This is a genomic window from Photobacterium sp. 1_MG-2023, from assembly GCF_030547945.1.
Taxonomy (GTDB): domain Bacteria; phylum Pseudomonadota; class Gammaproteobacteria; order Enterobacterales; family Vibrionaceae; genus Photobacterium.
The window spans coordinates 1-57,671 of record NZ_JAUORR010000025.1 but is presented as its reverse complement, the minus strand read 5'-3'; the positions used below and the strand labels follow the sequence as shown (position 1 = coordinate 57,671).

Annotated in this window: 50 protein-coding genes and 3 pseudogenes (1 of these 53 running past the window's edge); 33 read left to right on the top strand and 20 right to left on the bottom strand. The window is 49.8% G+C overall.

The window, feature by feature from the left end:
* Positions 1-970: the 3' portion of an MATE family efflux transporter gene (locus tag Q4579_RS18310; protein WP_303566140.1), read on the top strand. The gene continues 449 nt to the left of window position 1, outside the view; the window shows 970 of its 1,419 coding nt (coding positions 450-1,419); its start codon lies off the left edge, out of view; the stop codon is at positions 968-970.
* On the opposite strand, the gene Q4579_RS18305 is transcribed toward Q4579_RS18310, so the two are convergent.
* The gene (locus Q4579_RS18305; protein ID WP_303566139.1) at positions 964-1,788 is read right to left on the bottom strand and encodes a helix-turn-helix domain-containing protein; all 825 of its coding nucleotides are present in this window, start codon (positions 1,786-1,788) and stop codon (positions 964-966) included. The two genes, Q4579_RS18310 and Q4579_RS18305, sit on opposite strands and share 7 nt — an antisense overlap.
* Positions 1,789-1,868: 80 nt before the next feature.
* Between Q4579_RS18305 and Q4579_RS18300 the strand changes: the two genes are divergently transcribed.
* Positions 1,869-2,597, top strand: coding sequence for a gamma-glutamyl-gamma-aminobutyrate hydrolase family protein (locus tag Q4579_RS18300; protein ID WP_303566138.1), 729 nt, complete (start codon positions 1,869-1,871; stop codon positions 2,595-2,597).
* 48 nt (positions 2,598-2,645) lie between these two features.
* Here the strand turns inward: Q4579_RS18300 and Q4579_RS18295 are convergent, their stop codons facing one another.
* Entirely contained in the window at positions 2,646-3,563 is a 918-nt protein-coding gene (locus tag Q4579_RS18295) for an EamA family transporter (protein WP_303566136.1), read from the bottom strand.
* Between the two features lie 106 nt (positions 3,564-3,669).
* Between Q4579_RS18295 and Q4579_RS18290 the strand changes: the two genes are divergently transcribed.
* The 5 genes from Q4579_RS18290 (at position 3,670) to Q4579_RS18270 (ending at position 10,734) form a co-directional block, all read left to right on the top strand.
* Positions 3,670-5,160 (top strand): PLP-dependent aminotransferase family protein, encoded by a 1,491-nt coding sequence (locus tag Q4579_RS18290; RefSeq protein WP_303566135.1) that lies wholly within the window; start codon positions 3,670-3,672, stop codon positions 5,158-5,160.
* A 49-nt stretch (positions 5,161-5,209) separates the two neighbouring features.
* Positions 5,210-6,661, top strand: coding sequence for a DUF3404 domain-containing protein (locus Q4579_RS18285; RefSeq protein WP_303566134.1), 1,452 nt, complete (start codon positions 5,210-5,212; stop codon positions 6,659-6,661).
* Positions 6,658-7,308: a response regulator transcription factor gene (locus Q4579_RS18280; RefSeq protein ID WP_303566132.1), complete on the top strand. Its 651-nt coding sequence runs from the start codon at positions 6,658-6,660 to the stop codon at positions 7,306-7,308. The genes Q4579_RS18285 and Q4579_RS18280 overlap by 4 nt, the downstream gene beginning before the upstream one ends.
* Positions 7,305-8,204 (top strand): DUF2861 family protein, encoded by a 900-nt coding sequence (locus tag Q4579_RS18275; protein WP_303566130.1) that lies wholly within the window; start codon positions 7,305-7,307, stop codon positions 8,202-8,204. The genes Q4579_RS18280 and Q4579_RS18275 overlap by 4 nt, the downstream gene beginning before the upstream one ends.
* 82 nt (positions 8,205-8,286) lie before the next feature.
* Positions 8,287-10,734, top strand: a complete 2,448-nt coding sequence (locus tag Q4579_RS18270) for a glycoside hydrolase (protein WP_303566129.1) — start codon at positions 8,287-8,289, stop codon at positions 10,732-10,734.
* Positions 10,735-10,814: 80 nt separating this feature from the next.
* Here Q4579_RS18270 and Q4579_RS18265 read toward each other — a convergent pair whose 3' ends face one another.
* Positions 10,815-11,735 carry a M14 family metallocarboxypeptidase gene (locus Q4579_RS18265; RefSeq protein WP_303566128.1) on the bottom strand — a complete coding sequence of 307 codons (921 nt, stop codon included), beginning with the start codon at positions 11,733-11,735 and terminating at the stop codon, positions 10,815-10,817.
* A gap of 66 nt (positions 11,736-11,801) precedes the next feature.
* Positions 11,802-13,193, bottom strand: a pseudogene (locus Q4579_RS18260) (glycoside hydrolase family 1 protein).
* 388 nt (positions 13,194-13,581) lie between these two features.
* Between Q4579_RS18260 and Q4579_RS18255 the strand changes: the two are divergent.
* Positions 13,582-14,199, top strand: a complete 618-nt coding sequence (locus Q4579_RS18255; RefSeq protein ID WP_303566127.1) for a glutathione S-transferase family protein — start codon at positions 13,582-13,584, stop codon at positions 14,197-14,199.
* 49 nt (positions 14,200-14,248) lie between these two features.
* On the opposite strand, the gene Q4579_RS18250 is transcribed toward Q4579_RS18255, so the two are convergent.
* Both Q4579_RS18250 and Q4579_RS18245 read right to left on the bottom strand, forming a co-directional pair.
* Complete coding sequence (locus tag Q4579_RS18250; RefSeq protein ID WP_211651526.1) at positions 14,249-14,473, bottom strand: hypothetical protein; 225 nt, start codon at positions 14,471-14,473, stop codon at positions 14,249-14,251.
* A 92-nt stretch (positions 14,474-14,565) separates the two neighbouring features.
* Positions 14,566-15,999 carry a PLP-dependent aminotransferase family protein gene (locus tag Q4579_RS18245; RefSeq protein ID WP_303566125.1) on the bottom strand — a complete coding sequence of 478 codons (1,434 nt, stop codon included), beginning with the start codon at positions 15,997-15,999 and terminating at the stop codon, positions 14,566-14,568.
* 277 nt (positions 16,000-16,276) lie between these two features.
* On the opposite strand from Q4579_RS18245, the gene Q4579_RS18240 reads away from it, so the two are divergent.
* Positions 16,277-18,688 (top strand): metallophosphoesterase, encoded by a 2,412-nt coding sequence (locus Q4579_RS18240; protein ID WP_303566123.1) that lies wholly within the window; start codon positions 16,277-16,279, stop codon positions 18,686-18,688.
* Between the two features lie 68 nt (positions 18,689-18,756).
* On the opposite strand, the gene Q4579_RS18235 is transcribed toward Q4579_RS18240, so the two are convergent.
* Positions 18,757-19,383 (bottom strand): LysE family translocator, encoded by a 627-nt coding sequence (locus Q4579_RS18235; protein WP_303566121.1) that lies wholly within the window; start codon positions 19,381-19,383, stop codon positions 18,757-18,759.
* A gap of 301 nt (positions 19,384-19,684) precedes the next feature.
* Between Q4579_RS18235 and Q4579_RS18230 the strand changes: the two genes are divergently transcribed.
* Both Q4579_RS18230 and Q4579_RS18225 read left to right on the top strand, forming a co-directional pair.
* Entirely contained in the window at positions 19,685-20,479 is a 795-nt protein-coding gene (locus Q4579_RS18230) for a hypothetical protein (RefSeq protein WP_303566119.1), read from the top strand.
* Between the two features lie 57 nt (positions 20,480-20,536).
* Positions 20,537-22,582: an alkyl/aryl-sulfatase gene (locus Q4579_RS18225; protein ID WP_303566117.1), complete on the top strand. Its 2,046-nt coding sequence runs from the start codon at positions 20,537-20,539 to the stop codon at positions 22,580-22,582.
* 58 nt (positions 22,583-22,640) lie between these two features.
* On the opposite strand, the gene Q4579_RS18220 is transcribed toward Q4579_RS18225, so the two are convergent.
* On the bottom strand, positions 22,641-23,051 hold the full coding sequence (locus tag Q4579_RS18220; RefSeq protein WP_303566116.1) for a cupin domain-containing protein: 411 nt from the start codon (positions 23,049-23,051) through the stop codon (positions 22,641-22,643).
* Positions 23,052-23,706: 655 nt separating this feature from the next.
* Between Q4579_RS18220 and Q4579_RS18215 the strand changes: the two genes are divergently transcribed.
* Entirely contained in the window at positions 23,707-25,167 is a 1,461-nt protein-coding gene (locus Q4579_RS18215) for an aerolysin family beta-barrel pore-forming toxin (RefSeq protein ID WP_303566115.1), read from the top strand.
* A gap of 56 nt (positions 25,168-25,223) precedes the next feature.
* On the opposite strand, the gene Q4579_RS18210 is transcribed toward Q4579_RS18215, so the two are convergent.
* From Q4579_RS18210 to Q4579_RS18185, 6 genes are all read right to left on the bottom strand, one after another.
* On the bottom strand, positions 25,224-25,859 hold the full coding sequence (locus tag Q4579_RS18210) for a histidine phosphatase family protein (RefSeq protein WP_303566113.1): 636 nt from the start codon (positions 25,857-25,859) through the stop codon (positions 25,224-25,226).
* Positions 25,856-26,410: a bifunctional adenosylcobinamide kinase/adenosylcobinamide-phosphate guanylyltransferase gene (gene cobU / locus Q4579_RS18205; protein WP_303566111.1), complete on the bottom strand. Its 555-nt coding sequence runs from the start codon at positions 26,408-26,410 to the stop codon at positions 25,856-25,858. The genes Q4579_RS18210 and cobU overlap by 4 nt, the downstream gene beginning before the upstream one ends.
* Positions 26,403-27,191: an adenosylcobinamide-GDP ribazoletransferase gene (locus Q4579_RS18200; protein ID WP_303566109.1), complete on the bottom strand. Its 789-nt coding sequence runs from the start codon at positions 27,189-27,191 to the stop codon at positions 26,403-26,405. The genes cobU and Q4579_RS18200 overlap by 8 nt, the downstream gene beginning before the upstream one ends.
* Positions 27,192-28,232 (bottom strand): nicotinate-nucleotide--dimethylbenzimidazole phosphoribosyltransferase, encoded by a 1,041-nt coding sequence (gene cobT / locus Q4579_RS18195; protein WP_303566108.1) that lies wholly within the window; start codon positions 28,230-28,232, stop codon positions 27,192-27,194.
* A gap of 240 nt (positions 28,233-28,472) precedes the next feature.
* The gene (locus tag Q4579_RS18190) at positions 28,473-29,726 is read right to left on the bottom strand and encodes an MFS transporter (protein ID WP_303566106.1); all 1,254 of its coding nucleotides are present in this window, start codon (positions 29,724-29,726) and stop codon (positions 28,473-28,475) included.
* A 231-nt stretch (positions 29,727-29,957) separates the two neighbouring features.
* The gene (locus Q4579_RS18185) at positions 29,958-30,857 is read right to left on the bottom strand and encodes a LysR family transcriptional regulator (RefSeq protein WP_303566105.1); all 900 of its coding nucleotides are present in this window, start codon (positions 30,855-30,857) and stop codon (positions 29,958-29,960) included.
* A gap of 773 nt (positions 30,858-31,630) precedes the next feature.
* Between Q4579_RS18185 and Q4579_RS18180 the strand changes: the two genes are divergently transcribed.
* From Q4579_RS18180 to Q4579_RS18095, 18 genes are all read left to right on the top strand, one after another.
* On the top strand, positions 31,631-32,149 hold the full coding sequence (locus tag Q4579_RS18180; protein WP_303566104.1) for a flavodoxin: 519 nt from the start codon (positions 31,631-31,633) through the stop codon (positions 32,147-32,149).
* Positions 32,150-32,163: 14 nt separating this feature from the next.
* Entirely contained in the window at positions 32,164-33,693 is a 1,530-nt protein-coding gene (locus Q4579_RS18175) for an AMP-binding protein (protein WP_303566102.1), read from the top strand.
* Positions 33,684-34,532 carry a hypothetical protein gene (locus Q4579_RS18170; RefSeq protein WP_303566101.1) on the top strand — a complete coding sequence of 283 codons (849 nt, stop codon included), beginning with the start codon at positions 33,684-33,686 and terminating at the stop codon, positions 34,530-34,532. Before Q4579_RS18175 ends, Q4579_RS18170 begins: the two co-directional genes overlap by 10 nt.
* Positions 34,525-35,565: a 3-oxoacyl-ACP synthase III family protein gene (locus Q4579_RS18165; protein WP_303566100.1), complete on the top strand. Its 1,041-nt coding sequence runs from the start codon at positions 34,525-34,527 to the stop codon at positions 35,563-35,565. Before Q4579_RS18170 ends, Q4579_RS18165 begins: the two co-directional genes overlap by 8 nt.
* Before the next feature lie 18 nt (positions 35,566-35,583).
* Positions 35,584-35,841, top strand: coding sequence for an acyl carrier protein (locus Q4579_RS18160; RefSeq protein WP_211651541.1), 258 nt, complete (start codon positions 35,584-35,586; stop codon positions 35,839-35,841).
* Positions 35,842-35,859: 18 nt separating this feature from the next.
* Complete coding sequence (locus Q4579_RS18155) at positions 35,860-37,380, top strand: NAD(P)/FAD-dependent oxidoreductase (RefSeq protein ID WP_303566099.1); 1,521 nt, start codon at positions 35,860-35,862, stop codon at positions 37,378-37,380.
* A gap of 1 nt (position 37,381) precedes the next feature.
* A complete protein-coding gene (locus tag Q4579_RS18150) occupies positions 37,382-38,353 on the top strand; it encodes a diiron oxygenase (protein ID WP_303566098.1) in 972 nt (323 codons plus the stop codon).
* Positions 38,354-38,358: 5 nt separating this feature from the next.
* A complete protein-coding gene (locus Q4579_RS18145) occupies positions 38,359-38,685 on the top strand; it encodes an SCP2 sterol-binding domain-containing protein (RefSeq protein WP_303566097.1) in 327 nt (108 codons plus the stop codon).
* A gap of 5 nt (positions 38,686-38,690) precedes the next feature.
* Complete coding sequence (locus Q4579_RS18140) at positions 38,691-39,689, top strand: beta-ketoacyl-ACP synthase 3 (protein ID WP_303566096.1); 999 nt, start codon at positions 38,691-38,693, stop codon at positions 39,687-39,689.
* A 3-nt stretch (positions 39,690-39,692) separates the two neighbouring features.
* Entirely contained in the window at positions 39,693-40,586 is an 894-nt protein-coding gene (locus Q4579_RS18135; RefSeq protein ID WP_303566095.1) for an MBL fold metallo-hydrolase, read from the top strand.
* A complete protein-coding gene (locus Q4579_RS18130; protein ID WP_303566094.1) occupies positions 40,583-41,341 on the top strand; it encodes an SDR family NAD(P)-dependent oxidoreductase in 759 nt (252 codons plus the stop codon). The genes Q4579_RS18135 and Q4579_RS18130 overlap by 4 nt, the downstream gene beginning before the upstream one ends.
* 16 nt (positions 41,342-41,357) lie before the next feature.
* Positions 41,358-42,599: a beta-ketoacyl synthase gene (locus Q4579_RS18125; RefSeq protein ID WP_303566093.1), complete on the top strand. Its 1,242-nt coding sequence runs from the start codon at positions 41,358-41,360 to the stop codon at positions 42,597-42,599.
* Entirely contained in the window at positions 42,596-43,570 is a 975-nt protein-coding gene (locus tag Q4579_RS18120) for a beta-ketoacyl synthase N-terminal-like domain-containing protein (protein WP_303566092.1), read from the top strand. Before Q4579_RS18125 ends, Q4579_RS18120 begins: the two co-directional genes overlap by 4 nt.
* A 1-nt stretch (position 43,571) precedes the next feature.
* Positions 43,572-44,060, top strand: coding sequence for a 3-hydroxyacyl-ACP dehydratase FabZ family protein (locus Q4579_RS18115; RefSeq protein ID WP_303566091.1), 489 nt, complete (start codon positions 43,572-43,574; stop codon positions 44,058-44,060).
* Between the two features lie 331 nt (positions 44,061-44,391).
* Positions 44,392-44,817 carry a DUF3995 domain-containing protein gene (locus Q4579_RS18110; protein WP_303566090.1) on the top strand — a complete coding sequence of 142 codons (426 nt, stop codon included), beginning with the start codon at positions 44,392-44,394 and terminating at the stop codon, positions 44,815-44,817.
* Positions 44,818-44,826: 9 nt separating this feature from the next.
* Positions 44,827-46,002 carry an FAD-dependent monooxygenase gene (locus tag Q4579_RS18105; RefSeq protein ID WP_303566089.1) on the top strand — a complete coding sequence of 392 codons (1,176 nt, stop codon included), beginning with the start codon at positions 44,827-44,829 and terminating at the stop codon, positions 46,000-46,002.
* A gap of 99 nt (positions 46,003-46,101) precedes the next feature.
* Positions 46,102-47,151 carry an AraC family transcriptional regulator gene (locus Q4579_RS18100; RefSeq protein WP_303566087.1) on the top strand — a complete coding sequence of 350 codons (1,050 nt, stop codon included), beginning with the start codon at positions 46,102-46,104 and terminating at the stop codon, positions 47,149-47,151.
* 82 nt (positions 47,152-47,233) lie between these two features.
* Positions 47,234-48,376: a hypothetical protein gene (locus tag Q4579_RS18095; protein ID WP_303566085.1), complete on the top strand. Its 1,143-nt coding sequence runs from the start codon at positions 47,234-47,236 to the stop codon at positions 48,374-48,376.
* Positions 48,377-48,589: 213 nt separating this feature from the next.
* Here the strand turns inward: Q4579_RS18095 and Q4579_RS18090 are convergent, their stop codons facing one another.
* The 3 genes from Q4579_RS18090 to Q4579_RS18080 are packed head-to-tail and all read right to left on the bottom strand — an operon-like array spanning position 48,590 to position 52,543.
* A complete protein-coding gene (locus tag Q4579_RS18090) occupies positions 48,590-50,101 on the bottom strand; it encodes an FAD/NAD(P)-binding protein (RefSeq protein ID WP_303566084.1) in 1,512 nt (503 codons plus the stop codon).
* Positions 50,102-50,105: 4 nt separating this feature from the next.
* Complete coding sequence (locus Q4579_RS18085) at positions 50,106-51,317, bottom strand: MFS transporter (protein WP_303566083.1); 1,212 nt, start codon at positions 51,315-51,317, stop codon at positions 50,106-50,108.
* The gene (locus Q4579_RS18080; RefSeq protein ID WP_303566081.1) at positions 51,302-52,543 is read right to left on the bottom strand and encodes an acetyl-CoA carboxylase biotin carboxylase subunit family protein; all 1,242 of its coding nucleotides are present in this window, start codon (positions 52,541-52,543) and stop codon (positions 51,302-51,304) included. The genes Q4579_RS18085 and Q4579_RS18080 overlap by 16 nt, the downstream gene beginning before the upstream one ends.
* Positions 52,544-52,927: 384 nt before the next feature.
* Between Q4579_RS18080 and Q4579_RS18075 the strand changes: the two genes are divergently transcribed.
* Both Q4579_RS18075 and Q4579_RS18070 read left to right on the top strand, forming a co-directional pair.
* A complete protein-coding gene (locus tag Q4579_RS18075; RefSeq protein WP_303566080.1) occupies positions 52,928-54,439 on the top strand; it encodes a DUF1254 domain-containing protein in 1,512 nt (503 codons plus the stop codon).
* Between the two features lie 300 nt (positions 54,440-54,739).
* On the top strand, positions 54,740-55,345 hold the full coding sequence (locus Q4579_RS18070; protein WP_303566079.1) for a DNA-3-methyladenine glycosylase I: 606 nt from the start codon (positions 54,740-54,742) through the stop codon (positions 55,343-55,345).
* An 88-nt stretch (positions 55,346-55,433) separates the two neighbouring features.
* On the opposite strand, the gene Q4579_RS23100 is transcribed toward Q4579_RS18070, so the two are convergent.
* The gene (locus tag Q4579_RS23100; protein ID WP_368502003.1) at positions 55,434-55,625 is read right to left on the bottom strand and encodes an RbsD/FucU domain-containing protein; all 192 of its coding nucleotides are present in this window, start codon (positions 55,623-55,625) and stop codon (positions 55,434-55,436) included.
* Positions 55,626-55,898: 273 nt separating this feature from the next.
* Here Q4579_RS23100 and Q4579_RS18065 point away from each other — a divergent pair, with 273 nt between their 5' ends.
* A complete protein-coding gene (locus Q4579_RS18065) occupies positions 55,899-56,534 on the top strand; it encodes a LysE family translocator (protein ID WP_303566078.1) in 636 nt (211 codons plus the stop codon).
* 339 nt (positions 56,535-56,873) lie between these two features.
* On the opposite strand, the pseudogene Q4579_RS23095 reads toward Q4579_RS18065, so the two are convergent.
* Positions 56,874-57,062, bottom strand: a pseudogene (locus Q4579_RS23095) (ankyrin repeat domain-containing protein); the annotation flags it as partial.
* Positions 57,063-57,231: 169 nt separating this feature from the next.
* Positions 57,232-57,450: pseudogene (locus Q4579_RS18060) on the bottom strand (GH-E family nuclease); the annotation flags it as partial.
* Between the last annotated feature and the right edge of the window lie 221 nt (positions 57,451-57,671).

The window sequence follows — 57,671 nt, the reverse complement described above, 5'->3', positions numbered from 1 at the left end:
TGCCATGTTTCAGTCACTGATGCGGGGAATTGGACAAATTAAAATCCCATTGATGATCGTGTTCGGAACCGTCGTCCTGAACTTCTTTCTCGATCCCTTGTTCATTTTTGGATGGGGCATGTTCCCGGGTCTGGGTGTGATGGGCGCAGCGCTTGCGACGCTGGTCACTCAGTCGATCGCAGCTGTGCTCGGTTTGATTGTGTTTCTGCAGGGGAGGCATGGCATTCAGCTGGTGTGGCGGAATTTCATTCCGGATTTTGTTTATATCCGGAAGGCATTCTTTTTGGGAGTACCGGGCTCCGTTGAGTTGTCTGCCCGCGCGCTGGGAACCATCATTTTGTCATTTTTGGTTGCCAGTTTCGGCACCGTGACGATTGCCTCTTACGGGGTTGGTGCGAATATCCTTCAGTTTGTGATGATTCCCGCAATGGGCTTGTCGATGGCTGTTTCAACCCTGGTTGGTCAGAACATGGGTGCCGGCCAAATCGAACGGGCTGAAAAAGTCACCTTGCTCGGCACCCTGTGGGGATTCATGGGTCTGACGCTGATTGGTGTGCTGGTCTATGTGTTCGCGCCACAGGTGATTGCGATATTCATTCCGGATGACCCTGAGGTCATTCAGGCGGGGGCACGGTTTCTCAGAACCATGTGCCTGACCTGGGGCGGGATTGGGATTCAGTTATGTGTGGTTTCAGCCTTTCGTGCGTCCGGCAATATGCAGAATGCCATGATGGTGGCCCTGGTGTCGCAATGGATGGTTCAGTTTCCGATGGCTTATGTTCTGTCGAAGCACACCACGCTGCAGGATCTGGGTATTTGGTGGTCTTTCGCGGTGACAAATGTTGTGGTCGCTATTTTTGCTTTCTGCTGGTTCCGGCGCGGAACCTGGAAAAAAGGCCGGATGACGGACGAAGAACAGCAAATCGTTCATGTGTGTGATGAAGCCCTGATTGAGAAGGGGAATCAGTAGGCAGCCTGCTGACGGGATTCCGTTTTGAATTGTTGCGGGGTTTGCTTAAACGCCAGACGGAACGCTTCGATAAATGCGGACACAGACTGATAACCAATCTGATGCGCCACATTCTGAACGGAATCTCCTTTCTCCAGTAAACTGAGCGAACTCATCAGGCGGAGCCGCTGCCGCCATTGCGGAAAGGTCAGGTGGATTTCTTTCTTGAAGAGCCGGGACAGTGTCCGTTCGGTTGCGCCTGTTTCTTCAGCCCATGTCTGGAGTGTTTTCTGGCTGTCCGGCTGTTCAATCAGTGCGTTGACTATCGGTTGTAACCGGCGATCAGCGGGCATTGGCAGTTCCAGGGCGCTGTCTTTTTTTGCCCGGAGCTCGTCGGCAAACACCGCCAGTAAATTCAGGAGCGGTTGCGTGATCGGCTGATCAGGGTCAACGGCCTGAACCAGTTTCAGGATCAACGCCCGGAAAAAAGGGCTGACCTCAATGGGCTGGCTCACCTTGGGTAATGCGTTGATTTGTGACGGATTCAGGTACAGGCCAATGAAAGTCGCCTCCCGGATCACATCCGATGCATGGCTGACGCCCGCCGGAATAAACAGGGCTCTGTGATGCGGGATATAAAAATGGTGGGAGTCTGTTCGCGTTTTCAGGAGGCCACTGGATGGGTAAAGCACTTGATGCCAGTCATGGCTGTGACTGGCGTCATGGAAGCCTTTTGCCATTTCAATCCGATTGATCAGGACAGGATGGTCCGGGTATTGCGAGATCAAGGTGTTACTATCCACCGCTTGTTTTGTCTGATCACCGGTATTTTTTGTCATATTGTCGTTATCTGTTGTTACCAAAAGTGCATATTATGAATTGGAATCACGAATGACAAGTTTGAAAAGAAGGGACAGTCATGAAAGTACATTTTGTCATGCACGAATCATTTGAAGGGCCGGGCGCGCTGCTGCAGTGGGTCGATCAGCGCAATTATTCTACATCCTATTCGCGTGTTTATCTGGAAGAAGCCCTGCCGGAGCAGGTGGATGAGATTGATTTACTGATTGTTCTGGGCGGGCCGCAAAGCCCATCGACAACCCAGGCAAGCTGTGCTTATTTCGATGCGAAAGCAGAGATCCAGCTCATTCAGCGGGTTGTGGCTGCCGGGAAACCTGTGGTGGGTTTCTGCCTTGGGGCACAGTTGCTGGGAGAGGCTTTTGGTGCGCCCTACATGCAGAGCCCTGAGCCGGAAGTCGGATGTTTCCCGATCGTCATCAACAAACATGCGCGGCTGGACCGGAAATTCGAAGGCTTTCCGGCACAACTGATTGTTGGCCACTGGCACAATGATATGCCGGGTTTAACGCCAGAGTGTCAGGTGCTGGCAACCAGTCAGGGTTGTCCGCGCCAAATTGTCCGCTACTCGTCGCAGGCTTATGGCTTTCAGTGTCATCCTGAGTTTACCCGTGAATCCATTGCTGGTTTGATCGAACATTCAGGCGCCGATCTCGAAGGTGCTGGTAGTCGCTCTTTCATTCAGACTGCAGAAGCACTGCTCAGCAATGACTACAGCGAGATGAACCGCGCACTGTTTGGGTTTATGGATGCACTGGTGGCGGAATCACAGTTGAATGCCTGTAACTGAAACCTGAAAAAATAGCTAAGACACCCGCGACCGGGTGTCTTTTAAGTTTCAGAGAGAAGCATTTGAGGAAGCGTGACGACGCAGCCGCATCACCATGCGGACCAGCGATTGTCTGCCCGGATTCAGTAAAATCACCAGAACGCCAGACAGAATCAGGCTGGCAGCCAGAATCTGAAGCGCACCGACAGGCTCGCCATAGAAGAGGGCGCCACCCATTAACCCGAAAACAGACACGGTCAGATTCACGGGGGCCACGGTACTGAGCGGATACTTCAGCAGCAAGCGATTCCAGACCCAGTAGCCGAACACCGTGGTCGGATAGGCCTGAAAGAAAACGGAAAACGTGGTGTAACGGTTCCAGCCTTCGATGGCCTCCGTAATGATTCCCGTACCGTGCAAGGATAGTGCAAAAATCAGTAACGGCACGGGGGCAAACGCCATGCCCCAGATACTGAACGCAAACGCCTGCGTGGTGCCGGATTTTTTCACAATGGTGCTGACCAGACTCCACGACAACGCAGAGATCAGGATCAGTACAACGCCCTGAAGCGTGATTGTGCCGTCGGTTGCCATCAGAGAGAGTGTGAGCCCGCAACCTGCAAACAGTGCGCCGATGACTTTATTGGCAGTGATTTTGTCCTGAAACACCAGAAAGCCGATCAGCAGGCCAAAGATAACATTGGTTTGCAACAGCACTGACGCCATGCCAGCGGACAATCCCGCCGTAATAGACCAGGAAGCCACACCCCAGACACCGACACCAAAAATCACGCCATAACTGATGAGATATCGCCATGGCACATTGGGTTTTTTCACAAAAAAGATCAGCGGCACCGTGGCTAATGTAAAGCGGATGGCCGTCATCAACATGGGATCGGTCTGACTGACGCCTAACTTGATGACTGAAAAGTTAATTCCCCAGATCAGCATGACAAACAGACCCAGCAAAGCATCCTTGAAATTCATTTGTTGTCCTCCTGCGTGATTGATTTCAGTTGCATTGTGCATTGCCGAACAGGAGCGGTGCAGATACAATTTTTAAATTCAAAAAGAGTACAGTTGGTGGTGGGATATGAAATATAAGCAGCTTGCAGAGCAGTACATCTCAGCGATTCAGTCGGGCAAGCTGGCAGCACTGAGCCGGATGCCGTCGCTGCGTCAGTTTTCTCAGTTGCATCGGGTGAGCATGACGACCACGCTCAACTGCTACCAACATCTTGAATCACAGGGGTGGATCGTCGCCAAGCCTCAGTCGGGCTACTTTGTCGCAAAGCGGGGCACCCATCGCCAGCCTGCGCTTGTTCAGTTTGAAAGCCGGATGGCTTCGGTTGCGGAATATCAGGCTGCTGAAGAATGGGGTTCACATGGACAGGCGCCCGAAAGTCAGCATGCGGGCCCTTTGGGGTATTCCCGGTTTGAAGCGGATGCAGTGCTGGCCAAGCAGCTGGAACAAAGTTTTCGCCGCGCTCACCAGCGGTTGGGCGAGCGGATGAATTTCTATCCCGCGCCTCAGGGCGAGCAGATCACACGCACTATTCTGTCGCAGCACTTTGCACCTTATGGTTTCCATTTTCAGCCGGATCAACTGGTGATCACCCATGGCTGTATGGATGCAATCCGGGAGGCAATTGAGGTTTGTACCCAGCCCGGTGATGCCATTGCAATCAGCTCCCCTTGCTTTAATGGATTGCTGACGTTGCTGCGGGAGATGTCGCGCAATATCGTTGAAATTCCGTCGGTGGAAAGTGGTATCGATTTGGACCAACTGGAAAATCACATGCAGCAGGGGACGATTCAGGCTGGCTTGTTCTGCACCACGCACATGAATCCGCAGGGCATTACGATGACGCCAGAACAGAAACAACGTCTGGCCCGGATGGCCGCGCAATATCAGGTGCCAGTGATTGAAGATGATGTGTATATGGAGTTGCCGTACAGTAATACGGTGCCCTTACCGGCGAAATATTATGATCAGGCGGGTTACATCTTGTGGTGTGGTTCGGTGTCGAAAACACTGGCGGCCAGTTACCGTTTAGGCTGGTGTTTGCCGGGGCGCTATTTCGAATCTTATCTGCGTCGCTTCGCGGCCGGATGTTTCGGCGTATCGTTGCCAGTGCAACTGGCCATTGCCGACTTTATCGATAACGGCCAGTACAGTCGTTCTCTCAAACATCGCCGATTTGCGTTGCTGGCCAATAAACGTCGTTATATTGAATATCTGGAACAGGCGTTGCCAGGGGAAGTCAGAATCAGCGACCCGGCAGGCGGCATGGTGCTGTGGTTGCAAATCCCGGCATTGAACCTGGCACGATTCAAACATCTTTTGCAGGCAACCAAGCTGGATATCCGGCTCGGAGCACTGTTCACCAGTCGTGATCTGTACCGGGATTGTTTACGGGTCAACATCGGGTATGCATTACCGGAACCGGGTGAACCTGGAAACGCCACCCAGCAAGCGCTGGATGCACTCATTCAGCTGTTGAAACAGGCGATGCATACAGACGCTGCCTGCGCCATCACTGAAACCCGCAACGGTGACATTGCGGAGACAATTTCAAAATGACCCAGCTGTATCATGTCGCTTTCATGATTTTGATGTTGAGGGGGCGCGGGTGAAAGGCATCGGACGCTTGTGTTTTTTTTTGGCGATGCCTGTGTTTGCGCAGCCGGACAGTCCGGTGAATATGCCGGAGATTCAGGCGTTGTGGCAGCAATGGACCACACAATTATCTGCGGTGCGAAGCGACCGCTTGATTGCGCAGCAACAATTGAACCGCTATCCCCAGCATTTGTTATTGCCGGAGAGTCAGTATCCGGATTTGACGCGATACGACTGGTCTGAATTAAAGCTGCTTCATCAGATACAGCGGCATTGCGACGTTGAAACCGCCATACCGCAAGATCTGCACAGTGCGTCCTGGTTGCAAGCGGTGGCCTTTGAGCGTCGGCTGTGCCGGGGAGAAGACTTTGGCGATGATTGGGACGAACAGTGGTCTGCACTGCATCCGGCTGGTGGCAGTTATGCCGATCGATATCTGGCTTATCTTCAGCAGCAGCCCGATTTCAGCCAGTCCCATATTTTTTACCGTCAGCACGCTGGCAGTCTGACACTCGCAAATCCTGAACATCCGTTGCACCAGACGTTTTCAGGTTTATCAGCAGCAGGACAAACCGCCATCTTGGGCGGCTATCGGTATTATCTGGCGCAAGACGACCGCTTGTGGCGCAGTCATCCGCAGGGGATTGATGTACTCGAAGCTGAGCAGTGGCAACTCATTGCTGCGAGGGCCGGTCTTTCTGTCGCACCAATCCGTCAAACTGCGGGGCAATCCTGTGTCATGCAATACAGCAATTTGTGTCTGTCCCCTGTGACTCAGCAGCGCATCTGGTGGCAGGTTGTGTTGATGGGGTTACTCGTACTGGCATCTGGAATGGCGGTGCATTTGTTGCTCGAGCGACGCCGTGCGATGAAAGAACGGCAGTTTATTTTGCAGTTGCTGACACATGAACTGAGAACGCCAGTGGCCAGTCTGGGCTTTACCGTGGAGCAGTTTCGTGATCAGTTTGATGATTTGAGCACAGTCGCGCAGGATGCTTTTTACCGGCTGTCGGCTGATTTTCAGCGTCTGTCCCGATTAACTGAAACGAGTCAGGGGTTTCTGAGTGATCAGCGGCAAGCCATGAAAGAGACCGATGCGGTGCTGTTTTCAGACTGGCTGTCCGCGGTCACCGAATCTTATTCGCTCGATTATGAGCTGGAAGGGGACCGGGAACTCGCGTTGCCTTATTACTGGCTAGGGGTCTGTCTGGATAATCTGCTTCGCAATGCGTTCATTCATGGTCAGCCGCCCGTGACGTTGCGGGCAAGCATTGAATCAAATCGTGTGTGGATTGAAGTCTGTGATCAGGGACAGTCATCTTTCCGGTGGTCGTTCGCTCGCTCACCTTCTGTCGCGGGAATGGGCGTCGGACTGATGATTGTCCGGCGTTTGATGCGTCGGTTCGGTGGGCGACTGATCCATCGCCGCCATCCGACACGTTATCGTCTGGAGTTACCGTTATGAGCCACATTTTGCTGGTGGAAGATGATGCCCTGCTAGGCGAGGGTCTGTCGGATTTTTTGCGTGAGCAGGGATTTAGCTGTCGCTGGGTCCGGCGTCTGACTGAGGTTGAACCATGCTGGTATCAGGCTGATCTGGTCGTTCTTGACCGTCAGATGCCGGAAGGTGACAGTGTCAGCTGGTTGCCGGGGTGGCTGACGAAAAAAGCGTTACCGGTGATTCTGCTGACCGCAAAGACAGAGATTGAGCAACGCGTGGAAGGCTTGGGCGCAGGTGCGAAAGATTATGTCATCAAACCGTTTTCTCATCAGGAACTTCTGGCCCGGATACAGGCACAACTGCGGCCTTTGGGTGAAGTGGAAATCCGATATAAGGATTTATTTGTGAGCCTGTCTGGTCAGCGGGTCAAGTATGGGGAAGTCACCGTGCCGCTGAAACCCAAAGAGTTTCAGTTGCTGGCCTTGCTGATCCAAAATCAGAACCGGGTGTATCACCGGGACGAGCTGCTCAACCGAGTCTGGGGGTTTCAGGCTTTTCCGTCCACCCGGACCGTCGATAATCACATTCTGCATCTGCGCCAGAAACTACCTTCGCTGGACATTGAAACGGTCCGCAGTGTCGGCTACCGCCTGAAAGGAACGGACTCATGAGCGGCAGTATGGCTTGTTTCGGCGTCCGTTGTCTGGCGTTGCTCGCCGCGCTCTTCGCACCGGGTAGTCTTCAGGCAGGGTGGTTCAGAGCAACACCGTTGCAACCGGTGTATCAGGCGCTGATGAATGAAGAGACGACACTGGCCTGGCAGGAATTACAACTGGTTTTACGGCAGTCTGAATCTGACGCCGTGCCCGTCGAACGATGGCGGCCCCTGTTCCAGCAGATCCTGAACCAGAGTGAGTGCGGTCGCCGTTTGACCGGTACTCAGGAGATCCTCCCGGCATCCGGACAGCCGCAGGTCACACTGGTGATTCAGCACAAAATGAATCTGAATCAGGACGTTTATCAGCTCAAGATTGCGATGGAGGGGCTCAGCCAGCCCACTCAGGTGTCGTTGTCTGATCGTGACGGCATGCAGTGGTTAAATGGGCGCCTGTTCCCTGCTGACTCCGGGTACGCTGAACTCGAGAGTCAGGACGGGGTTCAGCCCATTCCTGAGGGGGAGTATCTGCTCAGCGTGGGCAGTCAACGTCATGTCTTGATTCTGGCAACCCAGTGGTCCGGGAAACCTGCGCCCCCGGTTATGATAGACCCGGATGATTCATCTGCGAGCCCGTTTCAATTTTCGGCGTCACCAGCAATGCAGGATGAGCGTTGTCAGCGTTCGCGCCGATTATGGCAATGGCTGGATGCAGAATATGGGTTGATTGCACCGATGGAAGCAGTGCGCATGGATCGTCAGAATCGCGCCATTCTGCCAGAAAGTTTTCCAGAGTCGGCAAACTGGTTGAGCGCGGTCGTTTCTGAACGTTATTTTCAGGGTGAGATCGAAGTTGAAACGATCAGTCGCGCGACTTTACCCGTCCGTTATCTGCCACATCGGGGTCATTGATGGTGGAATGAAGACAATGGGGTGACATTTCATGGGCGCAGACGCGGTTGAATACCCGTGTTGATTTCACACAGGTATGCTTATGAAAATGTTGACTGTATTCAAGATGCAATCCGCCAGACAAGCTGCGGGTTTCGGACTGTTCACGATGGGTTTGCTTTGTTTTTCATCCGTGATAAATGCGACCGTGCTCGAACTGAATCAGGGCGAGCATCGGGTTCAGTTGGATCCTGAAACTCTGGCGATGCACTGGACTGTGGATGGACAGACCTATGCGGTGAATCAGGCCAATGCCAGCGTCGACGGCAAACAGCAATCGGTGCTGCTACAGCCACAAGCTCAGCCCAATCAAGTGAGCTGGCAGTGGCAGCCCAGCGCGATTCAGGTGACAGCCCGTCTTGAAGGCCGGGATCTGTCTCTGGATTTTCAACGGCGCTCTCAGCACCCCGTTGAACGCAATCATCCTATTCGGCTGAACTGGTTTGATTTACCGCAGGACGCTGTTTCCGAGTTATTGTTGCCCTTCAATGAGGGGATGCGGGTGCCCTTGGATCATCCGCAATGGGCCGCTTATCTTGCGCAGGAATATTCAGGCAGTAACACCACCCAAGATCTGAAAATGCCGTTCTGGACGCAGGCGGTAAGACCTGAAGCGGTATCCGGAAACACGGGTGTGAACGCGAAGAAGACACGGTTTTTGTCTTTTTTACTGGTGAATCCTTATCAAAACCGTTTGGATTTTCAGGATTTGACGAACCGCACAGCAGGTTCACATCCAGCGACGATGAACATGTCGGCCAGCCATGACTTCACGCCGCTCAATCGGGAAAATCCGTTTCAGGTGCTGATTCATCTGGGAGAAGAGAATCTCTCTGGTGCGTTGCGATATCGTGCGTGGCGGGCATCGAATGGCGAGCGGGAAGGTCTGCACGATAAAGCAGCACGCAACCCGGATGTCCGAAAACTGATTGGCGCCAGCCATGTGTATCTCTTTGGTTCAGACGGGATTGCCGTAGCCGATGTCAAAGACTGGCCGGGACTGACGCACTGGTATTTCAGCGACACCCGGTTGAGTGAATCGGCTTCTGAGGACGTGATCCGTGAATTGAAACACCTCGGTCAGACGGGAAGCGCCATCCGCTTAAATGCTTATCAAAAGCAGATCCTTGTGGCAGCGATCAACCAGTCTTTGGCAACAATTTATCCTTTTGTGAAAGGGCAAACGGATGACGATGGGATTGCGGCCCAGTTTGATGCCATCCAATTTCGTAAAGCGTATTTAAAACAACACGCGTCGCGCTTTTTAATACCGCATTCACAGTGGGGGCAAAGTTTATCTGCGCCTGTTCTGGCAACCCTGAAAAGTGCCGGATTGTCCCGGCTCTGGATCGGACTGGACAACTGGCTGCCTGCGTTCTTCCAGCCGGACGTTGTGGCTGAAGCGAAACAGGCGGGTTATCTGGTCGCGACTTATGACTCGTATAACACCGCGATTGATGTGGCGGACAACCCAGGCTGGCTGACGGCACATCTGCCCAAAGCCATGCGCACCGCCTGTGCGATTGAAAATGCAGATGGTCGTCTGCAGCGCGGGTTTCGCGGGCAGGGGAACTATCTCAACCCGGGGTGCGGGCTGGATGCGGTGAAACGCCGGGCGAAACAGATTGTGGCACTGGGCGGGTTTAACAGTCTGTTTTTAGATGTTGATGCAACCGGGATGGTGCGGGAGGACTATTCCACTGGCAGTTATCGTGATGACACACATGGATCGTCTCGTCCGAAATCACAACAGGCAATGGCTGCGGCCTTTAATCAGCGGTTATCCTGGTTCAGCCAGCAAAATCTGGTGCTGGGCTCGGAAGACGGCAATGGGATCACAACCCGGGGTGTGGTTTTTGCGCATGGCATGGAAACCACAGGGTTTGGCTGGACCGACCCGGACATGAAAACCAACCGGCAATCACCGTATTATCTGGGGGCGTGGTATCCCGATCACAAACCGGCTTTCTTTTTCCGGCAAGCGCGCGTGAAAGAGCCGTACCGGACTTTATTTTTCTCGCCAGCGTTTAAAGTGCCTTTGTATCAGGCGGTCTTTCATGATGAGCTGATCAACAGTCATCACTGGCATACCGACAGCCTGAAGTTTTCAGATGTACAGGGGATTCGGGATCTGGCTGGTATGCTGTATAACACGCCGCCAATGGTGCATCTGAACCGGGATGAAGCGCAGTCGCCTGAACGGCCACGGATGAGAGCACTGCAACATTATCAGCAAGGGTTTGCGCCGATTCATCAGGCGCTGTGGGATAAAGCTTTAATCGGATTTGAGTGGCTGGATGCGTCGGGGAATGTGCAACAAACCCGTTTCAGCGATGGCAGTGTGCTGGTGGCGAACTTTACCCGGCAGGCGCAGCCCGTTGACATTGGGAAGACGCGCGTGACGATTCCAGCGATGAGTCTCCGGGCTGAACTGGCGGCAAATGCGGGTCACAAGGCTGAAGTCATCGTCTGGCAGGCGCAATCGCGTTGATCCAAACAATCGATCCTGAGATGAATCGGGATCGATACGACCCCGTGGCCCGGCAGGGACCACGGGGTTTCATGCATCCGTTATTGCTGGCGGATGATATATTCCAGTGCGCCGACAATGGCGGCCACCTGAGCATCATTACACTCTGATGGCGTTACCAGTGGGCTGTCCGGGTAGACTTCCGTTGTGGAGCTGTACTGGCAGTCTGATAAGCCAGCACACAGACCCAGCTTTTTCAGCGGATAATCAATGACACCTTCCTGCGACACCGGTGATCCAATGATGTTGCCTTCATCGTCCGGTGGCGCAATGTGGGTCACTTTGCGGACCTCATCAATGATGGCTTTCTGGAAAGCATCGTGTGGGTTGTCGGTATCGCCCACCACATAGAAACCGTCCGGAATTGTGCCCGGAATATATTCAACTCCGTCACGGGCAGCGAGCGCCGGGCGGAATTCGGTTTCATCGGTATCCGTGGTTTCATGCAGATCAATGTGCGCCAGAATCTCAACACCCTGATCTTTGACCAGCTTCATCAGCGCGGCTGATTCTTCAGCAGGGCTGTTGTCATAAAACGAGCGGTTCGGATCAACGGCATTCGGGTTCCAGCGGTTGATGGTTTCGTAACCCCAGGGACTCACGCAAGGGGCAACCAGAATGTTGAAGAACTGGCTGTAATGCTCGGCTTTCTGATCGACAAACTGAATGGCACCGTGAACGCCGCTGGTTTCGTAACCATGCACGCCACCTGTGACCAGAATCGTCGGTTTATGGTCCTGCCAGTGTTTGGATTTGATGGCCAACAGCGGGTACTTCTCGATGTCGTAAGACAGAGCACCATATTGAAGTACATCGAAGCGGTTTTTCAGGGCTTCGATCCGGGTCACCACTTCGTCCTGATAAGATCGCTGAATGGTGAGTTGCGCCAGCCATTCTGCTTTTTCTTTCATGGTCCATTTCTGGCCGGGCGTGCCGATAGGGTAGGTACGCTTACTGCTCATAGCTGTCCTTATTGATTGTGTTGAAGCACCGGAAGCATACGCTCACCAGCCTTATTGTTCAATTGTTCAGGGTTTTAATACGGCACCGTTTGTCCGGATAACCTCCTGATACCAGTAGAAACTTTTCTTTCGGTAACGTGCCAGCGTGCCGCTGCCATCATCGTGTCGATCGACATAAATATAGCCGTAACGCTTGCTCATTTCTGCCGTAGAGTTCGCGACCAGATCAATTGGCCCCCAACTGGTGAATCCCATCACCTCGACACCATCCGCAATGGCTTCCCGTACCTGGACCAGGTGATCATTGAGATAGGTGATGCGATAATCGTCGTTGATGTCGCCATTCTCTGCCACACTATCTTTCGCGCCCAGACCATTTTCAACAATGAACAACGGCTTCTGGTATCTGTCGTGGAGCAGGTTCAGTAAATAACGCAGCCTTTTTGGATCGATCAGCCAGCCCCATTCACTGTTTTTCAGATATGGGTTTGGCACACTGTCGACAATATTACCGACCTCTTTTTGTTTTGGGTCCGCGCTTGCACAGCCACTGGCGTAGTAACTGAACGAGATGAAATCAACACTGGCGCTGGCCAGCGTTTCCAGATCACCCGGCATGATTTTCAGTTCGATGCCCTGATCCCGGAAATAGCGGAGCATATAGCCGGGATATTTACCCCGGGTTTGCACATCACCAAAAAACAGCCACTTGTTGTTTTCATGCATCGCTGCCAGAACATCATCCGGGTTGCAGGTGTAAGGATAGTTCACCGCGCCCAGCAGCATATTGCCAATCTTGGCGTCGGGGATGATCTCGTGACATAAGTTGACGGCGATTGCGCTGGCTACGAGCTGGTGATGAATCGACTGATAGATGGATTGTTCATCGGCATATTCCGGTAAACCCACGCCTGTGAAAGGGGCATGGAGTGACATATTGATTTCGTTGAACGTCAGCCAGAGCTTCACCTTGTGCTGATAACGTTCGAATACGGTTCGTGCATAACGTTCAAAACAAGCGATGGTTTTACGGCTCGCCCAGCCGCCCTGAGCTTTGACCAGACCGAAAGGCATTTCGTAGTGTGACAACGTCACAAATGGTGTGATGTCATGCGTTGCGAGTTCATCAAAAATCTAGTCATAGAAAGCCAGTCCGGCTTCGTTGGGGGTTTCCTCATCACCGTTCGGAAAAATACGTGTCCAGGCAATCGACAAGCGCAGGCAGGTGAATCCCAATTCTTTGAACAGTGCGATGTCTTCCGGATAGCGGTGATAGAAATCAATTGCGACGTCTTTAATACCGGGCGTCCGTTCCGCTTCAGGCTGATGCGGGCTCAAAATACCCTTGGGCAACAGGTCGGCTGTCGACAATCCTTTACCGCCTTCATTGAAGGCCCCTTCGACCTGATTGGCTGCGATCGCACCGCCCCACAGAAAGTGAGCAGGAAAAGTCTGCATGATGTGTTCTTCCCTTGATATGAAGCCTGATTGGATCCTAGCAGACTGAGGTTCAGGAAAAACTGAATGGCAGTTGAATGCTTATTGTTTGATGGGTTGATAGTGAATCAGCATGAAAAAAAGCCCCTGCAAGTCAGGGGCAAACGTACACATGCATTTCCCAAAAAACATGGAGGTCTTCAATGTAACTTTCAGAGGAAAAGATGGCTTGATTCAGATCAATCGAATCACTTTCTCTGCTTTTTCCTGGCGGAAAAGGAGAATTTTATGCGATCGGCAGCGCGTAACGTTTCTTATCAGGAACGGGAAAACTAATTTTCATCGCTCTTAAAAATCAAATGCTTTAGGCTGGTGGGCTTGAAATATAAAAGATAAAGGCAGATTCAACATGATCAAGCTACACCACCTGAATCAATCTCGTTCGAAACGAATCATCTGGTTGCTGGAAGAATTGGGGCTGAGCTACGAGATGGTGCCGTATCAACGCGATGCCGTGACCTTCCTGGCCCCGCCTGAATTGAAATCAGTACATCCCTTAGGGAAATCGCCAGTGCTTGAAGATGGTGATCTGGTGCTGACGGAGTCCGGTGCGATCACAGAATATCTGATTGAAACTTACGGTGAAGGCCGGTTGGCGCCACAACGCGGCACACCTGAATATGCGGCTTATGTGCAGTGGATTCACTTTGCTGAGAGTTCAGCGATGCTGCCAATGCTGCTGAAGATGTTTCTTGAGAAGGACGGATGCGAGACCCATTTCCTGGCAGGGTATGCCGATAAAGAAATGATGAGCATTCTGACGTATCTGGATCAATCGCTGGCAGGGAAAAAATATCTGGTGGCAGAGCAATTGTCTGGTGCGGATATCATGATGTCATTCATGATTGAAATTCTGTATCAGAAGGGGGGATTACCGGCTTTTCCGAATCTTGCGCGTTATGCAAAGCAATTGCTGAGCCATGAAAGCTATGTCCGATCCAATGAAATAGAATCGGGCAAACGCTGAGGCTGATGGTGAAAATTGCCCCTTTGGCAAGCCAAAGGGGCAGAGCCAATTAATCTGACGTTTGATTTTTTTGATCAATGACTGCGGCGCGGCGAACGGAGAAGAACCCTAAGCCGACCAGCAGGAATGGAATGGCGGCGGCAGTCACTTCTGCCCAAGCGAAATAGGCCAAATCTTTCACAAGCACAAAGTGCCCAATCACCACCAGCAGCAGACACATGATGGCGGTTGGAATCATTCTGACTTCGTCAATTGGCTTGGTGGTTTTTTTCATGAGAAGACCCTTAGTACTGATGTGAGTCTGTATTTCATCACAGCACGTGCAAGACAGACCGATACAGTTCAGGGGTTAATTGACCAAACAGTTTAGCTTGAGGCCTCGCTCTCAGATCGCAGGCATCGTGCCGCGAGATCGCCCAAAGTATTGATGGCCGTCAATGTTTTCGGATTGAGCGGATAAGAGTAATTTAAACGGATGTGCTGCCGGGCATCTTGCTGGAGGCTGAAAATGGTTCCCGGTGCGATCGCAATGTTTGCCTGTGAGGCCAGTTCGTAGAATTTCTGGCAGTCAAACGGAGGCGGGAAACTCAGCCAGACCACATAACCACCATCCGGGTCGGACACTTGTGTCTGCTTTGGAAAGGCCTGTTTGATCGCTGTGATCATCGCTGTTTTTCGGTGTTGCAATGTGGTCCGCAGTTTTCTCAGGTGATTGTCGTAGCCGCCATGCAGTAAATAATGGCTGATCCCGAGCTGCGCGGGCACGCTGCTGGAAATGGTCGACAGAAATTGCTGACGCTGAATCTGATCACTCAGCTTGCCGGCCACAACCCAGCCAATCCGGAATCCCGGAGACAGGCATTTTGAAAAGGAGCTGCACAGCAGGACCCGATCCTGCGGGTCAAACGCTTTTGCCGGTAAAGGCTTTTGCTCACTGAAGTACAGCTCCGAATACACATCATCTTCAATCAGATACGCCTCGTGGCGATTCAGCAGTGATACCAGACGTTGTTTTTGTGCATTGCTGAGGCTGTAACCGAGTGGGTTCTGAAAATTGGTCATCAGCCAGCAGGCTTTGATCGGATAGGCCGCCAGCTTTTCTTCCAGCACATCCAAATCGAGCCCGGAGGTCACGGAAGCCGGGATTTCAACCGGGATCAGTTTCAACCGCTCGATGGCCTGCAACGCGCCGTAAAAAGTGGGCGATTCAATCGCGACGTAATCGCCGGGCTGGGTAACCGCCTGCAAACTCAGATTCAAGGCTTCCAGTCCACCGGTTGTAATCACAATGTCATCTGGTTTCACCGAGAGCCCTTGCTGGACATAACGCTGAGCGATCAGGCGGCGTAATTCGTAGCTGCCGGGGGGCAGATTGGTGAGCGCACTGTTCTCTTTCATCTTGCGGGAAGCGCTGGCCAGGCTGCGGACCAGTTCCTGCTGTGGAAACAGGTTGGCTTCCGGAAAGGCTGAACTGAAAGGCATGAAATCGCTGCTTTTGGTGCGTTGAAACACATCATAAAGCAGATCGTTAATTCGCATCGGGGGAGCATCCGGTGGGGGCGTTTCACCTTCTGCCTGGATCACTTGCCTGATATTTGTTGCGACCAGATACCCCGATTGAGGCTTCGCAACCAGCCAGCCTTCGGTTTCAAGTAACTGATATGCCTGAAGAACGGTCGCAGTGCTGACTTGCGCCTGACGACTACAGGCCCGGACCGATGGTATCTTCTCGCCGGATCGCCAGATCTGTTCACAGATTTGTTGTTTCAGTTGTAAAGCAAGTGACTGATATTTATTCATTTCTCTGAGGGTTCTTCAGTGTTTGAGTGAACATAGCATGTGGCTGCGCGAACACAAGCCTGAACAACGGAAACTGATGCGTGAATTGGGTTTGAGCTGATGAGAAGGCGATGCAATCCGGATTTGCCGGATCGCCCCCTGCTTTCTAGTGTCAATAAAATGATAAAGAACTGTCATCCCGTTTTAGACCGCGTGTCATATACGCGTTTTAGCATCACTGACGACTAACTGGACTAGTCCAAATTATCTGGGCACATATGACACAAAAGGAAAAAACATGTCGATAATCAAGCAGCAGATTGGCGTCAGAACCGCAGCGTTTCTGGCCGTAATGGCCATCTCAGGATGTAACACTCAGGATGATCCGGCTCCGGAAGATAAAAAAGGGCAGATTGGTGTAGGCCAACTTGTGCCAGCACCGACCTCTGAGCAGCCTGTTGTGTTTACGATTCATCCCTATTTGCAGCAGCCTACTGCACACAGTATGGCTGTTTTGTTTGAAACCGGGGATGCTTCGCCGGAAGTTTGGGTCAGAGCAACCGACAGTGAAGGTGAATTTCTGGTGGTAAAACCTGTGCAGGTTGACCAGACAAACCTCTACAGCGCAAGCATTCAAGGACTGAATGCCAGCACGGCTTATGAATACTTTATTGTCAGTGAAGCCAAAGGGAAAAAATTATCAGCTGTATCAAACCGATATGTCTTCAACACTTATCCTTCAGCGGGTGAAAGTCCTTCACCATTCAATGTCATTGCGATCAGTGATACACAAAATAACAGTACCCTTGGCGCGCTGAACGATATCATCACCAAAGGCGTCATTCCCACGGTCTGTCAGAATCAGGCAGAGCAATGCGCCTCTGAAATCGCGGCGATCACCATTTCCGGCGATATCGTGAACAATGGCTACGATCTGCTGCAGTGGCGTCGCGACTTCTTTGATCAGTTGAAAGCGATTACACCTTATGTGCCTTTGGTCGCCGTACCGGGAAACCATGATTATTATGGCAATACAGAGCTGACGAACTACCGGCATTTTTTCCAGCAGCCTGAAAATGGTTCCGTAGGCTATGAAGAACGCTGGTACTGGCTGGATTATGGCAACCTGAGGCTGGTGGGTCTGGACAGTTATCCCATTTCCAAAAATCACGGTCAGTTTCAGGCTGAAATTCTCGGAATTCAGCGGCAATGGCTCAGAGAGTTACTGGTCGATACAGAAACGCATCAGAATGTAGATTATGTGCTGAGTATGTTCCACCATCCGTGCCTGTCTGAAATGTGGCTGTCCGGTGAAAGTATCGGCAGTTGCGAGATGGTTGCCGAAATGGAAGATTTCAGCCGGAAAACGGGTAAGCTGACGGGCCATTTATTCGGACACACGCATGCTTATTCGCGCGGGCAGTCGATGGACACATCCCATCTCTGGCTCAATGCGGCCACAGCAGCGGGGTATCGCGAGAAGATCAACGATGACAATTATTATCACAACGACACACGGGATTACGATACATTTGCCATCAGCCAGAGTGAGTTTGGCTTTAACCTGCTGACGTTCAATCAGGACACGTCGCCATCCATGAAACTGACCCGCTACAGCGCTACCGTTGCATCGAAAGGGGGCGGTTTTGCCAGCCTGGAAGATACTTTTACCGTGTCAGATACACTGACGATGCAGACTGCAGCGGCGGCACCGAGTGCGCCACAGGTTTCCGAAGGCTATGGAAATCTTGGGTTGAATCAGCTGAATCTGGCGATCAGCCACCCGGATCCAGATGCAATCTATGAAGTGCAATGGCAACTGAGCAAAAACAGCCAGTTCAGTGAGGGCGTTTTTGACCTCTGGGGGAATCAGACCCGGAGCCATAACGTCTGGCCGAAGCAGGACGGCACCGTCCAAGGCAAGCCGGTGGATACACAGGCTGGTGCTGATTTGACGAAAGTGAATCTGTCGGATTATTCGGGCAAGCTGAAAATGGGGGGTGATGAAACCTATAAATGGCAGAAACGCTCGCCTGAACATTCCCATGATTCTTACCGTGACCCATTTCAGGGCAGTTCAGCACCTGTATTGACGGTATTTCCGGGAGACACATGGTACTGGCGTGCCCGGGTCCGCAATGAAAACCTGGGATGGTCTGACTGGAGTGATACCGCAACTTTGTCCATCAATGAGGGGGTGACAACGGCACTACCCTTGGTCAATGGCGGTGCAGAGAATCAGGATCTGACGGGCTGGACTCTCGAGCAGGGTTACTGGCGTGTTCTGGAGGAAATCGACAATATCACCGCTGCTGAAGGCCAGTTCTATTTCAGCGCCCGTCCGAATGATTCAACGGCGGGAGGTGCGGCGTATGATGATCTGAGTCAGGTTGTTGATCTCCGTCCGTACCGGGACGCAATTGACCAATCTTCTGCTTTTTTGCGCCTGAGTTTCAACAGCAACGGCTGGGGAGATGGTGATCATGCTGTCGTGACCTTACAGGCACTGGACGCGAGCGGAAATCATCTGGGAGAGCCAAATGTGATTCAAACTGAAAGCCAGAAGCAAACCTGGCTCACTCAGGCATCCTCAATGCGGATACCGGCCAATGCGCGATCGGTGAAACTGATGCTGCGGGCGGTGAAAAAGTCCGGCAGTATGGCAGACGTGCATCTGGATAATTTTCAGCTCTCACTGACGCAGCCTTAATCCGGTGATCGTTTTTTAAGGGAAGCAACAAATGAGCAGGCGGCACCTGTTCCGGTGCTGCCTGAAGGTCATTGTGATGCAGAAGCCATCATTTTGAGTCCGAAGATCCCCAGCAACCCGCCTGCAGTCCGGCAAAATGCTTTTTTGAAACTGAGATACACGGATTGCGCTTTTTCTGTGGACAGCAGAATCGCCACGCAGGCATACCAGCCAAAGTTCGATAAAAATACGCCAGCACTTATGAGATAAGGCGTCCCGGATGGCACCTCAGCAGGCAGCAATGCAGCGAATACGCTGCTAAATACCAGGGCTGTTTTCGGGTTACACAGCTGCGTTGTGAAACCATACATTAACCATGAGCCTGCATGCTTTTGAGTGTGTAGCGGCGCAGCTTGACTGGCAGGTTGATCACTGATTTTCCAGATGCGGTAAGCCAGAACGCAGAGGTAAGCCCCGCCCAGAATTTTGAATGTCAGATAAAGTTGAGGCACAACCGTCAGCAATGTGACGAGTCCGAACGCGGCCAGCAAAGCAAATACCAGTGCACCACATCCCATCCCCAGCGCCACGGCGATCGCATGAACGCGTGACTGTGACATCGCGCATTGGGCCACGAGCAGGAAAGACGGGCCGGGTGTCATCGCGCCCAGTGTGAGTAAGGCCAAAATCGGCCAAATGAAATGAAATTCGGACATCTGAATCCTTCTTTTGTCGGGTTAACTTTTTGACGAGAACTTTGGCGCTGGATTGTCATATACAGGGTCAAATCGGGCGATTCTAACGCGTCAGAATTCAAAATTTCAATCAGATTCATATCCGGGGTGCATTGCGTTTGAATGAACCAAAATATTGGATATTTCAACGTTTTTGAGAAAGCAGAGTTTTTCCGGTGTGCTAATTTTAATCCGTAAAAGACATAAGTTAACAAGCGGCATGGCAGTTAAATGCTTTGAGTGAATGAAAACACTGAGGTTCAGTGGCACACAGGGAATCAGGATGAATCAACGACAAAATTATCATTGTGCCTTATCCGGTTTGGTGCTGCTGAGTTTCAGTACGGCAGCACAGGAACAAGGGGCTTCTGCAGCGCAGGCAAATAATCCGCTGGCGAATATGACGGCACTGAATTTCCAGAATTACTACATCGGTGATGTCACCGAATCCGATGAAGATGCCAATCAGTTCTGGATTCGTTATGCCAAACCCGTTTCTGTGGCGGAGACCAACTGGATAGTGCGGGCTTCGCTCCCCGTGAATACCTATCCAATTCCGCCCAGTGGCAGTCATACGACTGGCATTGGTGATTTCAATATCTTTGCGGCGTATTTAATTGATACCGGCAATCCAGCCGTGAGCTTCGGGGTGGGACCCCAGTTAACGGCGCCAACCGCCACGAAAGATGAAGTCGGTAGTGAAAAATGGTCTGCGGGCATCGCGAACGTGCTGTTTAACGCCAGTTCTGCCGTCTTTCAATACGGCTATCTGCTGACCTGGCAGGAGAGTTTTGCCGGTGAAGATGCCAGACAGGATGTGAACGTGGGTGCCTTCCAGCCGTTTGCCTTCTACCAACTGGGCGGCGGCACCTATCTGCGGGCTGCACCAATCTGGGTCTACAACTTTGAGGATGATAGTTACAGCGTGCCGCTTGGCATTGGTGCAGGACAGGTTATCAAGAAAGGAAATACAGTCTACAACGTATTTGTTGAACCTCAGTTTTCTGTGGCGGACGACGGTGCGGGCTATCCGGACTGGCAAGTTTTTCTTGGATTCAATATGCAGTTTCTCGACTGAAACCTGAATCAGGTGATGCCGTGAATGATGGGTTCTAAATCATGAAGGAGTGATGAAATGAAGGCGACATTGAGTCAGGATTTGACCTGTATGTTCAGGTTGAAGCAACGAATTACAACAAGGTCTGAAGATGTGCGCCGGACGGCCCGGCTGGCATCCGTATTTGTGCTGAGTGCATTCCTCGCCCCCGCGGTGTTTGCGGCGGAAGAACCCAAGCCCGCGACCGATGCGACCAAATCCGCCAATCAGGCACTGATGGAAGCACTGCCGTTTGAGGATAAAACCAGTTTTGAAAATGCGCACAAAGGTTTTATTGCTGCGTTGCCTCAGGCGCAAATTAAAGGTGAGCAGGGAAATCTGGTCTGGGATCCGGCGAAGTATGCATTTATCGAAGAAGGGAAAGCGTCTCCGGATACAGTCAACCCCAGTTTGTGGCGCCAGTCGCAACTGATCAATATCTCTGGTTTGTTTGAAGTCACGGAAGGCATCTATCAGGTCCGAAATCAGGATCTGTCGAATATGACAATTGTGGAAGGGAAAGAAGGCCTCACCATTTTTGATCCGCTGATTTCGACTGAAACCGCAAAGGTTGCTTTGGATCTGTATTTCGAACATCGTCCCAAAAAACCTGTGGTTGCTGTTGTTTATACTCACAGCCATGTTGATCACTACGGTGGTGTGCGGGGGGTTGTGGATGAAGCAGATGTGAAAGCCGGAAAAGTGAAAATTTATGCCCCTGTTGGCTTTATGGAAGCTGCGGTGGCTGAAAACGTGATGGCAGGGACAGCGATGAGTCGCCGGGCCTCCTACATGTACGGTAACTTGCTGCCGCCAAGTCCGACGGGACAAGTGGGTGCTGGCTTAGGGACGACGACTTCAGCAGGGACCGTCTCTTTAATTCCGCCGACAGATATTATTGAAAAAACAGGTGAGACCCGTGTTATTGACGGCCTGACTTATGAGTTTCTGTATGCGCCCGGCTCTGAAGCACCCTCGGAAATGCTCTTTTATATTAAAGAGAAGAAAGCTATCAATGCTGCTGAGGATTCCACGCATACCCTGCACAACACCTATTCTCTGCGTGGCGCGAAAATCCGGGATCCGCTGGCATGGTCCAAATATCTGAACCAGGCGATTCATATGTGGGGTAAGGATGCGGACGTCATGTTCGCGATGCATCACTGGCCTGTTTGGGGAAAAGACAATATTAATCAGCATCTGAAGTCCCAGCGCGACCTGTATCGGTTTATCAATGATGAAACGCTTCGAATGGCGAACCAGGGGAAAACCATGGTTGAAATTGCAGAGGAGTTTCAATTACCGAAAGCGCTGGACACCTATTTTTCAAATCGTGGCTATTATGGCTCCATTAACCACAACGTGAAAGCCACTTATGTGCTGTATTTGGGGTGGTTTATCGGGAATCCGGCAACCCTGCATCCTTTAACCCCTGTTGAATCTGCCAAACGTTATGTGGACATGATGGGCGGTGCCGATGAATTGCTGAAAAAAGCAAAAGCCTATTACGACAAAGGCGAGTATCGCTGGGTGGCCGAAGTGGTGAATCACGCTGTGTTTGCTGATCCGTCCAATCAGGCTGCCAAGAACCTGCAGGCAGACGCGTTGGAGCAAATGGGCTATCAGGCAGAAAGTGGCCCATGGCGTAACTTTTACCTGACGGGTGCCAAAGAGCTGCGGGAAGGGGTGAATAAACTGCCAGTGCCCGATACGGCGAGCCCGGATACTGTGAAAGCCATGAGTCTGGATCTGTTTTTCGACTATCTGGCGATGCGGCTGAACAGCGAAAAGGCTGATGGAAAATCTATTGTGCTGAATTTTGATTTCACCGATCTGAAAGAAAAATATTTGCTGGAAATGGAGAATGGTGTTCTGAACCATACTCGCGGGGCTGAATCGAAAGAGGCAGATGTGTCTGTCACACTGGCGAGGACGACTCTGAATGCGATTATGCTGAAGCAAATGAAGCTCGAAGATGCGATCGAAAAAGGTGATGTGAAAATTACCGGCGATCAAGACAAACTCGGCGAGTTGGTCTCCTATCTGGATAATTTTGATTTCTGGTTCAATATCGTCACGCCATAAGGTTGTGCTGCAAAAGCAACAACGACACAGGGCACTCAATTTTGAGTGCCCTGTTGTTTCAGGGCGAATCGCTGTGAGGTCGGTGCTGTGTATCTTCTCCGGCCGTAATAAACAGCATTTTTGCATGTTGCTGGATTTTTGCGGTGTGCCAGGTGCCTTTCGGCACGAACACGTAAGCGCCGGGCTGTGACAATTCGACAGCGTGCATCCCTTCTTTCAGTTCAAGCTGAAACACCGCAGCGCCTTCCAGTAAAATGACGACTTCATCGCCCAGCGGATGAATTTCACTGCTAGGCCAGTTTTCTGAAAACTCATATAAGCTCACCAGATACTCGTTGTGAAAATCGCCAAGCTGGCCAGCCATCAGGCGAGGCCAGAATGTCTCATCAATGGCTAACTCTTCAATACCGGCATCCGGACGAAGACGCAAACAGTGGTTTGCCAGTTGTCGCGGCTGTTTCATGTTCATGATTTGATCTCCCTGCGCCAAAATATAAGACAAAGATAGCAGACGGGGGAATTCACTCCCGATTGCTTCTGATGCACCATTTATTTTTGGGTTGATTGAACCGGTGTTTACTTACAGTGCGCCGAATGACTATTGAGTCTGATAGAAAACTGTATTTGATTTTTCTGAATGGTTCGGAATTAAAGTGAATGATTCATCGCTGTTGATGCGGAAGTATTCGAAGAGAGAACTATTGATTTGATCACATTTTTAATTTTATTTCCTGATTTTTAGCGGTATGTTTTTTCATCAAATGATGAACTGAAAACGGATTTATTTTTAACATGATAAATTGGGTGTTTGTCCTAAGTGACTGGTGTTGAAGTACAGGTTGTTCCATGAGTTTCTCTGTAAGTTCATGTTTTTATAGTTTGTTTTTGATACGTAATTGACTAATCTCTGAATTGCACTTCCGTAATATTTAAATCTACAAATGAATTGATTGGCAGGTTAATTTGATTATTTTTATAACAAAATAAAGATACACCCCCTGAAATAATTGATTGACTCGATAAAATTCACCTTGGTATAAGATTTATCGCATATGTGCAAAGTGTATTATTCAAAAAATTGCGCAATTTCTTATGCGATAACAACAATGAACAAGAAGGCAAATATGAAAAAAAAATGGACACCTTTACTATTAATTCTCCCATTCGGATATATAGCGAGCGCTTCAGCGATTGAAACCAGTGCGTTTTATCCGGAAGAAGTCGAAATCCATTACAATCTTGGACCCGCCGTCTGTAAAGCCGATTACAGACCGGTGACACGTGCAGAAGCATTGCGTTTCCGGGATTCGATCATGAATAAAATCGGTAAGTGGTCGTATGTCACGCTGGCTGATGGCTGGGTGATTATGGGGCCGGGTTATCAGGGGGAAATTAAAGAAGGGAGTGCTGATCATACTGCCTGTTACCCGCTCAATGCCGACACCAACATTTTAACATTCCCTTCTGTCACCATTGATGAAGGTTCGAAAGAGCGGGTTGAGTGGACGCTGGTGAACGATGCTGACAACTTCGTATTGCCAGCTGCTTATCTGGCGCATCATATGGGGTATGCCTGGGTGGGCGGTCCGAAAGGCGCTCAGGTAGGTGAAGATATGAAAGTCTGGTGGGACAGTCAGGCCAATGCCTGGAAAATCCGCGGGAATGATGGGCCATGTGAAGGTTATCGTTGTCAGGAAATGAGCACCATTTCGGTGAAAAACTTTTCGTACACCATGGATCCAAAGTCTTTTAAAGTCGACGGTTCTGTTGTGAACTCGAACAGCCAACTGGTGAATACCATTTCGTCCACGGCCATCAACAAAACCAGTATTGAACAACAGTACGTGATTGATATCAGCTACAATACCTCGACAAGCTGGTCACAAAACAACAGCTACAGCTTTAGTGAGAGCGTCGCGGTGACCAGTACGTTTAAGAGCCCGGAAGTGACCGGCGGGGTGGATAAGTCGATTCAGGTCACCATTGGTGCCACGCAAGGCTGGGGCAGCACCAGCGGCGGGGAAGAAAGTAACCGTGTGACGATTCAGGCCAGACCGACCGTGCCAGCAAACAGCGCGCTGAAAGTGCTGCTGAATGTATACCGTGCCGACATTTCTTACCCTTATGTGTTTGATGCAGATGTGTCTTATGAACTGGGCTTCGATGGCTTTATGCGCTGGTCGGGGAATGGCTTGCTGTGGCACCCGGAAGATCGACCAAACTTCAGCACAACTTTTGCAATTGGCCGTTTTGCCGGAAATGAAAAGAGCCTGGAATTCCAGTGGGATCACCGCGATATTACCGGCATGAATAAAATCTGGGACTGGAACTGGATCGCGCAAACTGCGGGCTCTTATGACACCCGTTACTGGCTGGGTAAAGTACTGGCACCGAAGAAAGCCCGAATCAAAGGCCAGTTCTACGCTGAAGACCAATTCACCGGTGAGCTGTATTTTGAAGAAATCCCGTTGCCACAGGGAGACAGCAATATGGCAACGATGGAAAAAAGCATCAAAGATCAGCTGGAAGATGCGGGTCTGACGGATGTTCAGGTGAGTGTGAGACAAGAAAACTCAGGTGTTTAACTGACATGATCTGAGTGAAACAATCAGCCGGAAACCCTGCGTGGTTTCCGGTTTTTTTAGGCTTGCAATGGCATGACTGAACCAATCTGCTTCACGGCAAAGTAGACTTGGTGCTCACGGTGCGTCACCTGAATTTGTGTGAGACTGCCATTGGCGATATTCAGTGTTGAATACCATTTGGGGTTTCGCCAGTCGAGTCCCAGAACATCTGCCAGGATCGCCCGGATGACACCACCGTGGGTGACGATCAGTAAATCTTTCCGATGGGTTGCGATGGTTTGCGTCCAGGTGGATTGAACCCGGCAGAAGAAATGCTCCAGTGACTCAGCCTCCGGAAGGGGATGACTGGCCGGGTTGTCCCAAAATTGCTCTAATCGTTGCCAGGTTTGATTGTGCGGGGTGAGCGATTCAAATGGCTGGCCCTCAAGTTCACCAAAGTGTATCTCCTGAAATCCGGACACTGTGATCAAGGGAATTGAACCGCGCAGTAGCTCGGCCAGTGACTGGCAGCGGCGTAAGGGGGAACTGATGATCACATCAAAGGGAATCGGGTGATGTTGAATTTGGCGGCAGATGTTTTGGTTAACGGCTTCGGTCACCGCAATATCTGTTGTGCCATAGAGCGCTGGCGGGCCATTCACTTTCCCATGGCGAACCAGCGTCACCGTGTAAGATTTCTCGCAAGTGTTCATGATGAAGCGCCTTTGAGCTGAAGTGGCAATCCGGCCGCAATCAGCGTGACTTCACTGGCTATCGCTGCGATTTTCTGATTCATCCGACCGGCATGATCCACAAAAGTGCGGCTGACTTCTCCAATCGGCACGACACCGAGTCCGACTTCGTTCGAAACAAAGATCAACTGCGCAGGACACTGGCTGGCCGTTGCTGCCACTTCAGTAATTCGGGCGGTTAACTGATCGTGGCTACAGGTTGTTCCGAGTTCGAAAATCAGATTATTGAGCCACAGGGTCAGGCATTCGATCAGCACAATGTCGCCAGCCCGAAAGCTTGTCAGCAAAGTGGCTAATTCTAGCGGACATTCATGCTCAACCCAAGCTGTGCCACGCTGCTGCTGGTGGTGCAGAATTCGTGCCTGCATTTCCTCATCGAATGCAGTGGCCGTTGCGACATAATGCAAGGTACGAGCCGGGGTCGATAATTGATGCGCCAGTTTTTCCGCATAGCTGGATTTGCCGGAACGGGCACCGCCCAGAATCAGGCGAATATTTGACGAGTCAGCCATGTATACCACCAGTCGGGTTCACCGAGGCAATGATGATCAGATAAATCAGCAGTTCCATCAATTGTTGTGCAGCCCCCAAGCAATCGCCGGTAAATCCGCCCAGTCTTGCATTCAGCCAGAACTTGAAGGCCATTCGGAAAATCACTGCACCCAGAATGAGCGGGAGGGTCAGTTGCGGGGTAAAAATCAGGCAGACCAGCACACCGGTGGCAATCAGAAAGAGTAATTCAGGCATCGTCTGAGCGCTGGCAAGCGGCTTGCTTTTGCTGGTGTCACTCTCGCGGACATAGTGCATGTCAAAAATGAGTGTTGCAGCGACAGCCCGGCTGAGTGTATAGCCCACGATCAGTGCCGCGACCAGCCCGGTTTCTGTGGCCAGATAACTGAGCATGATAAATTTACCCAGCAACGCCATCACGAGCGTTGCCGCGCCATAGGTGCCGATTCGGCTGTCTTTCATAATGGCAAGACGGCGTTCTGTCGCCATGCCGCCGCCGATGCCATCGGCCATATCTGTCAGGCCATCTTCATGAAAGGCACCAGTCAGCAGGAGACTGAACACCATCATGAGAAAAACAGCGATCTGGGGTGGAAACCAGTGAGATGCCCAAGCATAAAGGAGGGCGCACAAGGCGCCCAGTAATAGCCCGACCAGCGCAAAATAACGCCCGGCGCGGTTCATCCGTTCATCCGAGTAGGGCGTTGCCGAAGGGATCGGCAGGCGGCTGAAAAATGAAACCGCCAGACAAAATAATTGCGCCTGATAACGAAGGTTGAGCATTTATACCGTGACTCCGGCATCTGCAAAGCTGGCCATGTGATTGTAAAACTCAGCACTGGCGGCCAGCAGCGGATAAGCAAGCGCAGCGCCTGTGCCTTCCCCCAAGCGTAAACCCAGATCGAGTAACGGCTGTGCTTCCATTTCTGCCAGTACTTTCTGGTGGCCCTGTTCTTCGGAGCGGTGGGCAAAGATCATGATATCTCTTGCTTCCGGTTTGATGCGTGTTGCGATAAACGCGGCGACCGACACAATGAAACCATCAACCAGCACAGGCACACGCTGTTCACTGGCCTGAAAAAATGCGCCGACCATCTGCACAATCTCAAAACCGCCCAGTTCTTCGAGTGCACGATATGGGTCGGGTTGACCGGTTTCGTGATATCTAGCGACCCCTTTTCGGATCAGGCTGATTTTCTGACTCATTTGTGTATCGTTGATGCCGGTTCCTTTACCGACGCAATAGGCAACGTCGGTCTGCGTGATTGCTGCCAGCAATGCGGAAGCACTACTGGTGTTTCCAATGCCCATTTCACCGAACATCAACAGGTTACAACCCGACTCAATGGTACGTTGCGCAATGGCACCCCCCAGTTCAAGGCCCTGTGCGACCTGTGCTTTGGTCAGGGCCGGCTTTTCAGCAAGGTTCTGGGTTCTGGCACCCAAACGTTGCAGAATGAAATCAGGGTGATCGGTGTCAACCGGAAGCAGAATGCCGCAGTCAATCACTTTCAGCGCAATGGCATTGATGCGGCAGAACTGATTGATTGCTGCACCACCGGCCAGAAAATTCAGCACCATTTGTTGGGTGACTTCACTGGGGGCGATACTCACGCCTTCTTTTGCAATGCCATGGTCACCGGCAAACAGCAGCAGGGTTGGGTTGGACAGCGTAATTTGCTGAACGGCTTCTGGTTGTCCCTGGCTCTGAATCAGGGCAAGCTGTAATGCAGTTGTTTCAAGCTGCCCCAGAGAACCCGGTGGCTTGGTTTTGGTGTCAATACGTTCCTGAATCGCTTCACTGTGGCGTGTATCTAAAGTCATCGCTGATCTCTCCGTGTCGATAATGGGGTCGCTGTTTGATTCGGGGCGCTTTACAGCAAATACTTTGCCCAGCAAAGCGTATTCAGAGCCGCCGAGGTGCGATGTTACATCGAGCATGTCTGGCTGGGTGCCAGCGCAGAACGTCCGTTATTTCTTGTGACTTCTATGCTCAGAATTTTTTCGCAGTTTATCTGCATGTATAGCAGCTATCCAGCGAAAACAAAGTGATTGATATTTTTGTCAGGAATGTGCCCGAGAGGGGACGGTATTCCCTGATTGCTGCACATGAAGGATGCCAAAACTGACCGCAGCCAAACCTGCAACGCCAATAATGATCAGCCAGGATGTGTCGTAGCCAACCTGTTCTATTGAAAAACCTATCAGCAGATATGAAGGCATCAGGCCAATATTTCGGATGGTCAGGAGGACGCCGCTAATGCGACCCCGGTGGCTGCTCGGGGAATGATTGGCGATATAAACGCCTTCTTTGGTCAGCAGTAAGACTTCAGCCACAGAAAGGATAAACCAGGCCGCAAAAATAAAAGGGATCGCTGTAGAGAGCAGAATTCCCAGATACCCAAGTGCAAAGAGTGTGCCCGCCAGCGCCAGACTATTGAATTCGGATTGCTTTCGGGTGAGCCGAAGCACAAAAGGTGTGGTCACAACGACGACAATGCTGGCGAATGTCATGAGCTGACCGAATAATACGGCACCGTCTGCACTGAATAACTGACTGAAATAGAGCGGGCTGGTGAGCGTCATCTGATTGAGTGCAAACCAGAGCAGCGTACAGAGCACGCCAAAAATAAGGAGACGGGGCCGTTCTCTGAATACTGCCCAAACGGAGCGATCGGTCGCCTGCTCCAAGATGGATTGGTTGGTGTCATCGTTATTTTGATGTTGCTGAACACTGCTCACCTGAAACTGGACAATCAGGATACCGATGAGTACCGCCAGACCATTTCCCCAGTAAATCCATTCGGTGTGATTCCAGAACAGGTAGCCAGCCACAACGGGTCCAACGCCAGAACCAAGATTGTAGGCCAGATAACTCAGTGACATCACGGCATCGCGGTTTTGTGGCTGGGAATGATCCGCGACCAGCGCATTGCTCGCTGGCAAAGCAACGCCAATAAAGAAATAGGCAAGACACATGGACGCAGGGGCAATCCAATGGTGTTCTGCAAAAAAGCCACAGATCAGCAAAATGATAGCGCCTAATAGTTCTCCGGCAACCATCACTTGCTTATGCCCGTAGCTATCTGACAACTTCCCGCCAAGAAAACCGCCCAGCATATAAGTACCGGTTACGAGCATGACCAGTGTGCCCGCGGCTGCGGTTGAATAGCCCTGTTTTTGGGTCAGCAGCAGTGCCAGAAAAGGAATGATGAAATTACCCAGCCCAAGAATAAAACGCGCAAGTGACAGCGCATAAATTTCTTTCGGTAATCCTTGATAAGCTTTGAGAGATTCGGTGATACGTTGCGATATCAATGAAAAGTCCTTTTGAATGTGTTCCTTATCGCGCGGCAGACGGTATCAGCCACGATCCGCGTTGGTTGTTGGGGGGCATGTTAACCCTAGGCAGGTATGGAATGATATGTTTTTTATTTCATATTGAAATGCTGCTCAAACAATAGCTTGCATCACTCATCCCATCAAGCGACCTGCAAGCTTTGGGTGCCATGATAGCCCGGATGATTCACTGGTGGTTGAGACTGATGGCTATGTTTCTGTTTCACAAGCATGGATCATGCTGGTTTTACAGTGCTGAATGAAGGTTTTGAAGGCAGGGCTGTTTCGCAAAAGTGGAGAAAAGTAACAGTAGACATTGTGCTGAAGGGTGGCGTCATGTTTCTTTTTATCTTCCAGCGCAATGAGAGAGCCGGCTTTCAGCTCGTCTTCGATGACATAATAGGGAAGGATCCCCCACCCGAAATCATTTTTGATAAAGTGAATCGCATCGTCATAAGAGTCGACGAAACAGACCTTTGAACTGAGCGGATTTGATTGGACGTCGGCAATACTGTTACAAACATAAATCTGTCTGTGATTTAAGATCTCATTGAAACACACAGTTCGATTCTCTTGAACGCGTTTATTCTGAGCAGAAACGACAATCACATCTTCACGAATGCCCAGTGTTTTTTTATCTAATTTATGTAGCGATAAATCATTAAAAATGGAAATAACAATGTATATATCACCACGTTTCGACTGTTGTATGTTATCAATATCTAATCCTCGGTGAATGTTGACCGTTTTATCTTCATGATCGAGGATAACGTTCTGTAATAAATCAAGAAACCGGCTGGAGACCCGTTGATCAATGTAAATGTGTAACTCAGGTTTGTCGGCAAAAATCTCATCTGCAATGCTAGACAGAATTCTTTGGTAACTGAGTAAGTTTTCCATGTAGGGGATCAGTTGAATCGCTTCTTCTGTCGGAATTGCTTTCTGGCCATCGCGAATCAGTAAATCCACGCCTAGCTCTATTTCTAAACTGACAACACTGTTGCTCACCGAGGTTTGCGATTTTCTCATCAGTCGTGACGCAGATGAAATTGACCCCGTTTTGACGACATTCAGAAATGAGTAAACGTGGTTCAGATTTTTGATATACATTTTTTGACTCGTCCGTGATTTCTACACAAGCCTACGAAACAAAAGTAAACTATTGTTTGAAAGGTTTCTTTTTCAATTTGATTGAAAGATTCAAGCGTAAGGAAGCGTGATTTTTACCTGAACTATCGGGTGTTCAAAGTCGGGTAGATAGGAGATAAAAACACTTCCACTTGTTCAAATGTTTGGTTAGCAAGTGCCGATATCATTTTATGGTTCCATAAGCAACTGATAATGTAGGGTATCTATTTCTTTTATCTGTATATTAATTTGATAGATATTTCTTATGTATCGGGGCGCTATCATAACGCTCTTGTTGAGCATTTTCAAACTGTGTGTCCGCACGATAATGATGTAAATTTGAGCGTAGTCACGTAATGACTTGATTAGAGTCATTCGATTTCAATTGAACAATTGAATACACATCCAGAGCATTGTTTATTTCATGTTTTTCTCCTCTTTATTGATGTAAATGTTATTTATCTGGTCGGATGACGGAGGAGTTGTTCATCATTATTCCGCATGTTGATCAGGCAATGATGCGTCATGATCAGAAATTTTGTTTATTCTCCTTTATAAAAACTAGTGAGTTTTTAACTAGCTTTTGTTAGTCAGGTTTTTCATTGTCATTTTGGATGATTCTTCTTATCAATCTGGGCTTGAGTTTTATCTATCAATGATTACTGCACGCTAAACCATTTTTCTCCTGTGAAGAGTCAGTTTTTTGTTTCGTCGGGCTTCAAATATGATCCTCTCATCATTATAGGAGATATACCGTGAAAATAGGGATCTACTACGCATCGACATCTGGAAACACTGAGATGGTATCCGAGTGCTTATTGGATACGCTGGGTGAAAAAATTGCGGAAAAGTTTGATATCGAAGAAGTGGGTTTTAAAGATATTGAATTACAGGACATCATTATTTTTGGCTGCCCGACCTGGGACTATGGAAATCTTCAGTCGGAGTGGGAAGAGCAGTGGGACATCTTTGAGCGTTTGAATCTTTCAGGAAAAACGGTGGCTTTATTTGGTGTAGGCGACCAATACGGCTATCCGGAGTGGTTCCTGGACGCCATGGGGATGATTCATGAGTCACTGGTTTTGCGGGGTGTTCAGCCGATTGGGCAGTGGAAAAATGAAGGCTATGAATTTGAAAAATCCCGTGCATTAACGGCAGACGGCAAACATTTTGTGGGTTTGGCAATTGACGAAGAAAGCCAATCAGTCATGACGCAATCCCGAGTTGCGCAATGGTGTTGCGACATTTTAGAAACTTACGCGGCGGCTGTTTAAGGGAGCTAAACAGAATGAGAGTTTTGAATCTCACGGAAGAATTACTGTTTCATCGTCATGACATGCAATTGCCGCTTTACCGTTATAAAGGCAATCTCATTACGCGTAAGCGGATGATTCAATCCGTCAGTGAATTGTCGAGTCAGCTTTGTCATTATATTGAACCCGGTGATCAGGTTGTTCTGTATCTGAACGATAGTCCTTCACTTGTGTGTGCTTTCCTTTCCACGATCGCCTGCGGTGGCATTCCTTCCGTCGTGAATCCAATGACGAAGCATGAAGGTTTACAGCATGTGATTCAATTGACAGATGCAAAACTGATTTTTACCTCAATTGATAAAGCGACATATATCCCGCACGACTGCCAGTTTGAAGTGTTGTTTGCTGAGGATGATCATCAGGTTGATATTTCTGATTTTTCTTTAGGGGAGGGAAACCCTGACTGGCGTGATTTTGTCAGAACGCCAGGTACAGACACGAGTTACTTACAGTTTACATCCGGGTCTACTGGGCTTCCTAAAGCTGTCCGCCATTCTGCAGAAGCAACATTATCTTTTTGCCGCAATGTTGCGTGTTCATGGCTGGGCTTAAGTTCTGCGGATGTGATTTATTCCGTCCCGAAAATGTTTTTTGGTTACGGCATGGGAAACAGTCTGTTTTTCCCTCTCTTTACCGGTGCGTCTGCGGTTCTTGACTGTGAATGGCCTAAGTTGAACAGCATCGTCAGTCATTTGAATGAAAGCCGCCCGACAGTTCTGTTTGGCGGTCCGGCTATTTTTAATCTTCTTCGTCCAAGAGCGAAAGATGTTGCCAGTATTATCCGAACCGCCGTCTCTGCGGGGTCTGTACTGAGCCGGGAAGAGGCTGATTATTGGGCCGAATTGGGGGTGCACATTAAGAATGGTTTTGGTGCAACCGAACTCGGACATGTGTTTCTGGCCAGTGTGAATGAAGCGCATCGCGGTTCTTTGTTAACCCGCATGTTGGATGGCTATGAATACCGACTGATCGATAAAAGCGGACAAAAGATTCAGACCCCACATATGGCGGGTGTATTGCTGATTCGTGGCCCTAGTTTGAGTTCAGGCTATCTCAAACAAGAGCAAGTGACCGCAGAAAAATTCTGTGACGGTTGGTATCGCACCGGGGATTTGTTTGAGCTGGATGAACATGGTTCCTTCTGTTATCTGGGCCGCGAAGATGACTTATTTAAAGTCAATGGACGCTGGATTGTACCTGCCGTGATCGAACTGTCGGTGTGTGAAGCATTTCCCGAGATTCAAGAGGCTGTTCTTGTCCCCAGTTCCAGAGTGCGAGATACATTACGCGCAACCTTATTTGTTGTGACCCGAACCGGTGAAATTGATGAAGCTGCGATGAAGCACTACATCCGAGTCAAACATGAATCATACATGGCTCCCGGTGCCGTGATTGCACTTCATGAGATGCCAAGAAATGCAAACGGAAAACTGAATCGTCAGAGTTTGATTGATCTTGCTGAAGAGAACGATCTTGAAGTCAGGGAGGCGATCCGATGCAGTTAATCGCCGCTTCCTGCAAGTTGTTTGAAAACAACTTGAATCATGTCAAGGGACCTTATGGCGCTCATCGCACGAAAGGATTGAAGGGACAGTCGTTATTGCCTGTTCTGACCTCGTGCGTCGACGATGTTTTGGCTCAGGGGGCGTGTAGCGCTGAATCCATTGATCTGATCGTGAGTTTGTCTCTGTCACCGGATCATCTGGTTGCGAAAACAAATGTCATGGGACCTCGAATTGGTCACCCATTACAGCGAGAAATTGGTGCGAAGCATGCCTTTGTTTTTGATGCCATGGATGCTTCTTTAGCAAAAACGCTTCATGTCGTGAATTTGCTGGCTGGCGCACAAGGCTATCGCCGTGTTTTGCTTGTTCGGGCTGAAAATACCGTTCACCTCGAACCCTGCAACCAATCAGGATTTGAGGTTTCAAATGGCGTGATGGCCATGTTGCTGACGCCGGATCCGACCCCGTCTTTTTTCTCGGAAGCTATCCAATGGCAGGGCCAGCCGTTACGCGTCAATCTGGCAAAACATATTCAGGATGAGCACTCAGTAAAAGGTCAGTTTGTGCTGCCGCATGACCCTGCGCTCGCCCAGGAAATCAATCGGAGTGTCGATAAAATCCTGTCCAACCCTGCTTTTTCAGGGACAACACCGATTGTTGAATCATGGTTGTCCGATTCGCCGGAATCCGGTGTTTGTGAAGGTCCGTTCGGTATCCCGAATGACTTGGCGCAGCGTCCATCCGATGCTGGACAATTTCAACTGGTGAGTGTCGATTTATTTTCGATGCAGGTGGATACGGTCACTCTGAAATGGGCTCAGGAGAGAAGCCATGCATAAAGTAAAACTGGCCTCACTGACATGTGAAATGCCATCTCAGTCCTTTGGTAATGAAGACAAAGTTTTTGATCAACTGCCTGAAATGTCCAATCGCTGGTGGCGTTTCTGGGGCATTGAAAAACGGGGCTACTTTCGTCCGGAAAATGGCGAAAGTGAACTCAAGGTGGCACAGAGGGTTGTCAGTCGGTTACTCGATCGCAACGGTTTAGCTCCCGGCGATATCGATCTGCTCCTGTGTTCTGCATCTTGCCCGATCATGACAGACGATGGCCGCGGGACTCAATCGGATGCGCGCTTATATCCAAGGCTGGCGACCGCGTTGAAACAGTCGATGAATCTGAATCGTGCTTTGCACATGGACACGCAAATGGAATGTGCGAGTTTTCTGCTGAATCTCAGAATTGCTGCCAGTTTTGTCCAGCAGGGGCTTGCCAGAAATGTCATTGTCGTTTGCAGCGAATATATCTCAAATATGCTCGATTTTACGGCCCGAAGTGCAACGATATTTGCCGATGGATGTGCCGGTGCTTTGATTACTCGCAGCGATGATGAGAGTGATTTGCTGAGTGCGACCCAGCACAGCCGGGCGGATCATTATGATATTGCGACAGCACAATGGCGTTTTCACGAAAACGATCCGGAAAAAACACGGGCCAAATTGCTTTTTACTCTGGAAGAAGAAGGCCAGAGCAAAATGCAGGAGTTCGTCCCGGATAATGTACCGATTGCGGTGAACCGTGCTCTCAGCATGGCATCCCTGACAACGGCAGATATTGATCATTTCGTATTTCATCAGCCGTCTCCTATTTTGCTGCATGCCTGGGCGTCCGGAGTCGGTTGCCCGGAAGAAAAATTCACCACAACCATGGATAAAACAGGGGTGGTGGTCTCGGTATCGATTCCTTTCACGCTGTATACCGCGTTGAAGGAAAACAAAATCCCGGAAGGCGGAACAGTCGTCCTTGCAGGGGCTGCGACAGGCTGGGGCTTCGCGGCCCAAGTCTGGAAACTTGGAAAAATGACTCTCTGTTAATAAAAAAGGAATTGAAAAATGGAAGCACTTTATTCAGTGATTACCGAATATGTAATTGATGCTGCAGAGCTCGATATTGATGAATTAGCACCGGATGAAGATTTGATTGAACTCGGTCTGGATTCTTTAGCCGGGCTGGAAATTGCGGTAAATATTGAGAAAAAATATCAAATTAAAATCCCGCCAGCGCGTTATGAAGAAATGACAACAGTCAGAAAGATCGCCGAAATTCTGTCTGAATTACTGGAAGAAAAACAAGCTGTCCCGGCTGAATAACGGACAACTGGATATCGAATGGACAAACAGATCTTAACTGTGGATGAGGTTGTCGTCGGGGCCGGTTTAACCGGCCTCGTGTATGCCAATGTACTGGCTGCGGGTGGCAAACATGTTGCTTTAATTGAGAAGCACACTAAGCCAGGCGGCTATGCGACGAATTTTCTGCGTAAACGACGTTATATATTCGACTGCAGTCTCCATAAAATGACTGGGTTCGGTGAGTCCGGTAATGTTGAAAATGCTTTGAAGCGTGCTGGTTTATTCGATCTGATCGAATTTCATCCCTATCATCATTTGACGACATTCCGGCTGGATGATCTGGAGCTCACTCTGCCGGCGGACGGCGAATCCATGATGGCTTGCCTGCGGGATTCTTTTCCGGATGAGAAAGCCCAGTTGGATGCGTTTTGCCATGATGTGAAAACCCATGGTTATCAGAACTACATGCTGGCAAGGATGGCATTGGGGGAATATGAGATTGACCCTGAGTTATTTTTACAAAGTAAGCAGCTCAGTAGAATCTCGACTTACGATTATCTGAAACAACGGTTCGATGATCCTCGGTTAATGACTCTGTTCAGTTCGCTGGCGATTAATTTGGGGGTTGAGTCGGTCGAAGCGGATGCACTGTATTTTCTGCATTTCGCCTACACCTTTCTGTATACCGAAAAACGTTATGTAAAAGGTTCATCCCAAGCTTTGTCGGATGCGCTCGCAGCAGCCTTTGTGAGTAAAGGTGGCACATTGCTGGTCAGAGAAGAGGTGAACAGCATTGACGTGCATCACGGCCGGGTGACTGGCGTACAAAGTCGCCGATATGATATCCGCTGCGATCATCTGATCTTTACCGGCTGTCCGCATCAGGTGCTCTCGCTGCTGCCTGCTGAAAACGTGCCGGCAGCATATCGCGATAAGTTTGATTCGTTGTCGTTTGGATTGGGTGCTTTTATCGTTTACCTCGGGCTGGATGTTCCGCCGTCATCCATTGGCTTCAATGAGCAGGATTACCTGATTGCATCGCCAGATTATGCGGTGCAGGCAAAGCAAGCCTGCCTCGGGGAGGAGCGGTATGACACCTGGCCGCTTTCAATCTCAAACTATCATGCACTGGATGAAAATTATGGGTATGTCATTCAATTGGAAATGCTGGATCAGCAGGATGACTGGCTGACGCTGCCCCGTCGTGAATATAAAGCCAAGAAAGCGCAGATTACCGAAAAGATCCTGCAACGAGCGCTCAGATATTTTCCTGAGCTGAAACCTCATATCGCATTCATTGAATCCTCGACGCCGCGTACAAATCAGAAATTCACCAATTCTGGGGGGGGCTCCTCGTTTGGTTATAAACCCTTGCCGGGAAGAAATATGCGCTTTCTGAAAAAAACACCGGTTGAGGGACTTTCTTTTGTTGGGACCTGGATGAACGGGGCTGGCTATGAACCGGCAATTTGCCTCGGATTCACTGCTGCAACGTTGAAATGCAGGGCGGATGCGATACGGAAATCACCTGCAACAAACAGTTTGGAGACGGTTTGATATGGATACGAATACTGCTGAATTTGAGAAGAAAATTAATCGGTTGAATACTGTCACTGAACGGTTGATCAACTCCTCTGAAAAACGTTCGATGAGTACGCTGAACGATCATCCCTGGGATGTACCCGTAGGAGAACATCCGGTATTGCGGAAGAAAGAACGGATTTCGATTTACGGGACAGATTACTGGGACAAGATGACTGAAGCAGAACGCATCCGGTTATCACAGGAAGAAATGGTGTCGTGGTGGTCTGCATTTATTCATCTGGAATCGCTTGTGGTTGAGTACTACATGAAAGAGCTCAATGGCGGTGCCTTTGATGATTTGCCTGTGATTCGTGATTACATGAAGCACTTTATTAAAGAAGAGCTGGTCCACACGCTGGTCTTCGGAAAGGCGCTGGACTATTTCGGCATCGAAATTTATCCCATGCCTGAGTTTCTTCGCAGTTTTTATGATGATAACGCGGGGACCGGAAAATATCCGCTGATGGCGGTCTACCTCACCATGATTATTGAATGGATTGCGGATGAATATCAGCGGCTTGATGCTGATGCAGAGTATGTACATCCCATGGCAAAAGCGGTTGTGCAGGCTCACTGGCGGGAAGAAATGCGCCATATCAAATGGGGCCAGCAAATGATCAAGAGCCTGATTGATACCGATGATGAGTTTAAAGAACACGCACAGCAACTCACGCCTGTTTATGTGCGTCAACTGATTGATCAGGGTGTGACGAATGTCGATTGTTTTGACCGCGTAAACCCGGCAGATCCTGCTTTTGATGATCAGGAAACTTTGCTTGAAACGGTACTTGAATCCCCGCATCGGCAGCAATTAAATGATGAATTGATGAAGCCACTGATGCATTACTTTATCTCTTCCGGAATTTACAACCCGATGTATCACGACATTTGGGTCATGCAGGGCTTTGGCCACTTGCTCGACACATTAAACCACAAGGATAGTTAAAGATTATGGCGAAATTAAACAGCATTGATGAAGTGATTACTTCAATGGAAGCACGTTTTCAGCCTGAACAAAGTAAAGGCATTGTTTCCCGTTATCAGTGGAAAATTAAAGGGGACAAAGGCCGTGATTTCTGTGTATTCGTCAATGACGGGAAATATGAAATTATTTCAGGGGTGGTCGAGAAACCCAATGTCACTTTTGAAACTGATGATGAAACTTATCTGCGTCTGGTGAATAACGAAATTAAAGGAATGACGGCTATTTTGACACGGAAACTGCTGGTCAAAGGAAATATCTATCTCGCCAGCAAAATGGACAACATTTTTAAGTGAACAATATGACAAGTACTTTTATTTCGGGAACAGGCTATGCACTTCCTGAACGGCGAGTATTGAATTCAGATATTGTGTCGATGATGAATACCTCTGAGTCTTTCATTCTGGAACGAACCGGGGTGTTCAGCCGTTTCCATCAGAATGGTGACGCGGGGATCAGTGAACTCATGATTCAGGCTGGCCAGCGGGCGATAGCGGATGCGGGTTTAAAACCGTCTGATATTGATTGTCTGATTGTGAATACTCTTTCACCGGACCATCACGATCCGTCTCAGGCTTGCTTGATTCAAAAGCAGCTCGAATTGCGATCCGTCCCTGCGTTTGATATTCGCGCGCAGTGCAGCGGCTTTTTATACGGTTATGAAATTGCCAGTCATTTTCTGCAGTCGGGTAAATACAGACATGTGCTGTTGATCTGCGGTGAAGCCTTGTCGAAACGCATGGACTGCAGCGACAAAGGCCGCAATCTGGCCATTTTGCTGGGGGATGGCGCTGGCGCAGCCGTGATCTCGCGTCAGTCTCATGCCGGGCAAGGCATGCTGGATCTTGAACTGGGCGCAGACGGCGACTTCTTTGATTTGCTCATGACGCATAGTCCCGGTTCCAGTGGTGCAACTTTTCTGTCGCAGGAAGCGTACGACAGCGGTCAGACTCAGTTCGTGATGCAGGGCAAACCCATGTTTGATCATGCCAGCACAACGCTGACCGCCATTGCAACAGCAATGCTGAACAAACATGGCCTGACCCTGAATGCGATTGATTATGTGCTGTGTCATCAGCCGAATCTGAGAATCCTGGATGCTGTCCGTGAAAATCTCAGCCTGCCGCCAGAGAAGTTACTGGTGACCGTTGATCAATTGGGAAATATGGCATCAGCCTCGTTTCCCGTGACTTACGCCATAAGCCAGTCTCAGTTCAAACCGGGCAATCTGATTTTGATGCTGACCTATGGATCAGGCGCAACCTGGGGGGCGGCATTGTATCAAGTGCCGGTGTGGTGACCGATGTTGCAATGTATATCTTCAGGTGAAGTTGCCCCCAACCTGTATCTGCTCGGCAGTGAGGATGTGCCTGTTTACCTGTTTCAGGTCTCAGCTGATCAGTGGGCACTGATTGAAGGGGGAATCGCCCGGCACAGTCAGTCTGTCTGGGAGCAACTGACAAGCCTGATTGAACCGGAAAAGGTGCACTGGTGGCTGATCACGCATTCGCATTTTGATCATTGCGGCGCTCTGGCTGCGCTGTATCCGTTTTTGCCGAACGTTGTGGTTGTCGCCAGTGAAGCGACTCAGCAGCATTGGCAGAGTGACCGTGCGCAAGGGGTGATCTGCCGGTTAAACCATGAACTGTGCGAGGCCCCGGTTCCTCTGATGGATTTCCGGGAAATGCGAATCAAAGCGGTGCAGCAACAGGAAGTCGTGACCCTGAGTGAGACCTGCACATTTGAGGTCATTGCAACACCGGGCCATGCCGAGGATCAGATCGCATTTTACGATCGGAAGAACAAACGTCTTTTTTGTGCAGATGCGCTGGGCGATCTGCATGTGCCGTCGATGTCCTGGCGTCCGCTGATGTTTGATGATGTTGAAGCCTATTTGGCCAGTCTCAGCCGGTTGTCACAGTTAGCAGTTGATGAACTGATTCCCGGCCACGGCGGTTTAGTTAAAGGTGATGGGATTCAGGCGCTGATACATTCGGCATCAGAATCTGCTCACGACTTAATGGCACGATTTCAGCATCGTCAGCGCAGCCATGAGGATACTGAAATTTTTGCGGCTTTGCTGAGCACAGACTGGGCGTCCAACTGCGCTTCCTACATCTCACCTTTTCTTCATACACGCAGCATGACAGTGATGCTTCATGCGATTGAAAAAGTACAGACAGGTAAACACTTATGAACAACCAATTGAACACCATTCAGGGCAAGGTGGTTTTAGTCACGGGTGGTTCTCGGGGAATCGGTAAGGCCATTGTTCAGTTGCTGGCGCATGCGGGGGCGACTGTGGTTTTTACCTACAGCAACAGTGCGGGCGCTGCCATGGATCTGGCTGCATCTTTTCAGGCTCAGAATCTTCAGGTGCATGCATTTCAGGCGGATATTCGTGACAAAGACGTTGCGGAAGGACTGGTTGAAACCATTGAAACGCGTTTCGGCCCTTTGTTTGCCGTGATTAACAATGCGGGTATCACGGCAGATAAATCGGCAGTGACGATGTCTTCTGAAAGCTGGGAGGATGTGATTGCAACAAACCTGAGTGGCACCTTTTATCTGACGCAGGCGGCACTGAGAAAAATGATTCATCACCGGGAAGGGAAGGTGATCATGATGTCCTCTGTCAGTGGTCTTCAGGCCAGTCCGGGCCAGGCCAATTACAGTGCGACCAAAGCGGCACTGGTTGGCCTGACACGGACACTCAGCCATGAAATGGCTCGTTTTCATATTCAGGTGAATGCGATTGCGCCCGGCTTTGTTGATACAGAAATGGTTCAGAACATGGATGAAGCGGCGAGAAAACGGATCAAAAATCTGGTTCCGGCACGTCGAATGGGCACGGTTGAGGAAATTGCGAATTGTGCGCTGTTTCTGTTGTCGTCAGGGGCAGACTATATCACGGGTCATACGTTGGTCGTTGACGGTGGCATGAGTGTTTAAAAACAGGGAAATAACTATGAAACGCGTCGTTATTACAGGTCTTTCTGTGGTTTCACCGCTGGGTTGCGATAAGGAACAGTTCTGGCAGCGTCTGACCCGCGGAGAGTCTGGTATTAATACATTAACTAAGCTGGATGCGTCGCTGTATCCGCGTCCGCTGGCTGCAGAAGTGAGCGGCTGGGACACGACACCTGAAAGTCAGGATCCGTCATTACGCCCATTTGGTCAGGCTGTAGCATATACCGTGGCTGCCAGCCGGATGGCGCTTGCGGATGCCGGGTTCAGCCAACTTGCACCAGACAATGATTATGGTGTGATTGTCGGAACGACGATGGGAAATCAGGACATCGTTGAACGGGCGATTGATCAGTATCATCTGACTGAAGACAGCCCCGCCAGCACGATAAGCGGCCAAGAACTGGATTATTTTTCACCGTCACTGCTGAGCGCTGAAATTATGCAGCGGTTTGGTTTTCAGGGAAGTTCGATGACGTTGGCCAATGCCTGTGCTGCGGGAAACTATTCTGTTGGATTGGCATTTGACCGCATCCGAAGTGGGCGGAATCAGATGATCCTTGCCGGCGGAGCCGATCCGTTCAGCCGCACCTGCTACACCATTTTCCACCGTTTAAATGCCTCAACAGCTGAGACCTGTCGCCCGTTTGATAAAGCGCGGGACGGCATGGTCGTCGGGGAAGGGGCCGCCATGCTGGTTCTGGAAGAGTATGAACATGCGATTGCCCGTGGTGCAAAAATTTATGCCGAAGTGAAAGGCTATGCGCTGACCTGCGATGCCCATCATGCCACCGCACCGCATCCGGAAGGAGAAGGGGCCGTAATGGCCATGCAGCAGGCCTTGGCAATGGCTGCCCTGAAACCGAAAGACATTGATTATGTGAGCGCCCATGGCACCGGCACCAGTGCGAATGACATCTCAGAAGCGATTGCGATGCACAGCGTCTTCGGCGATGCATTGAAGCAGACGCCAGTGAGCTCCGTGAAATCAATGCTTGGCCATTGTATGGGCGCTGCCAGCGCCATTGAAGCGGTTGTTTGTGCGCTGGCACTGGATCGTCAGACACTGCCACCCACCATGAATACATCTGAGATTGACCCGGCGTTTCCTGTGGCATTCGATGTTATTCCGGGAGAGAGCCGTCAGGCTCAGGTCAATCATATCCTGAGCAATGCGTTTGCATTCGGCGGTAATGTTTCGTCGGTGATCTTCAGCAAGCTGGAAGAAGGAGTGCAGTCATGAATTACAGTTTTGATGCCATTGTTTTTAAAAGCCCCGGCGGTGAGAGTCCGGCGAAACTCGGTGATGCGCTGAATGAGCAGGCGTTCGCGGGTCAGTTCAGGAATTATGATGAACTGAAATCACTGGGGAAGAGCCGTCATCTGAGTGCGGCGACACGGCTGCTAAGCTCGACTGCGCTGAAGTTGACTGAGCACGAAGACATTGCTTTGTCTGTGAATGCCCGGCCACATCAGGTCGGTGTGTATATCGCCTGTGAAAACATCAATCTTGAAGATGATTTTGAGTTCGATTTGTGCGCGAAAAATTATGGACCGGATTATGTGAGTCCCCTGAAAGCGCCCAATACACTCGCGAATGCTGTTGGCAGTCATTTCGCACGCTTTGTTGGCATTAAAGGTCCGAACTGCACGGTGTCTGCCGGGCGGCTCAGTGTGTTTCAGGCATTGGATACGGCCATGATGCATCTTGATAATGGTTCGGTTGAAAAGGCCATTGTTGGGGCCGTCGAAGTGGTTTCACCTTACCACAGTCGCTTGTCTGTGCCTGGCCGGGAAATAGCGGTGGCATCCGCGCTGAGACGCGGTCATGTTGAAGACACCGTTGTGTTTTATCCGCCGATCATCCGAATGGCGGTGAACCATGAAGCCTCCATTGCACAGTCCGTATCCGAACTGGCTCGAAGAAATCTGGGCGGTAAACCCATCGATGAAATTTGGGTTTCCGGTCAGCGTTTGCTGAATCAGGAGCGTCTGCTTCAGAAATTACAGGATGCCGGACTTCATCCGCACCTGATTGTTTTTTCAGAGGAACATTTTGATGGCGAATGCGCCAATGGACTCCTGCTTGCAGCATTGGCGGAGGAAAAACTGACAGAGGCGGCATCGGCTGATGACGCGCAACAACGCGCGATTGTGATTCTTGAATTGGATGATCATGGTCAGTTTTCTCTGTTGCTGATGGAGGGTCGCTGAGATGTCATCTGTGACAAGTGCACAATCAGCGGCGATTGATGTGTCCGATCTCGATGTGAAAACTTTAATCCCGCACCGGGAGCCGTTTTTATTGATTGACGGACTTGAAGACTATCAGCCCGGGGAATCTCTGACCGCAGTGAAATTGGTGAGAGAGGATGAGTTCTGGGTTGCGGGTCACTTTCCTGAGTTTCCGGTGATGCCTGGGGTTTTGGTCGTGGAAGCATTAGCACAGACTTGCGCGGCATTTATGGCGCTCGGACAGGCGCAAAAGGATGCCCGATCGGACTTGTATGTCTTGCTGAAAACGAATGTGCGTTACCCAAAGCCAGTTTTACCTGGGGTCAGGCTTCAACTGACAGTCCAGTTGGATATAGCATCCGATGCGTTACATGTATTTAAGGTGAAAGCTTTTCATGGCAAAACCGTGTGTGTTCGCGGTGAACTTGCGGTGGGGATTGCTCCCCGAGAAAAAGTGATCCCAGCTTGACCCCTGTGACACGCTGGTGGTCAGTTGAAGTCTAAATCACGTGGTTCAGGGATCATCCAGCGATGGGTGATCCCTCATCCTGTTACGACAAATTAGACTCAATCTCAGATGGAATAGATGACGCCAGAAGTTTTGGAACATGAAATTCATTGATTGAGAATCGGACAAATATTAAGGCGAAAGCAGCAGAAAGTTTGTTTTTAAATTTTGGGATATGCGCTGAAGTTCATCACTTGAGAATTCGCGATGCAAGATGAATACAAGTAACCTCCAGAGTGCAAAAAACAGTCGCTCAGATGTATTCACTTTTATTGATTAGGGTAAAAATTAAATGGCTGAGTTTATCTCGATTTTTATGGCCGCATGTTTAATGCTGGTCTCTTTGATTCATGTTTACTGGGCCTTGGGGGGCCGGAAAGGGATATTCAACGCAATACCGGTCGAAGGCGGAGAACGTTCTTTTACGCCCGGAGCATTCATTACATTTGTGGTCGCATTCGGCCTTTTCTTATTTTCTGTTTTATCATTATCTTTGGTCGGAATCATTCCGTTGCCGGGTTTCCTGACCCATTATCTTTCAGCGGTCGGGTTTATCGTCTCGGGAATATTCTTTCTCAGATCGCTGGGCGATTTTCGATTGGTCGGCTTCAGTAAAAAAGTGAAGGGAAGTGCGTTTGCGACCTGGGATAGCTGGGTTTATTCACCGCTTTGTTTGCTTCTTGGGGCAGGTTATCTTTATTTGTCTTTCATCAGGTAAACATTATTTATGTCCGATCGCTTGCAGACACAACAAACGCTGATCATTGGTGCAGGGATAGCTGGTTTAACCCTTGCAAATCTTTTATCTCAAAGAAACTTACCATTCACGATTGCTGAAAAATCGGAAGAAATACGTGCGGTGGGCGCTGGGATTATCCTGCCGCCGAATGCTATGCGTATTTTGGATGTGTTGGGTTTTTCTCAGCAGATTGAGCAACACGGACATGAAATACATCGATTTTCTATTCATTCCAAGCAGGGGAAGACGCTCAATCAGATTCAGGTCAATCATGCGGGTCAGGGGAGTGCTGTTGCCATTCCCAGAAGCTGTTTACATCAGCTTCTGGCGGACGCAATTGAACCATCACAATTACATTTAGGGCATGGACTTGAATCCCTTCATCCGGTGGAAAAATCTTGTGAATTTGAAAATGGATTGAATTGTCATTATGACGTGTTGGTTGGTGCAGATGGGATTCGAAGCCGGGTCCGGGAACAGATTTTTGGTCAGGAACCGCTCAGGGATGCCCGACAGTTTTGTTTTCGGGGATTGGTGACTTTGCCTGATGCAGAAGGGCTTTCTCATCAGTTTTATGAACTTTGGGGGATTGGATTGCGTTTCGGTTTTGTCCGAGTCAATGCGGCACAATTTTACTGGTATGCGACCTTGTCTGAGCTGCCAGCTCAGATGGTATCAGACCGCCCCATTGAGATGTTGCGGAAAGTCTTTTCGGACTGGTGGTGGCCAGTGAAAAGCTTGCTGGATGCGCAACAGGAAGATGCTTTGATCGAAACGCCATTGTTTGACCGGAAACCGAAGCAACAATGGCACAACGACAACGGTGTGGTATTGCTTGGGGATGCGATCCATCCAACAACGCCAAACCTTGGACAAGGCGCAGCCATGGCCATTGAAAGTGCTTACAGTCTGGCCGAAGCGATTGCGGAGAATCCGGTGTCTCCGGACTTTTCATCTTATGTCCATGCACGCCGCAATCGCACTGCGATGATCAATCAGCAATCGTGGATGATTGGGCAGTTAGCCAATGTCCGGCACCCGATGCTGTGTCGGTTGAGGGAAATGGCAATGAGTCTGGCGACAGATCGGATCGCAACGGCGCAATACCGCAAGATGATCAATTGGATGCCGGACTCTCTGGCTGCCGGTTCTTCAAAGCCTTAAGATGCCTGACAGAACCTGAACCGGATTCATCATTCTTGAAAGACACCTGATTCTGAAACAGTTTTCGTTCATAATCTGCTGCCAGTAGGAAATGGGTAGATGGAGCGAACCATGATATCGGCAATCTTGTTGGCAGGTATGATACAAAGCTTGATGCTGAGTGTGTTTCTGGTTGGAAAGAGCAAGACGCAACCCTTGTTCTGGTTGCTTGCAATGATTCATCTGTGTTTTGCTCTGGACCTGAGTTTGGTGATGGCGTGGCAGGAGCACTGGGTCTCATCACGATGGAACATGATGTGGCCGCTGCTGTATCCGGTCTTGTTCTATTTGTTCATACGGCAGTGTTTAACCGACACCAAGCTGGCCTGGCGGGATGTTGTCCATTTTCTTCCGCTGTGCATGATGAGCCTCATTTGTGTTGATTTAATCATGTCACCGGCAAATACCTTGCTGACGACAAGGCATTTATTGGTGGCCTTCAGTCTGGTGGTGTTTTATCTGGGTTACTGTCTGGCAGGTATGCGCTTGGTCTGGCGATATCAAATCCGGCAGAGTACGTATCAAGCGAACCTTTCAAATGCGAACGTCACGGTATTATGGGGCATGTGTGGCAGTCTGCTGCTGGCATTGATCATGGTATTACCGCAAGCCACATTCAATAGTGATGTACCGCTGCCGTATCTCGCGGTTTCTTTGCTGCTTTTTGTCATCACTTGCGCGTTACTTCTTCGCCCGGCTTTGCTTCACTTTGAAGTCTGGGCTGAGTCGGATGTTGAAACGGCCGCCATACAACCTGATGAAGTGATGATGGCACTCAGTCAGGACATTCTCCAGCTCATGGACAGTCAGCAATACTTCCTGAAACCTGAACTCAGTCTGGCGTCGTTGGCCGATGAAATTGGGGTGAAACCTTATCTGCTGAGTCAGGTGCTGAATCAGGTCATGGGCATGAAATTCTACGATTTAGTGAATCGTCGACGTATTGCCTATATCTGTGCGCGGATGGAAAAACAGCCATCAAAGGCGGTTTTGGATCTGGCATTCGAAGCAGGATTCAACTCGAAATCAACCTTCAATGCAGCTTTTAAAAAATATCAGTCATGTACGCCATCACAGTATAAAACCCGGTTGAAAAGTACGAATTCGTAAATTCGGACGTCTGATTCACTAATCCGGACGCTTTTTCAGGGGGGCTTCTTCATGCTGGATTTCCAGGAAAAAGGAGAAGTACATGAAATTGAAACCGATTTATCAAGCCTTATGGATGTCTGTGATTGTGGGAGTGGCCGGGTGTGATTCAGAGGATTCCCCCGCTGAAACAACTGTGACAGAACCCGTGGCTGAACATGTTTATCCCGCACCGGGTGGCCAGTATCAGGTTGGTGTGAAAGCGATCGATATTCTGGATGCCGGGCCAGATGGCATGAGCCCGGTGCCCAATGAAACACGCCGATTGCCGATCAAAGTGTTTTATCCGACGGAGGAAAATACCGGGACCTATCGAAACTACTTCGATTCGTGGGGACATCAGGTTGCGTTTCTGGAAAAGAATCGTCCTCAGGGCGCGCCAATCCACCCGAATCAGTTTGATTTACAGGGCATTCAGTCCTGGTCGCAGGGTGATGTCGCGATAGCCAAGGCGACATCAGGCCAGGGCTGGCCAATCTTATTCTATTCCCACGGTGCTTTGTTATTTGAAGTGGATAATACGGAGCTCTTAGAGGATCTGGCCAGCCGGGGTTATGTCGTCGTTTCAATCAATCATCCCTATATTGCCGGTGCCGCCAGTTTTCAGGACGGCAGTGTCGTGAACGTCTACTTGCCGGAAGGGACGTCGAATGTGAGAACGGAGAAAGGTTCAGCTTATTTTAACGAGGTCGTGGCACCGCAGATTACCCATGATGTGACTTATGTTTATCAGTGGTTGTCCTGGCATCAGGAAGTGTTTGATTATCAACTGGATGACACCAGAATCGGGACGCTGGGTTTCAGCCTGGGCGGTTCGGCAGCAATGAACAGCTGTGCTCAAATTGCTGCCTGTGTTGCCAGTGCAAATATGGACGGTCTGTTGCTCGGAGACATTCGATATCAGCCGCTGAATAAGCCTTTATTGTTGCTCCAGACACCGGAGCAGGAGTTATCGGAGGCATTTGCAGACAATGGCCATGATACTTTCCTGTTCACAATACAGAAAACCACGCATCAGGATTTCATGGATCAGAATCGTTGGGTACTGGGTTATCCGTCTCAGGTTGACATTGATCAGATACATGCCATCAAGAAACAAAGTATGGCGACTTTTTTTGATCATTATCTGAAAGGGGAGACTGTTCTCTGGCCGGAATATGACGGCTTAACACTGGCGGAGAAATAAAGGGCTGTTACCTTTGCTCGCTGTCTTTAAGGGGATTAAATCCTTCAAATCAAGTTTGTGAAAGAAAGCTAAATCTGGTTCTTTCATGGCTTGGACCAATAGGCTTTCACAGGGTATTCAAAAGAAAAGTAGATACGTGCACGGTAAATTGTCGTGAGTTTTTAAATGTCAGGCGGCCTTCTACAGGCCGCCTGTTGCTTGTAAGAGGTTGATTTATTTTATTTCACTGCCAATTTCCTGCGTCCGGTTCGAGTCTTCCGTGGGTGGCCCCGGCTGCGTGAAGGCCGCAATCACGGAAGTCGCACACCGGGAAGCATGCTCAACAATCAAGTCCAAAGCGCTGGTAAACAGGAAGTTACCGTTGGTAATTTCTCCTAAAGCAAACATGCTTGCGTGGGCGAAGCCCCGGCTATCCAGCACCTGATAAGTTTCGTTGAGGATTTGTAAGCCACCATGCGGATGACAGCGGGCAAGTCCAGACGCAAACATCTGATTCAGTAACGGGGAGTCCGCCTGATTCAGATGACGGGCATTGCCGGTGGCATACACAATCACATCATCGGGCGTCTCCGCATCTGAACCCATCTGATAACTGAGCTGGCCGGATTGAACGGCTGCCAGCAGTTTTTCCGCATTGACCTTCGGAATCGAAACCCGCAACGCCATCGCGTTGGACCAGTGCGTGTCCAATGCCCGCTCTTTTTCGGCGTCGGTCAGTTTCCGCCAGATGACATCCAGTGCCGCATTTGCACTGTACAGAATTGCCTGCCAGCCACGCGGCCCGCTGGCCCGTTGAATTTCATCCTGCAGGAAGCGCCCAAAGTCATGGACGGGGGGCGTCGGGAACCGGACAGACTCTGGCGTGTCTTCAAAGTTCGCCCGATAGTGTTGCAGCTCTTGGTGGAACAGCAAGGCTAAATCAGCCAGCGTCAGTGTTTCATAATGTTGCTCAATGTAGCGCTTGGATAAAAACTGGTTATGGTATGCGCCTTGTGTACCCCGGACGCTGGGGAAGAATCCGCCTCTGGAGCGGAACCGAATTTTCCCCTGATGGCCATGTTCAAGAAGGCCGATTGCCATGTCGATGGCGCTGAGACGTGCGCCAACAATGGTGACATCATCCTGTGGATCAATCGCACCTACGACAGATCGCACAGGATAAGGGCTTGAAAAGACTTTATTTGCCGGTTGTGCGTTCTCCATGATTTTCGTGTGCGTCCCGCAGGCCAGAATGACGGCATCAGCAAAATACCGGTGTCCGCATTCGGTTGAGATTGTATATCCGTCAGTGTCGTTATCCGGATGGATGGCGGCAGCTGAGGCAGCGACAGTGACGATGAATATATTCTTTTCTGCGGCCTGCCGGATCACCCGGTGATAGCGATCCTGCATGTAACGCCCGAACAACGGACGGGGGGCATAAGTGGATGTGCTGATGCTCAGATTAGGGAAATCCGGCTGCCATTTGAATGGATACGCATTCAGCCACTGCATGAAATCCCCTGGCTGACCCGGTAAACCTGAGATCAGACCGGCCTGCGTATTGAGCAGGTTCGAATGACTGTCGTCTGCATAGGCATTGCCGACGCCCCAGACACTCTTTTTTTCCATAACCAGAAGAATGACATCCTGATGTTTCCGGGGTTGCCAATGCCGGGTAAACGCATCGATGAAAGCCAGTGAAGATGCGCCGCCACCGATCAACGTGAATGTGATACGTGCCATCGTGCTAAGCCTCATTTGAGTCTGTGGATGTAAAAATCAAGCTTCGAATGCCCAGTCCCAGTCCAAGGAGGGTGACAGAGCTGATGAGCGCCGAGTCTGTTTCAAGAAACTGACTGATCAGGCCCGCCCAGAAAGCGCCGGACGCCTGAGCCAGATACATCACAATCAGATAGATGGCGATCACCCGAGAAAGAATTTCTCGTGAAAATGCGGACTGTATTTCGCCATTGAGCAAGGTGACGGCCATGCTCCAGCTCAGACCGAAAACCATGAGCGCGGCGAAAATGACGGTCAGATGACTGCTGAGCCAAATGGTCGCAATGGCTGAAGCCATCAGGCCATAACATAACCAATAGCCATGCTGGCTGTGACGTAACTTCAGGACCACAGGCAGAACGAGCACGGTCAGCAGGGCACCCAGACCGGTCGCACCCATAAGTGTCCCTTGACCTGCCGTGCTCTGATTCAGATGATATTTCGCGATGAAAGGCATCATGGACCAGATCACACTGCCTGCGAAAAACAAGATGCAGGCATCAAAGGTACAGCGACGAAACAGAGGTGAGGCCGCAATATGCTGCCATGCATCGCGCATGGAAACAAAAGCTGGCGGACTGGCTGTCGCAGAACGCTCGTTGTAAAACCCCCAGAAAAAATAGACGGAAACAGCCAGTAACATGGCTGCCGTGAGCAGATAAACCTCCGCATAGGCCAGAACAAGCAGTAGTGTACCGGCGACGGCTGGCCCCGTAGCGCGGGCAATATTAAACCCGAGGTTATTGAGCACGGCAGCATGTTTCACCTGTTCCCGGGGTACGGTTAATGCGATCCCAGCTTGTGCCACCGGCATCCGAAAGACAGTGGCCACAGAAAAAGCAGCCGTCACCGCGATCAGTAATGCCGGGGATAACAGCCCCCACCCAGTGGCGGCTGCAAGCGTCAGTGAAACCAGCCCTAGGCTGAGTTGAGCCATGGTCAGGACCAGCGGTTTGCTGTATCTGTCGCCAACCTGGCCAGCCAGAATCCCAAACACAAGAAATGGCAGCGTGGCAGCCACCTGGACCAGTGAATTCATCACGGCAGAGGTCGACAGATGCGTTAATGCAATAGAAGAGGTCGTATTCTGAATCCAGATAGCGCCATTGCTGATGATATTCGCCAGCCAGAAATGGCGATACTGCGGGTTTTTGGCAACCGCGATTAGTTCTGCGTGCACGTCGCGACCTCCTCTGTCCGGGTTGACCAGATGAATTCACTGGCTGCCCAGTGCGCGATATCCCGAAACAATGTTTCCATTTCGGCTTCGCTGTTTGCTTTGGCAACCACATGCAGCAGTGCATCATTCGACATGGTCATGGCCTGGTAGTGATGTCCGGAAATTGCTCTGGATTGAAACTTGACGATTCCCGGGTGCTGAAAAGTCGGGACTCCTTTACAGGTTAAATGGCCGGACTGGGGGGGGAGCTGAAAGCGCCCCCCAACCTGCATAGGAAAACGGCTCGGTTCACAGAGGGCTTCCGAGGTGAACTCAGCGTGTAAATAAGCTTCAACAACGTTCACGGCATAAGCAAGTTCTACTTCCGTGAGCAGATCGTTGCCCCCAAGGCGGCAGGCGATTTCACACAGGGTGATTTGCTGATCGTTGTCAACGAAGCATTCGATATGGAACAGGGAATGCTGCGGGGTCGGGAATACTTGCTCGAGTAAATAGCGGCTGAATGCAGTTAAAGGTCGATAAAGAGGGTTTGATTCAGACAGCGTATACGAGCCGAGACTTTGACCACCGACAAAATCCATACAGTTCCCGACATAGCGGGCAGGACTGGAAATCAAGACGTTTCCGTTGACCACAAGCCCATCAATATGGAACACCTCGCCCTCAATGAAGGGTTCGATGATCATATCTGTTGGGTCAATCTCAGTTCTGATTTCAGACCACTGTTCGAACGATTCGATGCGTAATGTTTGCTGCGATCCCCGCCCGGCTGCAGGCTTGATGACGATGGGATAGGGTAGAGATGGCCAGTGTTTCACCTGACTGGCATCCTGTGGCATCGCAACCATGACACCATAACGTGCAGCATGTTGTTTCATCAGGATTTTATCTCTGAACAAAATGGCTTGTTCGAAATGCTGTCCGGGAAGATGGAGGATTTCACGGATTTGTGCCGCCCGGAGTATGTCGCCTTCCGAAAAAGCGAGCACTTTTTCAATGGCTGGTCGTGTTTTGATGGTGGCGACAAACTGCAGTAGTGCTGTCGCAGTGTGTGAAAAATAGTCATCCAGTTCGAGAATGTGACCGAACTGAGGCACCAGAACGTCTCTTTCTTCAGCTGTGAGCTGCTCTGTGATGAGCAGGGTGTTTTCAGGGAAATACATTGCCCGGATAGAGGGCTTGATGGATAGGATAAATTTCTTACTGGATAAAATGAGCGTTGTCATGGCGATCCTTCTTTTATTTTCAATAGGTTCAGAGTGATTGTTTATTATTTTGCTTTTTTGGCAGTCATACGGTCCGGTATTTACCAGATATACCAGTTTATATGACTGAAGATCGTGATGGATACTTGCCCATTCAGCAGAGAAATGGAACCCCTGTGGTCAACGGATATGCAACAGTGTGATCATGATCGGCTTACATGAAAGATTGACTGTGATGATACGTTGAACTGTGCATTTGCAATGATGACCAAGCTGTGTTGACAGGTGTGAAAATACTTTGCTGTTTATTCTGACATTGATGGAAAGTGTTCTATGCTTTCATAGGTTTAGTCATCCTGCTGCGAATTGAGCTGTTTCGCTTGGGGCGCTCAAAAAGGAGTTGTAATGAAGGTACTGAAGAAACCACGCAAGCAGCCATTCAACTTGATGCCCGTCGCAGTCGCATTGACCCTTGCGCTGGGCATGTTTGCTGCGGGTCCAGCTGATGCGGAAGCACCACTCACACCGCTGACAAAACAAATTAACCAGGGCAACTGGCTGGCTCAGGATGAAGCGGAAACGCTGCGGGATGAGTTGTTTTATCAACGGGCTGTTCATGCCTATATGACGATGCAGCCCGCGTTGAATGTGATCGGCATGCGGGATGGATCCGAAGCTGAATTCGGGAAGGGATATCAGGTGCTGCCGATCTGGAAACAGCGGATGGACAGCCGTACGCTGGTGCCAACACCGAATGCTGATGTGATTTATTCCATGAGTTATCTGGATCTGAAAGAAACCGGTCCGCTGGTCGTCAAAGCGCCACCGAATGTGATTGGGATGTTTACCGACTTTTTCCAGCGCACGATTACCGATGTGGGTGCCATTGGGCCTGACCGGGCAAGAGGCGGTTTATATTTGCTGCTGCCACCCGGTTATCAGGGGCATGTGCCCAGCAGCTATTTTGCATTTGAGTCCTCGACCTATAATGTGTTCCTGTTTTTCCGGACAGTGATGAAAAAAGGTGAAGGGAAACCGGATCCGGTGCCAGCGGTTCAGTTGGCTGAAACCACGCGGGTGTATCCGCTTTGGGCAGAAGAGAAAAATATTAAACCGATGGAATTTCCGGATGCCAGCGGCAAGCCACTCAACATGATGTATCCGGTGGATAATACGTATTGGGACAAACTGAAAGCATTTGTGGATTATGAACCGGTGACTGCCATTGATCCTGAATTACGCGGTGTGCTTGCATCGATTGGGATTGTGAAAGGTCAGCCCTTTGAACCCACTCAAAAACAGCAGGAATTACTGAAAAAAGCGGTTGAAACGGCACCGAAGATGATTCTTGCTATGCGGCAATTGGGGCGTGAAGACGAACGCAACCGCTATTATAAAGATCGTCAGTGGGAACGCGCCTGGGGCGCTGGCACCGCAGAATGGATGCAGGAAAGTTATCTGGATGTGGATCAACGTGCCGCATTCTTCCAGTATGCCTATTCTTCGGCGCCCGCCATGGTGATGAGAACCACAGGGGCGGGTTCAAAATATCCCTATACTACCCGTGATGCCGATGGCGATTTTCTCAATGGTTCGAACAGCTATCGCCTTCATCTGCCGAAAGATATTCCTGCGGCATTGTTTTGGGCTGTGACCGCTTATAACATCACCGATGGCACCATGCCGGAAACAGATCAATTACTGCCCTCAACCAATGGCTATTACGATATTCCAAAGAATAAGGATGGCTCGATTGATATCTGGTTTGGCCCGAGTAAGCCGAAAGATGTGGTTGATGCCGCCTTTATCCAAACGGTTCCGGGACGTGATTATCTGGTTGCGCTACGGCTTTATGGCGCCATGGATGCTTTTTATGATCAAACCTGGAAACCAGACGACATTGTGAAAGTGAAGTAAACGGGTCCGTTGTTCGATCACTCAGGCACAGTCGCGTTGACTGTGCCTGATTTTGATCACAGGACCGATCCAATCGGGTGGATCGCACGTATCGAAGCGGCGTGCGAAGATATGGGTTTCAAAGTGCCCCCGATCAACAGAAGAAAAAGGAAGTTGCGTGTCGAATCGATTCAAAAATGTAACCGTAGAACCCTGCAAAACATCAGATTCAGTGAGCCGGGATCAGGCAAGTACGATGTGTTCGGATTGGGCGCATAAGAAACAGAATTCTCTCTGTTCATTGATTGTGGAGGTCTCCGCATGAGTCAGTTAATGGAAGGGACCGATGGCAAGCTGCGTTGCGGATGGTGCAGTGCAACCGAAGCCTATATCGACTATCACGATCGTGAATGGGGTTATCCGGTGGGTGACGACCAGCGGCTGTTTGAAAAAATTTGTCTGGAAGGGTTTCAGTCGGGCCTGAGCTGGCGAACCATTCTGGCCAAGCGGGAGAATTTCAGACAAGCTTTTCAACAGTTTGATTTCTATCAGGTCGCCAAATTTACGGAAAAAGATGTGGAAAGGTTACTTCAGGATGAAGGCATTGTCCGGCATCGGGGAAAAATTGAAGCCACCATCAATAATGCCAGGTGCGCCATCGAGATGGTGCAAACAGAAGGTTCGCTGGCAGCATTTTTCTGGCGATACGAACCTAATACCACCGAGGTGATCCCGCAAACCTTATCTGTGTCGGATGAATCCAAAGCGATTTCAAAAGAACTCAAGAAACGGGGCTGGAAATTCGTAGGACCAACCACGGTCTACGCATTTATGCAGGCGATGGGACTGATCAATGATCACGCAGAAGACTGCGCGTTTCGGGAAGAAGCTGAACGTATCCGGCAGAACTTTAGCCGGCCTTCTTGAATCTTGCGAACATTCCGTGCTCAGCACTCAGTGGCTTTGATCATTGAATTGCGGTGCGTCATCGCTACTGAAACCAGCAAAATTTCCTTTATTGATTGATCACGCCTTTGCGTAGAATCAAGCTCCCATAGGGCCTGAATTCAGCGCACTGGATAATCACAAAAGCTGTCTGTGCCCGGTTGTAAAAATCAAACCGTTCCAGAGAAGAGGGCTGCTGACCGGCATTGACGCGCACAATGTCGGGCAAAAACGCGGTGGCCCATTCGCTTTCAAGCACCATTGGTGATGTGAGCTGAGGGGGGGATTTGTTTATGCTGAAAAATGTCTGTTCCGGGAATAAATAGGATCTTGTAAGTGAACGCTTTCTCCGGACCTTCTGCTCATAATGTTGGACTGTCACGGAAAACGTAACTGATGTGATCCGGCACTTTCATGTATGATGCACGGCGAATCATGTTCAGGCTGATTGGATGGATAGATTGTGAATGAAACCATCTGGACAGACTGAAGTTGCTGAATTTAACATTTCGTGCGCTGACAGGGAGATAGAGCGGTGTTTGGTATTGAAAACTTGTGGTTGTTTGTGTTGTCTGGTTTGTTACTCAATCTGATTCCCGGACCTGATTCTCTGCTCATCGCCAGTCGTGCAGCGTCGCAGGGATTTAAAGCAGGGTCTGCCGCAGCACTCGGGATAGGTACAGGTACCATGATTCACATTGTTGCTGCAGCGCTGGGATTGTCTGCTGTATTAGCGACTTCTGCGACTGCTTTCACAGTGGTGAAAGTTCTGGGTGGTGTCTACCTGATCTATATGGCGTTTAGTATGCTCAGAAGCAATGGCGGTGATGAGAAGCCCGTATGTTTTCAAAAATCAAAAGCATCCTTTAAGCGAATCTACACACAGGGATTGATGACGAATGTCTTTAATCCAAAAATCGCAGTCTTTTTTCTGGCATTTATGCCGCAGTTCATCTCTGCTTCCAGCGAGCATAAGGCTTTGGCGTTTATTGTTCTGGGGCTGATTTTTAACGTCAATGGCATGCTCTGGTGCCACTTGCTTGCCTGGGGATCAGCTTCTTTGAGCAATAAGTTACAGGTAAATAATTCTGTGAAGAAATGGCTGTCCCGCTTGACCGCTACACTGTTCGGTGTATTCGGGGTCCGGCTGCTGGTGGCCTCACAGTATTAAAATCCCTGTAGTACACCTTATGCACAGAATGTGGGTTTGTAATTAAGAAAGCTCTCAGTCGCTGGTGTCAATGTAATGGCATCATATATCGGCACGGCAGCGCCGAGAGCTGTGATTTAACAACGTTGAGCTTGTTGATCGGCTTAATAACCATTCATAACAAACACACCGCTATCAAATTACAGATTAATATTGATCAATCAGTGCTTGAATGGCTGGATCAATGCTCGCAATGATGTCCATTGCTTCACGGACAGATTTTCCTCCGGGTGCGGCTGATCCGGGTCGGCACCATATTCTAATAGAACTTTCACCACATCATATTGATATGGCTTGCCTCTAATTGCCATTCTCAAAGCACTTAAGGAATCTATCCCCCCGGTGTTCAAGGGTCTCTTTTGCACCGTTGTCCAGCAAGAGCCGCATTGCCGGGACATTTCTTTGCCGCACGGCATAAATCAGCGGTGTATAGCCATAGCTATCAATTGCATTGACGTCCAATCCTTGCTCAATGAGAAATTGGATTGATTCCGGGGGAGTATCACCATCTGAGAGTTGATGTAGTTACGTCCATTTATCATTTTCAGTAACCCTATGAATATTGCAGCCTTGAGCTATCCACTCTTGAACTTGAGCTATTTGGCCTTTCCTCAATGCTTTGTACAATTTGTATTCTGGTCTTTCTGTATATTTCATATTATTGCCTTTGCTCTAGGAATTCTTCCATATGCTCAATGATTTTTTCTAACTCATCATACCCCGGCTTTTCATTCCTGTGACTCAAATTTGGCCCTTCTTCTTCGATCTGGAAGTAATCCGGGCGGGAATTCACAAAATCATTCAACTCTGCCTGAGTCATCCCCAGTTCTTCGGCTGCACGCAGGATACGTCGGTTTTCTACACCGAATTTATGCCCGTAGTGCCATTTTCAGCAAACATGCTGGCACTGACTTTAATCTTCCATCTGAGTCCGTGATAACAGCGACACTCAAAATCAATAAGAATGACAAAAAGGGAAAAGAAGTAGAAATAACAGGCCACATTGAGGTAATCACAGATACAGGGCCGGAGCATACTTTGTTAACTCGATTTTACAGTGCCAAATAACAAGGTTGAGCGGTAATTATCACAGTAACT

Excerpts from the sequence above, each read along its gene's own strand:
- Q4579_RS18305 (WP_303566139.1), bottom strand. The coding sequence starts at position 1,788 with ATGACAAAAAATACCGGTGATCAGACAAAACAAGCGGTGGATAGTAAC.
- Q4579_RS18300 (WP_303566138.1), top strand. The coding sequence starts at position 1,869 with ATGAAAGTACATTTTGTCATGCACGAATCATTTGAAGGGCCGGGCGCG.
- Q4579_RS18295 (WP_303566136.1), bottom strand. The coding sequence starts at position 3,563 with ATGAATTTCAAGGATGCTTTGCTGGGTCTGTTTGTCATGCTGATCTGG.
- Q4579_RS18290 (WP_303566135.1), top strand. The coding sequence starts at position 3,670 with ATGAAATATAAGCAGCTTGCAGAGCAGTACATCTCAGCGATTCAGTCG.
- Q4579_RS18280 (WP_303566132.1), top strand. The coding sequence starts at position 6,658 with ATGAGCCACATTTTGCTGGTGGAAGATGATGCCCTGCTAGGCGAGGGT.
- Q4579_RS18275 (WP_303566130.1), top strand. The coding sequence starts at position 7,305 with ATGAGCGGCAGTATGGCTTGTTTCGGCGTCCGTTGTCTGGCGTTGCTC.
- Q4579_RS18270 (WP_303566129.1), top strand. The coding sequence starts at position 8,287 with ATGAAAATGTTGACTGTATTCAAGATGCAATCCGCCAGACAAGCTGCG.
- Q4579_RS18265 (WP_303566128.1), bottom strand. The coding sequence starts at position 11,735 with ATGAGCAGTAAGCGTACCTACCCTATCGGCACGCCCGGCCAGAAATGG.
- Q4579_RS18255 (WP_303566127.1), top strand. The coding sequence starts at position 13,582 with ATGATCAAGCTACACCACCTGAATCAATCTCGTTCGAAACGAATCATC.
- Q4579_RS18250 (WP_211651526.1), bottom strand. The coding sequence starts at position 14,473 with ATGAAAAAAACCACCAAGCCAATTGACGAAGTCAGAATGATTCCAACC.
- Q4579_RS18245 (WP_303566125.1), bottom strand. The coding sequence starts at position 15,999 with ATGAATAAATATCAGTCACTTGCTTTACAACTGAAACAACAAATCTGT.
- Q4579_RS18240 (WP_303566123.1), top strand. The coding sequence starts at position 16,277 with ATGTCGATAATCAAGCAGCAGATTGGCGTCAGAACCGCAGCGTTTCTG.
- Q4579_RS18235 (WP_303566121.1), bottom strand. The coding sequence starts at position 19,383 with ATGTCCGAATTTCATTTCATTTGGCCGATTTTGGCCTTACTCACACTG.
- Q4579_RS18230 (WP_303566119.1), top strand. The coding sequence starts at position 19,685 with ATGAATCAACGACAAAATTATCATTGTGCCTTATCCGGTTTGGTGCTG.
- Q4579_RS18225 (WP_303566117.1), top strand. The coding sequence starts at position 20,537 with ATGAAGGCGACATTGAGTCAGGATTTGACCTGTATGTTCAGGTTGAAG.
- Q4579_RS18220 (WP_303566116.1), bottom strand. The coding sequence starts at position 23,051 with ATGAACATGAAACAGCCGCGACAACTGGCAAACCACTGTTTGCGTCTT.
- Q4579_RS18215 (WP_303566115.1), top strand. The coding sequence starts at position 23,707 with ATGAAAAAAAAATGGACACCTTTACTATTAATTCTCCCATTCGGATAT.
- Q4579_RS18210 (WP_303566113.1), bottom strand. The coding sequence starts at position 25,859 with ATGAACACTTGCGAGAAATCTTACACGGTGACGCTGGTTCGCCATGGG.
- cobU (WP_303566111.1), bottom strand. The coding sequence starts at position 26,410 with ATGGCTGACTCGTCAAATATTCGCCTGATTCTGGGCGGTGCCCGTTCC.
- Q4579_RS18200 (WP_303566109.1), bottom strand. The coding sequence starts at position 27,191 with ATGCTCAACCTTCGTTATCAGGCGCAATTATTTTGTCTGGCGGTTTCA.
- cobT (WP_303566108.1), bottom strand. The coding sequence starts at position 28,232 with ATGACTTTAGATACACGCCACAGTGAAGCGATTCAGGAACGTATTGAC.
- Q4579_RS18185 (WP_303566105.1), bottom strand. The coding sequence starts at position 30,857 with ATGTATATCAAAAATCTGAACCACGTTTACTCATTTCTGAATGTCGTC.
- Q4579_RS18175 (WP_303566102.1), top strand. The coding sequence starts at position 32,164 with ATGAGAGTTTTGAATCTCACGGAAGAATTACTGTTTCATCGTCATGAC.
- Q4579_RS18170 (WP_303566101.1), top strand. The coding sequence starts at position 33,684 with ATGCAGTTAATCGCCGCTTCCTGCAAGTTGTTTGAAAACAACTTGAAT.
- Q4579_RS18165 (WP_303566100.1), top strand. The coding sequence starts at position 34,525 with ATGCATAAAGTAAAACTGGCCTCACTGACATGTGAAATGCCATCTCAG.
- Q4579_RS18160 (WP_211651541.1), top strand. The coding sequence starts at position 35,584 with ATGGAAGCACTTTATTCAGTGATTACCGAATATGTAATTGATGCTGCA.
- Q4579_RS18155 (WP_303566099.1), top strand. The coding sequence starts at position 35,860 with ATGGACAAACAGATCTTAACTGTGGATGAGGTTGTCGTCGGGGCCGGT.
- Q4579_RS18150 (WP_303566098.1), top strand. The coding sequence starts at position 37,382 with ATGGATACGAATACTGCTGAATTTGAGAAGAAAATTAATCGGTTGAAT.
- Q4579_RS18145 (WP_303566097.1), top strand. The coding sequence starts at position 38,359 with ATGGCGAAATTAAACAGCATTGATGAAGTGATTACTTCAATGGAAGCA.
- Q4579_RS18140 (WP_303566096.1), top strand. The coding sequence starts at position 38,691 with ATGACAAGTACTTTTATTTCGGGAACAGGCTATGCACTTCCTGAACGG.
- Q4579_RS18135 (WP_303566095.1), top strand. The coding sequence starts at position 39,693 with ATGTTGCAATGTATATCTTCAGGTGAAGTTGCCCCCAACCTGTATCTG.
- Q4579_RS18130 (WP_303566094.1), top strand. The coding sequence starts at position 40,583 with ATGAACAACCAATTGAACACCATTCAGGGCAAGGTGGTTTTAGTCACG.
- Q4579_RS18125 (WP_303566093.1), top strand. The coding sequence starts at position 41,358 with ATGAAACGCGTCGTTATTACAGGTCTTTCTGTGGTTTCACCGCTGGGT.
- Q4579_RS18120 (WP_303566092.1), top strand. The coding sequence starts at position 42,596 with ATGAATTACAGTTTTGATGCCATTGTTTTTAAAAGCCCCGGCGGTGAG.
- Q4579_RS18115 (WP_303566091.1), top strand. The coding sequence starts at position 43,572 with ATGTCATCTGTGACAAGTGCACAATCAGCGGCGATTGATGTGTCCGAT.
- Q4579_RS18110 (WP_303566090.1), top strand. The coding sequence starts at position 44,392 with ATGGCTGAGTTTATCTCGATTTTTATGGCCGCATGTTTAATGCTGGTC.
- Q4579_RS18105 (WP_303566089.1), top strand. The coding sequence starts at position 44,827 with ATGTCCGATCGCTTGCAGACACAACAAACGCTGATCATTGGTGCAGGG.
- Q4579_RS18100 (WP_303566087.1), top strand. The coding sequence starts at position 46,102 with ATGGAGCGAACCATGATATCGGCAATCTTGTTGGCAGGTATGATACAA.
- Q4579_RS18095 (WP_303566085.1), top strand. The coding sequence starts at position 47,234 with ATGAAATTGAAACCGATTTATCAAGCCTTATGGATGTCTGTGATTGTG.
- Q4579_RS18090 (WP_303566084.1), bottom strand. The coding sequence starts at position 50,101 with ATGGCACGTATCACATTCACGTTGATCGGTGGCGGCGCATCTTCACTG.
- Q4579_RS18080 (WP_303566081.1), bottom strand. The coding sequence starts at position 52,543 with ATGACAACGCTCATTTTATCCAGTAAGAAATTTATCCTATCCATCAAG.
- Q4579_RS18075 (WP_303566080.1), top strand. The coding sequence starts at position 52,928 with ATGAAGGTACTGAAGAAACCACGCAAGCAGCCATTCAACTTGATGCCC.
- Q4579_RS18070 (WP_303566079.1), top strand. The coding sequence starts at position 54,740 with ATGAGTCAGTTAATGGAAGGGACCGATGGCAAGCTGCGTTGCGGATGG.
- Q4579_RS23100 (WP_368502003.1), bottom strand. The coding sequence starts at position 55,625 with ATGGTGCTTGAAAGCGAATGGGCCACCGCGTTTTTGCCCGACATTGTG.